The organism is Ligaoa zhengdingensis (assembly GCF_014384885.1).
GTDB classification, from domain to species: Bacteria; Bacillota; Clostridia; order Oscillospirales; family Ruminococcaceae; genus Ligaoa; species Ligaoa zhengdingensis.
The window spans coordinates 1-47,526 of the sequence record NZ_JACRST010000018.1; the positions used below are offsets into that span (position 1 = coordinate 1).

At 58.9% G+C, this 47,526-nt stretch carries 47 protein-coding genes and 1 other annotated feature; of the genes, 33 read left to right on the plus strand and 14 right to left on the minus strand.

Going from position 1 to position 47,526, the window contains the following annotated elements:
- From H8711_RS10465 to H8711_RS10475, 3 genes are all read left to right on the plus strand, one after another.
- The coding region (locus H8711_RS10465; RefSeq protein ID WP_249283393.1) for a recombinase family protein at positions 1 to 1,071 on the plus strand (1,071 nt) is incomplete at its 5' end.
- A complete protein-coding gene (locus tag H8711_RS10470; protein ID WP_249283394.1) occupies positions 1,072 to 2,679 on the plus strand; it encodes a recombinase family protein in 1,608 nt (535 codons plus the stop codon).
- On the plus strand, positions 2,676 to 3,071 hold the full coding sequence (locus H8711_RS10475) for a recombinase family protein (protein WP_249283395.1): 396 nt from the start codon (positions 2,676 to 2,678) through the stop codon (positions 3,069 to 3,071). Before H8711_RS10470 ends, H8711_RS10475 begins: the two co-directional genes overlap by 4 nt.
- Before the next feature lie 806 nt (positions 3,072 to 3,877).
- Here the strand turns inward: H8711_RS10475 and H8711_RS10480 are convergent.
- A complete protein-coding gene (locus H8711_RS10480) occupies positions 3,878 to 4,396 on the minus strand; it encodes a hypothetical protein (RefSeq protein ID WP_249283396.1) in 519 nt (172 codons plus the stop codon).
- 411 nt (positions 4,397 to 4,807) lie between these two features.
- On the opposite strand from H8711_RS10480, the gene H8711_RS10485 reads away from it, so the two are divergent.
- From H8711_RS10485 to H8711_RS10495, 3 genes are all read left to right on the plus strand, one after another.
- A complete protein-coding gene (locus tag H8711_RS10485) occupies positions 4,808 to 4,999 on the plus strand; it encodes a hypothetical protein (RefSeq protein WP_425516141.1) in 192 nt (63 codons plus the stop codon).
- Between the two features lie 94 nt (positions 5,000 to 5,093).
- A complete protein-coding gene (locus tag H8711_RS10490; RefSeq protein WP_249283398.1) occupies positions 5,094 to 6,605 on the plus strand; it encodes a recombinase family protein in 1,512 nt (503 codons plus the stop codon).
- Positions 6,606 to 6,804: 199 nt separating this feature from the next.
- Positions 6,805 to 8,004: a DUF4368 domain-containing protein gene (locus tag H8711_RS10495; protein WP_283245932.1), complete on the plus strand. Its 1,200-nt coding sequence runs from the start codon at positions 6,805 to 6,807 to the stop codon at positions 8,002 to 8,004.
- A 491-nt stretch (positions 8,005 to 8,495) separates the two neighbouring features.
- Here H8711_RS10495 and H8711_RS10500 read toward each other — a convergent pair whose 3' ends face one another.
- Positions 8,496 to 9,182 carry a lysoplasmalogenase family protein gene (locus tag H8711_RS10500; protein WP_249283400.1) on the minus strand — a complete coding sequence of 229 codons (687 nt, stop codon included), beginning with the start codon at positions 9,180 to 9,182 and terminating at the stop codon, positions 8,496 to 8,498.
- On the minus strand, positions 9,179 to 9,802 hold the full coding sequence (locus tag H8711_RS10505) for a trimeric intracellular cation channel family protein (protein ID WP_249283401.1): 624 nt from the start codon (positions 9,800 to 9,802) through the stop codon (positions 9,179 to 9,181). Before H8711_RS10505 ends, H8711_RS10500 begins: the two co-directional genes overlap by 4 nt.
- A 415-nt stretch (positions 9,803 to 10,217) precedes the next feature.
- Here H8711_RS10505 and H8711_RS10510 point away from each other — a divergent pair, with 415 nt between their 5' ends.
- The 3 genes from H8711_RS10510 (at position 10,218) to H8711_RS10520 (ending at position 12,733) form a co-directional block, all read left to right on the plus strand.
- Positions 10,218 to 10,502 carry a co-chaperone GroES gene (locus tag H8711_RS10510; protein WP_249283402.1) on the plus strand — a complete coding sequence of 95 codons (285 nt, stop codon included), beginning with the start codon at positions 10,218 to 10,220 and terminating at the stop codon, positions 10,500 to 10,502.
- Between the two features lie 96 nt (positions 10,503 to 10,598).
- A complete protein-coding gene (groL, locus tag H8711_RS10515; RefSeq protein ID WP_249283403.1) occupies positions 10,599 to 12,224 on the plus strand; it encodes a chaperonin GroEL in 1,626 nt (541 codons plus the stop codon).
- 77 nt (positions 12,225 to 12,301) lie between these two features.
- Positions 12,302 to 12,733 (plus strand): YaiI/YqxD family protein, encoded by a 432-nt coding sequence (locus tag H8711_RS10520; RefSeq protein ID WP_249283404.1) that lies wholly within the window; start codon positions 12,302 to 12,304, stop codon positions 12,731 to 12,733.
- Here H8711_RS10520 and H8711_RS10525 read toward each other — a convergent pair.
- Both H8711_RS10525 and H8711_RS10530 read right to left on the minus strand, forming a co-directional pair.
- Positions 12,723 to 13,490 carry an SDR family NAD(P)-dependent oxidoreductase gene (locus tag H8711_RS10525; protein WP_249283405.1) on the minus strand — a complete coding sequence of 256 codons (768 nt, stop codon included), beginning with the start codon at positions 13,488 to 13,490 and terminating at the stop codon, positions 12,723 to 12,725. The genes H8711_RS10520 and H8711_RS10525 overlap by 11 nt on opposite strands.
- Positions 13,491 to 13,657: 167 nt before the next feature.
- Positions 13,658 to 14,179, minus strand: a complete 522-nt coding sequence (locus H8711_RS10530; RefSeq protein ID WP_249283406.1) for a GNAT family N-acetyltransferase — start codon at positions 14,177 to 14,179, stop codon at positions 13,658 to 13,660.
- A 214-nt stretch (positions 14,180 to 14,393) separates the two neighbouring features.
- Between H8711_RS10530 and H8711_RS10535 the strand changes: the two genes are divergently transcribed.
- The 5 genes from H8711_RS10535 to H8711_RS10555 all read left to right on the plus strand — a co-directional run bounded on the left by H8711_RS10535 (position 14,394) and on the right by H8711_RS10555 (position 19,009).
- Entirely contained in the window at positions 14,394 to 14,696 is a 303-nt protein-coding gene (locus tag H8711_RS10535) for a hypothetical protein (protein ID WP_249283407.1), read from the plus strand.
- 143 nt (positions 14,697 to 14,839) lie between these two features.
- Positions 14,840 to 16,018, plus strand: coding sequence for a DegT/DnrJ/EryC1/StrS family aminotransferase (locus H8711_RS10540; RefSeq protein ID WP_249283436.1), 1,179 nt, complete (start codon positions 14,840 to 14,842; stop codon positions 16,016 to 16,018).
- Entirely contained in the window at positions 16,015 to 16,608 is a 594-nt protein-coding gene (locus H8711_RS10545; protein ID WP_249283408.1) for an acyltransferase, read from the plus strand. The genes H8711_RS10540 and H8711_RS10545 overlap by 4 nt, the downstream gene beginning before the upstream one ends.
- Positions 16,609 to 16,622: 14 nt before the next feature.
- The gene (locus tag H8711_RS10550; RefSeq protein WP_249283409.1) at positions 16,623 to 17,942 is read left to right on the plus strand and encodes a nucleotide sugar dehydrogenase; all 1,320 of its coding nucleotides are present in this window, start codon (positions 16,623 to 16,625) and stop codon (positions 17,940 to 17,942) included.
- A gap of 35 nt (positions 17,943 to 17,977) precedes the next feature.
- Positions 17,978 to 19,009: a Gfo/Idh/MocA family protein gene (locus H8711_RS10555; protein ID WP_249283410.1), complete on the plus strand. Its 1,032-nt coding sequence runs from the start codon at positions 17,978 to 17,980 to the stop codon at positions 19,007 to 19,009.
- Positions 19,010 to 19,022: 13 nt separating this feature from the next.
- Here the strand turns inward: H8711_RS10555 and H8711_RS10560 are convergent, their stop codons facing one another.
- Positions 19,023 to 20,231 (minus strand): MFS transporter, encoded by a 1,209-nt coding sequence (locus H8711_RS10560; RefSeq protein WP_249283411.1) that lies wholly within the window; start codon positions 20,229 to 20,231, stop codon positions 19,023 to 19,025.
- Between the two features lie 107 nt (positions 20,232 to 20,338).
- Between H8711_RS10560 and H8711_RS10565 the strand changes: the two genes are divergently transcribed.
- From H8711_RS10565 to H8711_RS10585, 5 genes are all read left to right on the plus strand, one after another.
- Positions 20,339 to 21,238 (plus strand): AraC family transcriptional regulator, encoded by a 900-nt coding sequence (locus tag H8711_RS10565; RefSeq protein ID WP_249283412.1) that lies wholly within the window; start codon positions 20,339 to 20,341, stop codon positions 21,236 to 21,238.
- A gap of 376 nt (positions 21,239 to 21,614) precedes the next feature.
- Positions 21,615 to 24,563: an acyl-CoA dehydratase activase gene (locus H8711_RS10570; RefSeq protein WP_283245929.1), complete on the plus strand. Its 2,949-nt coding sequence runs from the start codon at positions 21,615 to 21,617 to the stop codon at positions 24,561 to 24,563.
- Entirely contained in the window at positions 24,563 to 25,813 is a 1,251-nt protein-coding gene (locus H8711_RS10575; RefSeq protein WP_283245930.1) for a 2-hydroxyacyl-CoA dehydratase, read from the plus strand. The genes H8711_RS10570 and H8711_RS10575 overlap by 1 nt, the downstream gene beginning before the upstream one ends.
- 18 nt (positions 25,814 to 25,831) lie before the next feature.
- Entirely contained in the window at positions 25,832 to 26,683 is an 852-nt protein-coding gene (locus H8711_RS10580) for a putative ABC transporter permease (protein ID WP_249283413.1), read from the plus strand.
- Positions 26,684 to 26,689: 6 nt separating this feature from the next.
- The gene (locus H8711_RS10585; RefSeq protein ID WP_249283414.1) at positions 26,690 to 26,962 is read left to right on the plus strand and encodes a DUF1294 domain-containing protein; all 273 of its coding nucleotides are present in this window, start codon (positions 26,690 to 26,692) and stop codon (positions 26,960 to 26,962) included.
- Between the two features lie 24 nt (positions 26,963 to 26,986).
- Here the strand turns inward: H8711_RS10585 and H8711_RS10590 are convergent, their stop codons facing one another.
- From H8711_RS10590 to H8711_RS10605, 4 genes are all read right to left on the minus strand, one after another.
- Positions 26,987 to 27,238: a helix-turn-helix domain-containing protein gene (locus tag H8711_RS10590; RefSeq protein ID WP_249283415.1), complete on the minus strand. Its 252-nt coding sequence runs from the start codon at positions 27,236 to 27,238 to the stop codon at positions 26,987 to 26,989.
- Between the two features lie 228 nt (positions 27,239 to 27,466).
- On the minus strand, positions 27,467 to 27,634 hold the full coding sequence (locus H8711_RS10595; protein ID WP_249283416.1) for a hypothetical protein: 168 nt from the start codon (positions 27,632 to 27,634) through the stop codon (positions 27,467 to 27,469).
- Positions 27,635 to 27,694: 60 nt separating this feature from the next.
- Positions 27,695 to 28,081 carry a DUF1284 domain-containing protein gene (locus H8711_RS10600; protein WP_249283417.1) on the minus strand — a complete coding sequence of 129 codons (387 nt, stop codon included), beginning with the start codon at positions 28,079 to 28,081 and terminating at the stop codon, positions 27,695 to 27,697.
- Positions 28,069 to 28,608, minus strand: coding sequence for a biotin transporter BioY (locus H8711_RS10605; RefSeq protein WP_249283418.1), 540 nt, complete (start codon positions 28,606 to 28,608; stop codon positions 28,069 to 28,071). The genes H8711_RS10600 and H8711_RS10605 overlap by 13 nt, the downstream gene beginning before the upstream one ends.
- A gap of 248 nt (positions 28,609 to 28,856) precedes the next feature.
- Here H8711_RS10605 and H8711_RS10610 point away from each other — a divergent pair, with 248 nt between their 5' ends.
- Both H8711_RS10610 and H8711_RS10615 read left to right on the plus strand, forming a co-directional pair.
- A complete protein-coding gene (locus H8711_RS10610) occupies positions 28,857 to 29,303 on the plus strand; it encodes a cell wall hydrolase (RefSeq protein ID WP_249283419.1) in 447 nt (148 codons plus the stop codon).
- 65 nt (positions 29,304 to 29,368) lie between these two features.
- Complete coding sequence (locus tag H8711_RS10615) at positions 29,369 to 30,058, plus strand: hypothetical protein (protein ID WP_249283420.1); 690 nt, start codon at positions 29,369 to 29,371, stop codon at positions 30,056 to 30,058.
- A gap of 72 nt (positions 30,059 to 30,130) precedes the next feature.
- Here H8711_RS10615 and H8711_RS10620 read toward each other — a convergent pair whose 3' ends face one another.
- Together H8711_RS10620 and H8711_RS10625 are read right to left on the minus strand one after the other, a co-directional pair.
- Positions 30,131 to 31,810, minus strand: coding sequence for an AMP-binding protein (locus tag H8711_RS10620; protein ID WP_249283421.1), 1,680 nt, complete (start codon positions 31,808 to 31,810; stop codon positions 30,131 to 30,133).
- Positions 31,811 to 31,851: 41 nt separating this feature from the next.
- Positions 31,852 to 32,403 (minus strand): helix-turn-helix domain-containing protein, encoded by a 552-nt coding sequence (locus H8711_RS10625; protein WP_249283422.1) that lies wholly within the window; start codon positions 32,401 to 32,403, stop codon positions 31,852 to 31,854.
- Positions 32,404 to 32,475: 72 nt separating this feature from the next.
- Positions 32,476 to 32,729, minus strand: a binding site (T-box leader).
- Between the two features lie 119 nt (positions 32,730 to 32,848).
- Between H8711_RS10625 and H8711_RS10630 the strand changes: the two genes are divergently transcribed.
- From H8711_RS10630 to H8711_RS14230, 8 genes are all read left to right on the plus strand, one after another.
- Positions 32,849 to 33,373, plus strand: a complete 525-nt coding sequence (locus tag H8711_RS10630) for an amidase domain-containing protein (protein WP_249283423.1) — start codon at positions 32,849 to 32,851, stop codon at positions 33,371 to 33,373.
- Between the two features lie 110 nt (positions 33,374 to 33,483).
- Positions 33,484 to 34,122, plus strand: coding sequence for an ABC transporter ATP-binding protein (locus tag H8711_RS10635; protein WP_249283424.1), 639 nt, complete (start codon positions 33,484 to 33,486; stop codon positions 34,120 to 34,122).
- On the plus strand, positions 34,112 to 34,894 hold the full coding sequence (locus H8711_RS10640; protein WP_249283425.1) for an ABC transporter permease: 783 nt from the start codon (positions 34,112 to 34,114) through the stop codon (positions 34,892 to 34,894). Before H8711_RS10635 ends, H8711_RS10640 begins: the two co-directional genes overlap by 11 nt.
- 2 nt (positions 34,895 to 34,896) lie before the next feature.
- Positions 34,897 to 36,342 (plus strand): esterase/lipase family protein, encoded by a 1,446-nt coding sequence (locus tag H8711_RS10645; protein WP_249283426.1) that lies wholly within the window; start codon positions 34,897 to 34,899, stop codon positions 36,340 to 36,342.
- A 27-nt stretch (positions 36,343 to 36,369) separates the two neighbouring features.
- Positions 36,370 to 36,849: a YbaK/EbsC family protein gene (locus H8711_RS10650; RefSeq protein ID WP_249283427.1), complete on the plus strand. Its 480-nt coding sequence runs from the start codon at positions 36,370 to 36,372 to the stop codon at positions 36,847 to 36,849.
- 15 nt (positions 36,850 to 36,864) lie between these two features.
- Positions 36,865 to 38,367, plus strand: coding sequence for a 4-alpha-glucanotransferase (gene malQ, locus H8711_RS10655; RefSeq protein WP_249283428.1), 1,503 nt, complete (start codon positions 36,865 to 36,867; stop codon positions 38,365 to 38,367).
- A 145-nt stretch (positions 38,368 to 38,512) separates the two neighbouring features.
- A complete protein-coding gene (locus H8711_RS10660; RefSeq protein WP_249283429.1) occupies positions 38,513 to 39,451 on the plus strand; it encodes a polysaccharide deacetylase family protein in 939 nt (312 codons plus the stop codon).
- 16 nt (positions 39,452 to 39,467) lie between these two features.
- Positions 39,468 to 40,181: a polymer-forming cytoskeletal protein gene (locus H8711_RS14230; RefSeq protein WP_249283430.1), complete on the plus strand. Its 714-nt coding sequence runs from the start codon at positions 39,468 to 39,470 to the stop codon at positions 40,179 to 40,181.
- 84 nt (positions 40,182 to 40,265) lie between these two features.
- Here H8711_RS14230 and H8711_RS10670 read toward each other — a convergent pair whose 3' ends face one another.
- On the minus strand, positions 40,266 to 40,637 hold the full coding sequence (locus tag H8711_RS10670) for an MmcQ/YjbR family DNA-binding protein (RefSeq protein ID WP_249283431.1): 372 nt from the start codon (positions 40,635 to 40,637) through the stop codon (positions 40,266 to 40,268).
- A 207-nt stretch (positions 40,638 to 40,844) separates the two neighbouring features.
- Here H8711_RS10670 and H8711_RS10675 point away from each other — a divergent pair, with 207 nt between their 5' ends.
- The 4 genes from H8711_RS10675 to H8711_RS10690 all read left to right on the plus strand — a co-directional run bounded on the left by H8711_RS10675 (position 40,845) and on the right by H8711_RS10690 (position 46,696).
- Complete coding sequence (locus tag H8711_RS10675) at positions 40,845 to 43,463, plus strand: calcium-translocating P-type ATPase, PMCA-type (RefSeq protein WP_283245931.1); 2,619 nt, start codon at positions 40,845 to 40,847, stop codon at positions 43,461 to 43,463.
- A 132-nt stretch (positions 43,464 to 43,595) separates the two neighbouring features.
- A complete protein-coding gene (locus H8711_RS10680; RefSeq protein ID WP_249283432.1) occupies positions 43,596 to 43,892 on the plus strand; it encodes a Dabb family protein in 297 nt (98 codons plus the stop codon).
- 37 nt (positions 43,893 to 43,929) lie between these two features.
- On the plus strand, positions 43,930 to 45,555 hold the full coding sequence (cimA, locus tag H8711_RS10685) for a citramalate synthase (RefSeq protein ID WP_249283433.1): 1,626 nt from the start codon (positions 43,930 to 43,932) through the stop codon (positions 45,553 to 45,555).
- Positions 45,556 to 45,907: 352 nt separating this feature from the next.
- Positions 45,908 to 46,696, plus strand: a complete 789-nt coding sequence (locus H8711_RS10690; protein ID WP_249283434.1) for a polysaccharide deacetylase family protein — start codon at positions 45,908 to 45,910, stop codon at positions 46,694 to 46,696.
- 77 nt (positions 46,697 to 46,773) lie between these two features.
- Here H8711_RS10690 and H8711_RS10695 read toward each other — a convergent pair.
- A partial coding sequence (locus H8711_RS10695; RefSeq protein WP_249283435.1) for a hypothetical protein occupies positions 46,774 to 47,526 on the minus strand: 753 nt, incomplete at its 5' end.

Below are 47,526 nucleotides of genomic sequence, written 5' to 3' on the forward strand. Positions count from 1 at the left end.
TTCCAATGGAAGATTGAAGGGCTGTCCCTTCCTGCGATTGCAGACCGGCTTGATGCAATGAACGCGCCCAATCCGGAGTTTCAGAAGTATCAGGTCGGCGTCCGCACAGGCAATGCTACGGCAAAGAAGATTTGGAACAAGTCTTCACTGACTACCATTCTGGATAATCCCCATTACGTCGGAGATACCGTACTCGGACGAACGCTGAACGCCATCTACAAGGGCGTCAGGAATCAGCATATCGACCGCGAGGAATGGATTGTCTTTCCCAATACGCACAAGGCTATTATTTCCCGTGAGGATTTCCAGAAGGTGCGAGAAATGCGGAACGCCGCTGCAAGGACAAGGATTGAGAAGATGGAGCGCACGGAAGAAATCCGCGCTACGCTGATCAATCTTTTTGAAGACAAAATCGTCTGTGCAGACTGCGGCAGAAAACTCTACTTCCACCGCAAGCGCGTTGATAAACGCAAGGACGGCGCGTGGTATGCCTTCTATGAATGCAGCTCATCCGTCAAACGCGGCAACCTCTGTACACCGCATTATACGCGGCAGGATAAGCTCGAAGCCGATGTGCTTGCGGCGATCCAGCTTCAAGTCAAGGCAGCTCTCAATTACGACAAGCTGCTTGCCAAACTGAGAAACAGCGAAGGCGAACGCAGCATCCGCGATCAGCAGAATGCACTCATTACAAGCCTGAATCTGAAACTCAGCGGCATCTCCAAGAAGCGTACTCGGCTCTATGAGGACTTCACGGAAGGCATTCTCGATGAAGAGGAATACACCTTTGCCAAGAAAGCCTACGATGAGCAGTATGCCGACCTTTCCCGGCGGTTGGATGAAGCGGTTCAGCGGAAGGTAAAGTTTGCCGAGGCAATGTCCGAGGACAATAAGTGGCTCACACTGATGAAATCTGTCAGCGGTGCAACGATGCTCTCTCAGGAGTTGGTTGACGAGTCCGTAGAGCTTGTGAAAGTCCATGAGGGCGGCTCAATCGAGCTGGTCATGAAATACGGCGATATTTACGCTCTGACCGTTCAGAGCATTAAAGAAGTACAGGAGGTGATGTAAATGAGCAAGGAATACAACATCGGCATCTACATCCGCCTCTCAATGGCTGATGAAGATACCGGCTATGGAAACAAAGCGGAAAGTGACAGCATCGGCAACCAGCGTATGCTCATCAATCGCTTTCTCGACAATCATCCGGAGCTGTCTCGCTGTCAGCGGTCTGAGTTTGCGGATGACGGTTATACCGGCACGAACTTTCACCGTCCTCAGTTCACGCAGATGATGGAGAAGGTCAAGCGCGGCGAGATTAACCTGATCTGCGTCAAAGACTTTTCCCGCTTTTCTCGTGACTACATTGAAACGGGAAACTATCTGGAATGCACTTTTCCGTTCATGGGCGTCCGCTTTATTTCCATCAACGACGGCTATGACAGCGACGATTACAAAGGCACAACGGGCGGTCTGGAAGTGGTTATGCGCAGCATCATCTACGCCGCATACAGCAAAGACCTTTCCGTAAAGACCACATCGGCAAAAATCCAGATGATGAAGCAGGGCAAGTATGTCGGTGGCTACGCTCCATACGGCTACGTCCTGCATCCCACCATTCGGAACAAACTTGCCGTAGACCCGGAGGCGGCTGATGTGATCCGTCGTATTTTCCACGAGGCTCTGGAAGGCAGCAACACCTCTCAGATCGCCCGCAGCCTGAATGATGACGGTATCCCGACGCCGGGGCAATACTTCAAGAGCAAGCATCCCGACAAGAAGAAGTTCAGTAACATGAGCGAGAAAATCAGTTGGGAAACCGTGATGGTCTATAACATCCTCAAAAACCTTGTTTACACCGGAACGCTGGTCAGTCGCAAAATGAAGTCCTGCGGTGTCGGCTCAAAAAAGCGCGTTGTCAATGAGCCGATCATCGTAGAAGGAACCCATGAAGCCATTGTCAGCAAGGAAGACTTTGAGCTTGCTCAGAAGGTCATTCGAGGTGGAGGACGGAATCCCACGCGCAAGCAGCATGACTATCCGCTCAAGGGACTTGTCCGCTGCTGTAACTGTAAACGTGCTATGACACGCCGCAAGAACAAGGCTGGCATTCGGTACTTCCAGTGCATCCACTCGATCAACAACGGAAACACAGACTGTCCGATTGGCAGGAGCTTTCCGGAAATGGATATTGAGAAGGTTGTATTCCATGCCCTTACTCAGTTTCTCGCTTTGGCACAGAAGGAAGCAATACAGAACCGCGAAGTCGGTGATCTACGGAAATCTGCCATCAAGGAATGTGCTGATAAAATCCGCACTCTGCAAAAGCAGAACGAGCAGCACAAGGCGTCGAAGCTGAGGCTTTACGAGAAGTATGCCGCCGGGAGCATCACGAAGGAAGCGTACATTCAACAAAAGGCGACAACGGATGCGAAGATGGCTGAAAACGATGAAGCAATCCAGCGCAGTCACGAGCGGATGAAGGAGCTTGACTCCGAGACCTCCTGTTCAGATGAAAAGCTGGATGCTGTCTGCGATCAGTACGCCGACTGCAAAGCTCTGACCTATGAGCTGACCCACGCATTCATTTCTGCGGTCTACATTTACGATCTCGACAACATAGAAATCGTCTGGAAGTTCAAGGACTTCCTCACTACATCAGAAGGAGAAGCCAAATGAAAGTATTTCTTTATATCCGCGTTGCCTGTGCGGATCAGCTTGCGGCAACAGACCAGCGGGAAGAGCTGGAACGCTATGCGAAGGACAAAGGCTATGAGGTGGCTGCTGCTGTGGCGGCAGACGGCATCTCCGGCGTCCATACGGAAGGTATCATGAACTTCCTGCTGAACGAAGCCAAGCGTCAGGACATCGGTACGATCCTCACCCGTGACACCTCACGGATTAGCCGGGACACTTCCTCTTTCATAAGGTTTGAGCGAAAGTTCCGGGAGAACGGCATCCGGTTCGAGTATCTGTCCAAGCCTGACAACGAGCTTCCGGTCACTCCAATGATGGAGGCGTTTGAGACGGCGTATAAGAAACGTCGCACAAAGAACGGCAAAAGAGCATAGAGAAAACGCAAGCCGTTCACGGGTGGTTGTCCACCTATGAACGGCTTGTAAATTCTCAAAATTTTTTTAGTCCCTACTTGACACAAGAAGATATGTCCCGCATGGGGAGGGATTATCTGAAAGTAGGCTATTACACAGAAACATTATGGACAAGGACACAAAGGGGCAGGCCGTGAAACGGGCTGCTGACAACAAATAAAGGCCGAACATCGGGCGCATGGAAAGCGCAGATGTTCGGCCTTTTTTGTTGTCCGGGGGTTTCCAAAGGGGGGGCTTGGCCTCCCCTTTGGCACACGACCTTGCTTGCAAGGTGTAGTGTGTTATACCTGCTGGCGCGTCTGACGGGGGAAGCGGGGGGCGGTGCGGTATGCGCCCCGCTTCCCTCGGCAGGAAAACGGGCGGAGGTTTTGTGACCGGGAGGGAACAAAACGCCTGCCCGTTTTCAGAAAGCGGCGGCAGGTATACAAGCCCCCGTCCCTCGTCCTCCGTCCCCCGCTGGTGGGACAAAGTGTCCCGAAGCAGAGCGGCGAGCGCCCGTCAAGGCTGAAACAAGCGGGCTTACGCCCGGCCTTGACCGCCGCCCGCCGCTCCGCTTGTGGGTGGGCAAGGCGGCCAATCCCCTAACGGCGCTTGGCCGCCTGTTTCAGCGTGGGGCCGTTCTCTCCCAAAATCAAAAGGGGCGGGCAAGCACCCTTGGGGCTTGCCCGCCTTGATTACCATACAGCAAGACCGGGTGGGGCGGTCAATGGCGGCGCACTTGTGCGCCGCCATTGACGGCCACGCCTGGGGTTGCTACCCCGCCGCTGTCAGTCCTCCCACTCGCCCTTGTGCTGTTCCCACCACGCCGGGAACGCCGGGTCTTTCGGGGAGAGGGTGGGCTTGACCAGCAGACGGGCGATATGCGCCGTGTTGGATTTTTTGGTAAAGGGCTGAATGCCGTGGATTACTTCGCCCAGATGGAACAACTCCATCAGGGTGACGGTATCGACAGTCCATTTGGCCCCGTCGTAGCGGTAAATCGCCGTGGCGGAAGTAAGCCTCAAATCATCCTCATGGACAGTTTTAAACTGGCCCAGGAGATAGAGGATATTTTTCTTATTCTTCTCAAGCCTGCCCTTATGGAAAAAGATAGGCTTGCTGTCCTCGTCATAGCCCAAATCCCGCTGGAACAGGACGCTGGAAGTTACATCGTCAAGGTCATCCTCTTTCGTTGCCAAACACCTGTTGAAGATGGCCTGGACATTGTTCTCGTTCAGTTCCAACGGAGTAAACGACTTCAAAATTTCTTCCTTTGCCGCTTTCGCTTTATTCAGATTAAAGCCCACAATATAAGCCCCCCTCAAGCGCCAGAACGGCGCAGAAATTCAGATGGTCCTATTATACAGGCGGGCGGGCCAAAGCGCAAGGGCGGGGGCGGGATTTTTTGCCCCTGTCCGTCAAAAAATTTCCCGCTGTGCGTCCGCTCCTGCTGGAACAATTTGTATACACTTATGCCGTAAAAAATTAGTGAGATAGAACGGCCAGAGGCCCCGCAAGCTGCTTTCAGCTTGCGGGGCCTCTGCGCTCCCCAAAATCAAACACGGAGAGGAGGTCTGCCATGTTACCATTTAGAGGGTAAAAAGCCCTGATTTTTCAAGGCTTCCCGGCCCCGGAACAGAGGGGGGCTGTGTCCTATCATTCCCACCCCACGAAACGGGGAAACGCTGTCAACATACATGGAAAGGAAAGGTGATTTTATAAGCAATATCCGCTACAAGAAAGAAACAGAGGTCGTAATTTTTCAGGGAAAGGAAATCACGCTGGAAAACCTCTCCCCGGTGTTTACCCCGGAGCAGGAAGCGGCGAAACGCCGGGAGTTGGAACAGCAGCTTTACGAGGTGTTCCGCAAGTACGCCGATAAACGGAAAAGTGAAGAAGCCGGGGCGTAAGGTTTTCCAAAGCCACCGTTGATTTGCGGGGCTGCTGGCGGTATAATAATACCGTCAGCAGCTCCGTTTCTTTTTTAAGAAAAGGAGCGACAACATGGATAATAGAATAGACGCAATCTATGCAAGACAATCGGTAGACAAAAAGGATAGTATTTCCATTGAAAGCCAGATTGAGTTTTGCAAATACGAGTTGAAAGGCGGTAACTGTAAAGAGTACAAAGACAAGGGCTATTCCGGGAAAAACACGGAACGCCCGGAGTTCCAGCAGCTTATGCGGGATATTGAAAGCGGCCTTGTGCGGAAAGTGGTGGTCTATAAGCTTGACCGTATCAGTCGGTCTATCCTCGACTTTGCGAAGATGATGGACTTCTTCCAAAAGTACGAGGTGGAGTTTGTGTCCTCCACAGAGAAGTTCGACACCTCCACCCCGATGGGGCGGGCTATGCTGAATATCTGTATCGTGTTCGCCCAGCTTGAACGGGAAACGATACAGAAGCGGGTGCAGGACGCATGGCACTCCCGCTGTCAGCGGGGCTTCAAGATGGGCGGCAAAACGCCCTACGGGTTCCGGACAGAGCCGTATGTGATGGACGGGGTGCGCACAAAGAAGTTGGTGATAGAGCCAACGGAAGCGGCCTTTGTGCGGCAGATGTACGAGATGTACGCCAATCCGCAGGTGTCCCTCCACGACATCACAAAGAAGCTGACGGCGGACGGGATGCGCACTTACCACGGCAGGCCGCTGTCAAGGGCCACCTTGAGCGTTATCCTCCGCAATCCCATTTATGTGATGGCAGACCTCGACATCTATGAGTTTTACAAAAGTCAGGGGACGGATATTTACAACGACGCCGCCGACTTTGCGGGAACGAACGGCTGCTATTACTATCAGGGCAAGGGGAACACGGCGGACAAGCATAAGCACCTGCAAGGGCAGACGCTGGTGCTTGCGCCCAGCGAGGGCTTTATCCCCTCGGAACTGTGGCTGAAATGCCGCAAGAAGCTGCTCGCCAGTCACACCTACCAACCGGCGAGGAAGGCCCGGAACACATGGATGGCGGGAAAAATCAAGTGCGGGAAGTGCGGGTATGCGCTGATGTCGGCGCACGCCAACGGTATCCTCTATATGCGCTGCACCGTCCATGCGGACAGCGGGGCCTGTCCCGGCTGCGGGTGCGTGAAGCTGCACGAACTGGAAGCGGTGGTCTATGGGGCGATGGTAAAGAAGCTGAAGGACTTCAAGACGCTGACGGGCCGGAAAAAGGCGGCGAAAATCTCCCCGAAGCTGACGGCGAAGCGGCTGGAACTGGCGCAGGTGGAGAGCGAGATTGAAAAGCTGCTGGACACGCTGACGGGCGCAACCCCGGTTTTGCTCTCCTACGCCAACAGCAGGATTGAAGAACTGGACGCAAGGCGGCAGGACATCTCCCATGAGATTGCGAAGCTCTCGGCGGACGCTGTCCCGGCTGAACGGATCGAGAGCATTTCCGGGTATCTGGCCGACTGGGAGAATGTCAGCTTTGAGGACAAGCGGCAGGTGGTGGACGCATTGATAACCGTTATCCGGGCGACGAATGAAAAGGTAGAAATCGAGTGGAAAATCTGACGGGCTGACCCCCGCCGTACCTTATCCCTTTTGTGCTCTTGTCTATAATGGTGAAAGTTTCTTTGCCGAGCGAGATATTCGCTATATCGCAATCAACGACGGTGTGGACAGCGACAAGGGCGACAACGATTTTACCCCGTTTCGCAATCTTTTCAATGATTTTTACGCACGCGATACAAGCAAGAAAATCCGAGCCGTCATGCGGGCAAAGGGCAACGCCGGGGAACATCTTTGCAGCAACCCACCCTATGGGTATGTGAAAGACCCCAACGACAAGAAAAAATGGATTGTAGACGAGGAAGCCGCCGAAGTTGTGAAAAGGGTTTTTGATTTGTGCGTTGCAGGGAAAGGGCCGATGCAGATTGCAAAAGTCTTGACTGCCGACAGGGTTCTAACAGCGAAAGCTCACTATGCAAGGCGCGACGGAAAGGCCATGCCGGACAACCCCTTTCGGTGGGATTACAAATCTGTCGCGGCGATTTTGGAGCGTTCAGAATATACGGGGTGTACGGTCAACTTCAAAACCTATTCCAAGTCCCACAAGCTGAAAAAGCGTCTGCAAAATGCACCGGAAAACCAACGGATTTTCCCCGATACCCAACCTGCCATTATTGACCGCAATGTATTTGAGCGAGTGCAGGAATTACGGGCAAACAAACGCCGCCCCGCCAAGCAAGCGGAACGGCAAGGGCTGTTTTCTGGACTGTTGTACTGCGCGGATTGTGGGAGTAAGCTGCATTTCTCAACAGGCAAGGGCATGACCCCAGACCAAGACTGTTACAGGTGTTCCAAATACAAGAGCAATACGGGCGATTGCACCATGCACTATATCCGCGAAGAAACCTTGAAGCTGTTTGTACTGCGCCGGATATTCGACGTAACCGCGCTATTCTTTGAGGACATCACAAGTTTTCGGGAAACGGTACATCAGCAGCGTTTCGAGGAAGCGGAAAAAGAGGCAAGGAAACGCAAGCGGGAAATCGCCCAAGCGGAAAAGCGGATAGCAGAACTTGACCGGATTTTCAAGCGTATCTACGAGGACGATATATCGGGCGCGATTTCCCATGAACGGTTTTTGAAGCTGTCGGCGGAGTATGAAGCGGAACAGGAAGAATTGACACAGAAAGTCAAGATGGGCCGGGAAATGGTAAGCACCTACGAACAGGACAAAGCGGATTTTGACAGTTTCGCCGCCGTCATTCGGAAGTATGTAGGGATTACCGAACTAACGCCTACGATTGTCAACGAGTTTGTGAAGAAGATTATCATCCATGCGCCGGATAAGTCCACCGGACACCGGCGGCAGAAAATCCAGATTATCTGGAACTTCGTCGGAGAATTGAAGCAGGACGAGGACGCACAGACCGTAGAACGGCACAGAAAAAGCAGGACAGCATAGCAAAACTGCCATGCTGTCCTACAAACATCAATTTACTTCCCTATGGGTAGGCGGCTAAAACGGCTTCCCGTCCATTTCAATTTTGAGAGAAAAATCCGTCTGCTCTTCTGGGAATGTGGCTACAAGTTCGGGACATTTTGTCCTGAAGTCCGGCGTGGGGCAAAAGACGGGGGCTCTCATGTATGCCCTGTCTGCTGATGAAATCAGCCCTGCGCTTGTGCCTCCACGCCACGCAACCGCAATCCTGTTTTCCTGCTGATCCTGCCGTTGCCCTCCCCGGCGGTATGGCATTTTCACGACAACGCTGACAGAGCGTACAACACATTACACTTTGCAAGCAAATTCGTGTGCCAAGGGGCAAGCCCCTTTGGAAACCCTGGACAACAAGACAGACGGTATGCTGTCCTCTGTGGCTTGAACAAGTGAAAGCCAGCGTCTTTTAGGCGCTGGCTTTTCTTTCGGCCTTATAGGCCGCTCCTCATGGCCACGCCTCAACCGGCGAACAGTACGCTCAACGCAATCAATGTCTGGCCGGTGTAATACACCGCTGCACCCACGCCCTCCATCGCTCGGTTGCGCGCCCTGGGCAGAAACAGATAAAACGCATAGAGTAGGTTGGAGAGAAAGAACAGCCCGCCGCCCAGCGCCACGAGCTGGTTGCGCATCAGGTGCGCGCCTGCGCCGTAGAGCAGCGAGAGCGACTTGACAAACATGAAAATTGCAGTCAACGCGTATGCGGTGACATAGCTGTGCATGTTGAGAAAATCAATCCGCAGCAGACGGGCCCCCAGCGCCAGAAGGGCCAAAACGGCGGCGGAGACAAAGAAATCGAGGGGGAACACCCCCGCGATGCTGCAAAACAGGATGAGAAAGGCGACGTTGGCGGAGAAAAAAGAGATGAGCGCGTAGATAAAATAGTTGATGCCCAGCTCGTCGGTCTTGGAAATTTCAAGGAATACGTCCCCGAAAGTGCACAGCGCGAGGGCGATGAGCAGGTAGATAAAGTAGTGCCGGTCTGCGTCGGCCACCCAGCAGGCAGCCACAGCGATGGCCACGAACAACAGGCTGGTGATGGCCTTGGAGAGAACGCGGATGCGTTGCCGGTTGCGGTAGAGCGAAAAGAAGTAAAAGCACAGGCTCAGCGCCAGCGCGGATACCAACAGGTAAGCGATCATCATCCGTCCTCCTCTCCCGCAGCGCCCCTGCGAATTCGGGGCAGGTTGAAGCGAAAATAGACGCTGGCCAGGCGGAATGCGACGATGAACGCGATGCAGACGTAGCAGGAGATCAGCTCGCCGGCAAAGCGGTAGATCGCCCAGTAGAGCAGCGCCCCGGCCAGCGAGGCGGTCGCGTAGATCTCCCGCCGCATGATGACGGGCACCCGGCTGCACAGCAGGTCGCGGATCACCCCGCCGCCCACCGCAGTGATCACCGACATGAATACGAACGACAGAAGGTTGTAGTGGGAGGCGGCGGCCTTGATGCAGGTGTCCACGGTGAACACCGCCAGGCCGATCGCATCCATGATGGTGATGATAAAGGTCCATTTGTAGTAATTTTTCAAAAACAACACCAGCGTGGCCGCCACCAGGATGATAAAAAAGGAACGGTAGCTGGTAAAAAAGACGGGGATGCCGCGCCCCATCACCACATCGCGCGTGATGCCGCCGCCCATCGCGGTGACGATGGCGAGGGTGTAGATGCCGAACAGGTCCATATTCTTTTGCGTCGCTACATAAGCGCCTGACATCGCGAAGGCAAACACTCCGATGCCCTCCAAAACCGTTAAAACGCCCATTGCTCTCCTCATTTCTGTGCACTGCTTTCGGTCCGCCCCAGAGGGACAGCCCTCTGCTCCTATTTCATCACAAAAGCGCCGAAAAAGCAACGAATATTTGCCGAAAGGCGGGCCAAAATAGGAATTATTTTGCTGTTTGGCGCATAACATGACTGCGGAGCCCATTTTTGAGGCGTGGGTTAAAATTTTGCGGCGAAGGGTTCTTTTTTTGCAGACAAGGGTCGAATTTTTGCAAAGACAGCCCTGTTTTTTGCAGAAATGGCTTTAATTTTTACAAAAATGTGAATTTTCCAAGATTTTTTCAATTTGCTCTTGATTTTTTCTGGAAAATGATTAGAATAGTATTTAGCACTCAAAGATAAAGAGTGCCAAATCAAACACGTCAAAAATATTTAAGATATTGGAGGAATACACCATGACAATCAAACCTCTTGCAGACAGAGTGGTAATCAAGATGGTTGAAGCGGAAGAGACCACCAAGAGCGGCATCATCCTGGCTGGTTCGGCCAAAGAGAAGCCGCAGGTGGCCGAGGTTGTAGCGGTAGGCCCGGGCGGCACGGTGGATGGCAAAGAAGTCAAAATGTACCTGAAGGTCGGGGACAAGGTCCTGATGAGCAAGTACTCCGGCACTGAGGTGAAGGTTGACGGCCAGGAGTACACCATTCTGCGTCAGGACGACGTTCTCGCAATCGTCGAGTAAACATCCCCATTGCCTGCGCGGGGCTCAGGATGCGGCTCCGGTGGGATTTGAGCTTGCAGCATCCCAACTTTTTGAGATAAATGGAGGAATTCGACTATGGCAAAACAGATCATCTACGGCGAGGAAGCCCGCAAAGCGCTCCAGGCCGGTATCGACAAACTTTCCAACACCGTTAAAATCACCCTGGGTCCCAAGGGCCGCAACGTGGTGCTCGATAAAAAGTTCGGCGCGCCGCTCATCACCAACGACGGCGTGACCATCGCCAAGGAGATCGAGCTGGAGGACGAGTTTGAAAACATGGGCGCGCAGCTGGTCAAAGAGGTTGCCACCAAGACCAACGACGCGGCGGGCGACGGCACCACCACCGCCACCCTGCTGGCGCAGGCGCTGGTGCGCGAGGGCATGAAGAACGTGGCTGCGGGCGCCAACCCGATGGTGCTCAAGAAGGGTATGCAGAAGGCTGTGGACACGGCTGTGGACGCGATCGTTGCGAACTCCAAGATGGTTGCGGGCTCGGACGATATCGCCCGTGTGGCCACCGTCTCCTGCGGGGACGAGACGATCGGCAAGCTGATCGCCGAGGCGATGGACAAGGTTTCTTCGGACGGCGTCATCACCATCGAGGAATCCAAGACCGCCGAGACCTACAGCGAAGTGGTCGAGGGTATGCAGTTTGACCGCGGCTACATCTCCCCCTACATGGTCACCGATACCGACAAGATGGAGGCTGTCATCGACGACGCCTACATCCTCATCACCGATAAGAAGATCTCCGCGATCCAGGAGATTCTGCCCCTGCTCGAGCAGATCGTGCAGTCCGGCAAGAAGCTCGTCATCATCGCCGAGGACGTGGAGGGCGAAGCGCTCACCACCCTGCTGGTCAACCGCCTGCGCGGCACCTTCACCTGTGTCGCGGTCAAGGCGCCCGGCTTCGGCGACCGCCGCAAGGAGATGCTGCGCGATATCGCCACCCTCACCGGCGGCCAGGTCATCAGCGAGGAGCTGGGCCTCGAGCTGAAGGAGACCACCATGGATATGCTGGGCCGCGCGCGCCAGGTCAAGGTCCAGAAGGAGAACACCATCATCGTCGGCGGCGCCGGCGACCAGACCGAGATCAAAAACCGCGTCGCGCAGATCCGCGCCCAGATCGAGACCACGACCTCCGATTTCGATAGAGAGAAATTGCAGGAGCGTCTGGCGAAGCTGGCGGGCGGCGTAGCGGTCATCAAGGTCGGCGCAGCCACCGAGGTTGAGATGAAGGAGAAGAAGCTGCGCATCGAGGACGCGCTGGCGGCCACCAAGGCGGCCGTGGAGGAGGGCATCGTCGCCGGCGGCGGCGTGGCCCCGATCAATGCGATCCCCGCTGTGGAGAAGCTGGTCGCCTCCTGCGACGGCGATGAAAAGACCGGTGCCAAGATCGTCGCCAAGGCCCTGGAGGAGCCGATCCGCCAGATCGCGCTCAACGCGGGCATGGACGGCTCGGTCATTATCGACAAGATCAAGCGCTCCCGCAAGGTGGGCTACGGCTACGACGCCTACAACGAGGTCTACTGCGATATGATTCCCGCAGGCATCGTGGACCCGACCAAGGTCACCCGTTCCGCGCTGCAGAACGCCGCTTCGGTCGCCGCGATGGTGCTGACCACCGAGAGCCTGGTCACCGATATCAAAGAGGAAACCCCTGCCGCGCCCGCTATGCCGGCTGGCGGCGGTATGTATTAATCCGCACAATCAATCAAAGCGCCGGATGGAGCGTTCCATCCGGCGCTTTTTCAGTATCCGAGGGAGGAGGGGAGCGAATGACCATCTTTGTGGATGCGGACGCCTGCCCGGTGGTGGACCGCACCATCCGGCTGGGCAGGGCGCACGGCGTGCCGGTGGTGCTGCTGTGCGACACCACCCACCGCATCGAGCGGGAGGGTGCGCAGACCGTCGTCGTGTCCCAGGGAGCGGACAGCGTCGATCTCGCGCTCGCCAACCGGATCGGCCCGGGCGACGTCGCCGTGACGCAGGATTACGGCCTCGCAGCGCTGTGCCTCGCGCGCGGCGCGGCGGCGCTCAGCCAAAACGGACTGGTCTACACCGGGGAAAATATCGACGCGCTGCTGTTGGCGCGGCACACCGCCCGAAAAATCCGGGGAGCGGGCGGTCGTCTGAAGGGCCCAGCTAAGCGCACGCGCGCGCAGGATGAGGCGTTTGAGTGCGCGCTTGCGGCGCTGCTCAGTCCTTGATGCGCTTCCAGCCCCACATCACCGCCTGCGCGGGCAGCAGCTTGGCAGCGGCGCGGTGCAGCTGGTTCCACAGCCCGCACACCGAGACCGCCCTGCCGCGCGCTGAGTCGCGCAGCGCCTGTTCGGCCACCGCGCGCGGCGTCTGCAAAAACGGGAAGCGGCTGACCGCTCCGCTGTCCGCGCCGCGCCGGGCCACTTCGAGAAATTCGGTCCGCATCCAGCCCGCGCATACCGCCGTGCAGGTGACGCCGCGGCTGCGCAGCTCCTCGTGCAGCGCGCGGGAATAGCTGGCGACGAACGCCTTGGTGGCCGCGTACACCGCCATGTCTGGCAGCGGCTGGAAGGACGAGGTGGAGGCCATCTGTAAAATGCGCGCGCCGCGTCCCAAATAGGGCAGCGCTGCGGTGGTCACCGCGGTGAGTGCGCGGCAGTTGAGGTCGATCATCCCCAGCGCGGCCTGCTCGGGCACCGCATCGTAGCGACCGAATTTGCCGTAGCCCGCCGCGTTCACCAACAGGCAGACCAGGGGATGCAGCCGTTTCAGCTCGGCTTTCAGCACCTCAGGCCCCTCCGGCCGGGTCAGGTCGAGGAAAAACAGGCGAGCGGGTACCGGAAGTTCGCGGCGCAGCGCCTCCAGCCGGTCGCGCCGGCGCGCCACCAGCCAAAGCTCATCCAGAGGTTCGGGGCCGGCCGCAATCAGCCGGGCGAATTCCCACCCGATGCCCGACGAAGCGCCGGTTACAATCGCAATTTTCATCAAAAATCCCGCCTTTCGTTTGATCGGTCTCTATCGTATCATATTGGGCGAAGTTTTGCCAGAATAAACAGCGTCTCATCTCCCTGACAGACAAGAAAAAGCAGCCACCTTAAAGCTGGCGGCTGCCCGATCAATGGGAAGCTGTAACTCAACGTAAAAATGATTGGTCACAGCGCGTATTCATACAATTTATAATTTGTCCATCCGGTATCTTCATAAAACATTTTTAAAGTGTGCATATATTGAAATCCTAAACCTGTATATAGTTTTTCGGCGGGAAGATTCCCTTCCAGTACATCCAGCCTGATCGCCTTTTGATGATTTCTTTTAGCAACTTCAAATGCTTTATCAACCATTTGCTTTGCATATCCCTTTCCCTTCTTCTGAGGATGAACGCCAAGCGCATGAATGATAGTTACTTCGGAATGCTCTGTTTTTGTCGGCCATTCAAATTCCTGATATCCATCGTTACATTCATGATTTAACACCATCGCCGCAGCAATTTTATTTTCTTCTGTTCCGATGAACAAATCCCCGTTGGCGATAGAATCTTTCAAAAAGTCAGGCGATGGATAGATGTCCTTTTTCCAGCCGATATCGAATTCTGAATTTTGCATTCCTTCGATCAAAGAATGATAAAAGGCCCTGACCATAGGATAATCCTCTTTTATGGCGGTGTGTATTTCCATATCGTTTCCTCCGAAATTTCCAGTTTGACGGTTTCATTCTACCATACAACTAAACTGTCCTCAACAGGGGCTGTCGGTGCGATGACCGGAGTGGAAACCCGGCGGCGCTTATGGCGAAAGGGAGGAAAGAGCGGGGAGGTTTGCAAAGGCGTAGCTTTGTGGTATACTAAGAAATAATTGTCAGCCAGAATTTAAAAAGATAGGGGAACAGACCATGGGAAATATGGATTTTCTTTTTGCAGTGGGATTTTTAGCGCTGGGCGTCGCCTTTAAGCTGGGCTACTGCAAGAATTGGCTGCTGGGCAACGACCCGGAGACCCGCAAGAAATACAAGGAGAAGGAGACGCTCAACTACTTCTCCCTGCTGATGTTTGTGCTCTCCGCCGTCAACTGGATCTCGGTGGTGGGCGCTGCGATCGAACGGCCGGAGCTGATCTATCTCAGTGTGATCCTCAACGCCATTGTGATCGTCATCGGTCTGGGCTACTTCTTAAAGAGCAAGCGCTTCCGCAACTGAGCGGCGGCCGCATCAAAAAATAAAAGGAATGTCCCTTGCGCATCCGGCGCAGGGGGCATTTTTTTGCGCTTTTCGGCAATGATAAGGACAGTTGCCGCGCTGTGCGATCGGACGCGGAAAATTCAAGCGAAAGGGGCCTTATGATGAAGCTGCCCTTGATCGATCTCGTCCGCCGCCATGCCGCTGACGGGCCGGACGCCGAACGCGCCCTGCGCGCTGTGATGGAAAGCGGGCGATACATCCTGGGGGAAAATGTCGCGGCGCTGGAGCGGGAGATGGCGGACTACCTGGGGGTGAGCCACGCGGTGGCCGTTGCCAACGGCACCGATGCGCTCACCATCGCTCTGCGCGCGCTGGGGATTGGCGGGGGCGACGAGGTGATCACCACCCCATACACCTTCTTTGCCACCACCGAAGCGATCCTGGCGGTGGGCGCGAAGCCGGTGTTTGTGGACGTGCGGCCGGACACCTACAACCTCGACGAAAACCGCGTGGAGGAGCGCGTCACCAGCCGCACCCGGGCGATCCTGCCGGTGCACCTATTCGGCCTGCCTGCCGAGATGGATCTGCTGCACCGCGTCGCGGGGCGCTACGGCCTCGCGGTGGTGGAGGACGCCTGTCAGGCGATCGGCGCGGACTACGAAGGAAACAGGGCGGGCGCGATGGGAGATCTGGGCTGCTTCTCCTTTTTCCCCACCAAGAACCTCTCCTGCGCCGGGGACGGCGGCATGATCGTTACAAATTCCGAACGGCTGGCGCGCATCTGCCGGGCGCTCGCCACCCACGGCAGCGGCGAGAACGGCCGTCTGGCGGCGGCCGGGCTGGGCAGCGCCCCGCCCGATGGAGCTTTGCCCACCGATAAATATCACCATTACCTGGCGGGTTACAACTCCCGGCTGGACGAGCTGCACGCCGCGCTGCTGCGGGTGCGCCTGCGGCGGCTGGACGCGGACACCGCGCGCCGCCGGGCCATCGCGGCTTACTACACCGAGGCGCTGCGCGGCACGCCGCTCGTCTTGCCAGCATCGCCCGCGCATCTGTCGCCCGCCTGGCACCTCTATGTGCTGCAAAGCGGCCGGCGGGAGCGGATATTGGCCCGCCTGACGGAGGAGGGGATCGCCACCGGCGTCTACTACCCAGTGCCCGTACCATTGCAGCCCGCCTGCGCCGCGCTGGGTGCAAAGCCGGGGGACTTCCCGGTCGCGGAGGCTCTGTCGGAGCGGTGCTTTGCCATCCCGCTGTTCCCTGAGCTCACCGACAGCGAGGTGGAATGGGTAGCTGATTGCGTCCGCCGCGCCGCGTTGGAGGAGGAACCCGGATGAACCAGACGCAGCCTTATTTTGCGCACGAGTCCGCCTGGATCGACCGGCCCTGCACCATCGGCGCGGGGACGAGGATCTGGCACTTCTGCCACGTGATGGCGGGCGCGGTGATCGGGAATGATTGCAGCCTCGGTCAGAACGTGGTGATTGCGGGCGGCGCGCGGCTGGGTGACCGGGTGCGGGTGCAGAACAACGTGTCGGTGTACGACGGGGTGGTCTGCGAGGACGACGTCTTTCTGGGGCCGTCCTGCGTGTTCACCAACGTGATCAACCCGCGCAGCTTTGTGCCGCGCAAGCGGGAATACCGAGAGACGCGCCTGATGCGGGGCGCATCGATCGGAGCCAACGCCACGGTGGTGTGCGGCCACACGGTGGGCCGGTATGCGCTGGTGGGCGCGGGCGCGGTGGTTACGCGCGATCTGCCCGACTATGCGCTGGCGGTCGGGGTGCCTGCGCGGCTGACCGGGTGGGTCTGCCGCTGCGGGGAACGGCTCCGATTTGCGGATGGAGAGGCTCAGTGCCCCGTCTGCGCCGCCCGTTACCGCCTGCAAAGCGGCCGGGTGGAAATGCTTCCGGCGAACAGCCGGTGAAGGAGGAAAACCGAATGGAACTCAAACAGGAGCTGCTGGGCCGCATCGCCCACCGCCAGATCGTGGTAGGCGTGGTGGGCCTGGGCTATGTGGGCCTGCCGCTTGCGGTGGAAAAGGCCAAGGCCGGGTTCCGCACCATCGGGTTCGATGTGCAGCGGGACAAGGTGGAGCTGGTGAACCAGGGGGAAAACTACATCGGGGACGTGGTGGACAGCGATCTGCGCGAACTGGTGCAGCAGGGGATGCTGCACGCCACCGACGACTTTTCGCAGGTAGCGCAGGCGGATTTCATCGCCATCTGTGTGCCCACGCCGCTCGACGATCATCAACAGCCCGACATCAGCTATGTGGAAAACAGCGCGAAGGAGGTCGCGCGGCACCTGCGGCGCGGCGCGATTGTGGTGTTGGAGTCCACCACCTACCCCGGCACCACCGAGGAGCTGCTGCTGCCCATCCTGGAGGAGGGGTCGGGCCTCACCTGCGGCCGCGACTTTTATCTCGGATTTTCCCCCGAACGGGTGGACCCGGGTAACCGTCAATACAAGACCAAGAACACCCCCAAGGTGGTGGGCGGCGTGGGCTGGGACGCCACAGAAGTGATCGCGGCGATGTACCGCATGGTGCTGGAGGGGGACGTGTTGGAGGTATCCAGCCCGCGCGTGGCCGAGATGGAAAAGATTCTGGAGAATACCTACCGCAACATCAACATCGGCCTGGCCAATGAGATGGCGGTCATCTGCGATAGGATGAAAATCGACGTGTGGGAGGTGATCGAGGCGGCCTCCACCAAGCCCTACGGCTTTCAGGCGTTCTACCCCGGGCCCGGGTTGGGCGGGCACTGCATCCCGCTCGACCCGTACTACCTCACCTGGAAGGCGCGGGAGTACGACTACCACACCAAGCTCATCGAGACAGCGGGCGAGATCAACCGCGCGATGCCCCAGTATGTGGCCGAGCGTTGCTCCCGCATCCTCAACCGGCGCGGCCAGACGCTGAGCGGCGCGCGGGTGCTCGTGTTGGGCGTCGCCTACAAGCAGGACATCGGCGACTACCGCGAGAGCCCGGCGATCAAAGTGATCGAACAGCTCAGCGAGATGCGCGCCCAGGTGGCCTACTACGACCCGCACGTGCCCAAATACACCGCCAAGGGGCAGGTACGCTACGGCCTGGAACGTCTGGACGCCGAAACCCTGGGGGAATTCGACCTCGTGGTGATCTGCTGCGCCCACAGCGCTGTGGATTACGAGATGGTGGCCGCGAACGCCGCCTTTGTGTTCGACACCCGGAACGCGGCCGCCAAGGTGGCGGACCGAAGCAACATCGAACGCCTGTGAACCCGCCCCAACTTGTAGCAAAGGAGGCCCTGTCCATGAATTATGCCCTGATCGGCTGCGGGCGCATCTCGCCCAACCACATCGCGGCCGCGCAGAACAACGGCCTGACCATCGTCGCCCTGTGCGACACCGACCCAGCCGCCATGCAAAAGCTGATCGACCGCTTCGGCCTTGCGGGGGTGCGTTGCTACCGGAGCCACGAGGCGATGCTGCGCGAGTTCACCCCGGAGCTGGCCGCAGTAGCGACCCCGAGCGGGTCGCACGCCGCCATCGCGCTGGACTGCCTGCGGGCGGGCTGCAACGTCATCATCGAAAAGCCGGTGGCCATGACGTTGGAGGAGGCCGACGAACTGATCGAGGCTGCGCGCTGCCGCCACCTGGTGGCCTGCGCCTGCCACCAGAACCGGTTCAACAAGTCGATTCAAAAGCTGCGCGGCGCGCTGGAATCCGGCCGCTTCGGGCGGCTGTATTACGGCGTGGCCACCGTGCGCTGGAACCGCGGACAGGATTACTACCAGCAGGCGCCCTGGCGCGGCACCAAAGCGCAGGACGGCGGCGCGCTGATGAATCAGTGCATCCACAACATCGACCTGCTGCGCTGGATGATGGGGGACGGGGTGGGTGCGGTCTGCGCTGTGACGGCCAACCTCGCGCACCCCTACATCGAGATGGAGGACCTGGGGCTGGCGGTGATGCGGTTTAAAAATGGCGGCTACGGGCTCATCGAGGGCACCACCGACGTCTATCCGAAGAATCTGGAGGAAACGCTCGCCATCTTTGGGGAGCGCGGCACGGTCAAGGCGGGCGGTGGCAGCGTCAACCTGCTGGAGGAGTGGCGGTTCGGCGACGGGCTGGACGATGCGGAGGAGGTCAAGTCCCGCTTCTGCGAGGCGCCCAAAGGGGTGTACGGCTTTGGACACACCCCGCTCTACCGCGACGTGATCGACGCCATCAGGCAGGGGCGCGAGCCTTACATCCCTCTGGAGGCGGGCCGCCGCGCGCTGGAGCTGGTGCTGGCGATCTACCGCGCAGCCGAAACCGGCGGATGGGTGAAGCTGCCGCTGTAAAGGGCGCGGGCCTTCAGCGTTGCCCGGATGGCGGCAGATCATCTGCGTTTTCCGTTTTCCTGCATTTTTTCAAAAGTTGCGCATAGGCCAGAACCATGAAAAGAAGCAGCACAAACAGGTAGATGGGCAGCAGGGCGACGCCGAACTGTTCGGCAATGAGCCCAAATAACGGCGGCATGATACAGGTGCCGGCATAGGCACTCGCCATTTGGATGCCGATGATCGCCTGTGATTTATTTGCGCCGAAATGCTCGGGCGTAGAGTGAATGATACAGGGGTAAATCGGCGCGCATCCGAGCCCGATTAACATTAGGCCGGCGAATGAGCTTGCCATACCAAACGGCAATAACAACAGCAGTAAGCCTAAAAATATGATTCCCTGCCCCAGACGCACCATTTTTTGGTCGTTCAGGGCCATCGTTAAAAATCCGCTGAGCGCCCGCCCGGCTGTGATACCGATAAAAAAGAGGCTGGCAAATCCCGCGGCCGTTTCAGCCGATAAGCGGCCGTGAAACACAAAATAGCTGCTGGCCCACAACCCGGCTGTTTGTTCGATGGCGCAATAGCAGAAAAAGGCCACCATTACTTCTTTGACGCCGGGTATTTTGATGATCTGACGCAGAGAAAGAGCTTCACCGCCCGGTGTCTCTGTTTTTTGGCCCAGACTGGCTGCGGCGGTTTTGCTCCACAGAGGCAAGCTCAATATCAAAATAATGGTCAAAACCACCTGTAAAGAGCCGATATAGCGATAACCCATATTCCAGGTTTGGCCGTTTGTCAGGGCATGGCCCATGACATAGGGGCCTAAAGAGGCCCCCACGCCCCACATGCAGTGCAGCCAGCTCATATGGCGGCTTTTGTAGTGCAGGGCTACATAGTTGTTCAGGGAAGCGTCTACACTGCCCGCCCCGAGCCCATAGGGAATTGCCCATAAACACAACTGCCCAAATGAGCGGCTCACAGAAAACCCAAAAAGCGAAACGGCAGTCAGCATCACACTAAATGCAGTCACTTTTCCTGTCCCGAATTTTCTTGTGAGCCGGTCGCTTTGCAGGCTGGAGATAATGGTTCCCCCCGCAATAATCATAGAAACGATACCGGCAAACGAAACAGGAACGGACATCTCACTGTACATGGCGGGCCATGCGGAACCCAACAGCGAATCCGGCAGACCCAAGCTGACAAACGATAAATAAATAACCAGTAATAGAAGCTGAAACATTTTTACCCCTCCTTGTTTTTGCAAATATAAGAATAGCGCCTTTTTTTGCTTGAAACAATGATATTTTGGACATATAATGGAAGAAAACCGACTGGAGGAGGACAAAAATGGGTTTGCAAAAGTGCGGGCTTAGCGTAAACAGCGAAGGGCGGGAAATCCAGACGCACGGGACTTTTGAATTTCCATGCGCCGGATATTCCGCTGTGTATACGAATGCGCCCAAGGATGTGATCCCATGGCACTGGCATGAAGAATTAGAAGTTGCATATGTAAAAAGTGGATCAATCCAGGTACAGGTGCCGGGGAAACAATATTTGCTCAATACGGGGGATTGCATTGTCATAAATTCCAATATACCTCATCATGCAGTCGCAAAGGACCAGTGCGATTTGCGCTCGCTGGTTTTCCACCCCCTGTTGATTACAGGCAACAACATCTCTGTTTTCGCCCAAAAATATATGGCGCCCCTGGTTTCGTGCAGTTCTCTCGATAGTTTTCAGCCCAAAACCGCTTGCGATCAGGCGATAGCCGAGAACTTCCAGATCGCTTTTGAGGCGCTGGTCCACGATGTGCCAGGCCTTGAATTTGTGGTGAGGGAGCATTTATCCCTCATATGCTTTTATTTATGGCAACAAATCCGGCATACTGCCCCAACGGAGGCGCTGGCAGCGCATCACGATACTATCCGCATTAGAGAAATGCTGGAGTATATCCACGCCAACTATGCGGATGATATCACCCTGGCGGATATAGCCAGGACCGCAAATATTGGCGAGCGTGAATGTTTGAGATGTTTTCAAAGGACGATTCAACTTTCTCCCATGCAGTATTTGTTAAAATACAGAGTTATGCAGGGCGCCGTATTGCTTGAAACCGAGCGGACAAAAACGATATCTGAGATATCAGGTTTATGTGGTTTTGATAGTCCGAGCAACTTTGCAAAAATGTTTAAGCGCTTTTATGGCTGTTCTCCGCGGGAGTACAGGCGAAAAAATAACGCAATGTAACAGCTCAAATAGGTGAAGGGGCGCAGCCGAATTTGGCCGCGCCCCAATTTTTTCCCTGAGCAAACTGTACCAGAATTTTAGCTGGAAATGCGATTATTTGGCGAGTGTACGAATGGAGGCGCGCGGCGCGAAATGCTATAATATCCTAGTAATGAGATGGTTTTTGTCTGCTTTTGCATTTGCAACAGACACACTGGGGCGGATTGTGTCTTTGGTGTAAAGATTATATAAAGAAAACGCTATTTTTCTTGCCCTTTGCGCGAAAAAAGCGGTAAAATAAACTATTCTGGGGTGTTTTGCACCATTGTGGGGAATACCCCGGCGGCACATAAAATATCGGTGCCTGCCATAAGGATAACAAAGAAGGTGTACATATATGAGTCTCAGCGTAGGTATCGACATCGGTTCCACCACCGTCAAGGTTGTGGTGATGGACGACGGGGTTATCACCATGAAGCATTACGAGCGCCACTTTTCGCAGGTGCGCCAGAAGACGGCCGAAATGCTGCGTCTGGCGCGCGGGGCGATCGGGGAGCGCGCGTTTACTGTGGCTATCTCCGGTTCAGCCGGGTTCGGCGTGGCCAAGGCCGCGGGCCTGCCGTTCATCCAGGAGGTGTTCGCCACCGGCGAGGCGGTGCGGCATTCGGGCGAGGCAATCGACATCGTCATCGAGCTGGGTGGCGAGGACGCCAAAATCCTCTTTCTTACCGGCGGGCTGGAGGAGCGCATGAACGGCACCTGCGCGGGCGGCACCGGCGCGTTCATCGACCAGATGGCCACCCTGCTGGATGTGACCACGGACGAGCTCGACCAGCTCAGCCTGAGGGCGCAGCGGCTCTATCCCATCGCGTCGCGCTGCGGTGTGTTCGCCAAGTCGGATATCCAGCCGCTGCTCAACCAGGGCGCGGCCAAGGAGGACATCGCGGCCTCCATCTTCCAGGCGGTGGTCGATCAGACGATCACCGGGCTGGCGCAGGGCAGGCGCATCGAGGGCAAGATCGCCTTTTTGGGCGGGCCGCTGCACTTCTTTAAGGGGCTACAGAAGCGGTTTGTCGAGACGCTGCACCTCTCGCCGGAAAACGCACTGTTCCCCGACCTGGGGCAGTATTCGGTGGCGATCGGTTCGGCTGTCTTTTCCGAACAGAGCGCGGAGCAGCTCACCTTTGACGAGCTGCTCACCCGTGTGGAGGACACCGCCAACGAGGTGCATAGCGCGCGCTACCTCGAGCCGCTGTTCGCCGACGAGGACGACTACGAGGCGTTTGTCGAGCGTCACCGGCGGGCCACCGTGCCCGAGCGGGCGATCGAGAGCTATGAGGGGAACGCATACCTCGGCATCGACTGTGGCAGCACCACAACCAAGGTTGTGCTGATTTCGCAGCAGGCCGAGCTGCTCTACCAATATTACGGCTCCAACCGGGGCAATCCGGTGGATATCATCAAAGAACAGCTCCAACAGGTGTGGCGGCTGTGCGGCGGCAGGGTGAACATCCGCGCCAGCGTCTGCACCGGCTACGGCGAGGAGCTCATCAAAAACGCCTTCGGCATCGACGCGGGCATCGTGGAGACGATGGCCCACTTCAAGGCCGCGCGCTTTTTCTGCCCCAACGTGGATTTTATCCTCGACATCGGCGGGCAGGACATCAAGTGCTTCCAGGTGAAAAACGACTCGATCGACAGCATCATGCTCAACGAGGCGTGCTCCTCCGGCTGCGGCTCGTTCATCGAGACGTTCGCCCGCAGCATGGGCTACGAGATCGCGGAGTTTTCGCAGAAGGGAATTTTTTCGCAGTACCCGGTCGATCTGGGCAGCCGCTGCACCGTGTTTATGAACTCGTCGGTTAAGCAGGCCCAGAAGGAGGGCGCCGGCGTGGAGGATATCTCGGCCGGCCTCTCGATGAGCGTGGTCAAAAACGCGATCTATAAGGTCATCCGCGCGCACAGCGCCGACGAGCTGGGTGAGCACATCGTGGTGCAGGGCGGCACCTTCTACAACGATGCGGTGCTGCGCAGCTTTGAAAAGGAGATCGGGCGGGACGTGATCCGCCCCACCATCGCCGGACTTATGGGCGCCTACGGCGCGGCGCTCTACGGGCGCGAGCTGGAGCTGGCCGAAACCGCCACCATGCGCCCCGACCAGCTGGCGGCGTTTACCCACACCTCCAAGGCGGCCCAGTGCGGGCTGTGCACCAACCACTGCAACCTCACCGTCAACACCTTTTCAGGCAATCGGCGGTTCATCTCGGGCAACAAGTGCGAGCGGCCGCTCGGGGTGGGCAAGGCGAAAGAGCTGCCCAACCTGTACGCCTACAAGATGGACCGCATCCGCAACTTGAAATCCACCCCCGGCCGACGGGGCAGAATCGGCATCCCGCTAGGGCTGGCGATGTTCGAGAATCTGCCGTTCTGGCACGCCTTCTTCGAGGAGCTGGGCATCGAGACAGTGCTCTCGGATGTCTCCTCCACCGAGCTTTACGGCAAGGGGCGGTACACCATCCCGTCGGACACTGCCTGCTACCCCGCCAAGCTGATGCATGGGCACATCGAAAGCTTGTTTGAAAAAGGGGTGGACACCATCTTCTACCCCTGCCTGACCTACAATTTCGACGAGCACAAGGGCGACAACCATTACAACTGCCCGGTGGTGGCCTACTATGCGGAGCTGATGCGCGCCAACATCACCAAGCTGCAAACGGTGCGCTTCCTCTACCCATACTTTGGCCTGCACCGGCCGAAGGACTTTGAGAAAAAAGCCTACCAGTATTTTAAGGGCTACTACACCGACCTGACCCAGCGGGAGGTTTCAGCCGCGGCCAAAAAGGCCTATGCCGCGTACTATGCTTGGCAGGACGACCTGAAAGCGGAGGGCGCCAGGGCGATCGCCTATGCCCGCGCAAACGGCTTACAGATGGTGGTGCTGGCCGGTCGGCCGTACCACATCGACCCGGAGATCAACCACGGCATCGACCGGCTGCTCTCCTCCTTTGGCATCGTGGTGCTTACCGAAGACGCGGTGGCCGACCTGGTGGAGCCGCAGAAGGTGAACGTGCTCAACCAGTGGACCTACCACGCGCGGCTTTACAACGCCGCCAAGTACTGCACCATGCACGACGACACCGAGCTGGTGCAGCTCGTCTCGTTCGGCTGCGGCATCGACGCGATCACCACCGACGAGGTGCGCGCCATCCTCGAGCGGGGCGGCAAGCTGTATACCCAGCTCAAAATTGACGAGATCAACAACCTGGGCGCGGTCAAAATCCGCATCCGCAGCCTGCTGGGCGCGGTGGAGGAACGCCGCCGCCGGGCGAAAAGGAGGGATGCGTGATGCAGCAAAATGAGTTTGATTCCTACCCGGTGTTCACCGAGGAGATGAAAAAGACCCACACCATCCTGCTGCCGATGATGCTGCCGATCCACTTCACACTGATGAAGCGCATCCTCAATTCCTTCGGCTACAAGACTGAGCTGCTGGAAAACGACAGCAGGGATGTCATCAACGAGGGGCTCAAGAACGTCCACAACGACACCTGCTACCCGGCACTGCTGGTCATCGGGCAGATGATTAACGCGCTCAAGAGCGGTAAATATGACCCCGACAAGGTTGCCCTGATGATTACCCAGACGGGTGGCGGCTGCCGTGCCTCCAACTACATCTACCTGTTGCGCAAGGCGCTCAAAAAGAGCGGGTTTGGGCAGGTGCCGGTCATCTCGCTCAACTTCTCCGGGCTGGACAGCAGCCCGGGCTTCAAGCTCACCCTGCCGATGATCCTGCGGCTGGTGTACGCGGTGGTGATGGGCGACTTCCTGATGCTCATCAAGAACCAATGCAAGCCCTACGAGCGAAACCCCGGCGAGACCGACGCTCTGGTGCAGCGCTGGCTGGACATCATCCTGACGAGCTGGTCGGATGGGGCGCTGGTGAGCTACAAAAAGATGAAAGCGCTCTATCCGCGCATCCTCGAGGACTTCGCCGCTATCCCCAAGACCGGGGAGAAGAAGGTGCGGGTGGGCATTGTGGGGGAAATCTACGTCAAGTATTCCCCTATGGGCAACAACCACCTGGAGGACTTCCTGCTCTCGGAGGGCGCGGAGCCGGTGGTGCCCGGGCTCATCGACTTTTGCCTCTACTGCATCTACAACGGCATCGAGGATCGCAAGCTGTACGGCGGCAAGATGTTGACCAGCCGGATCAACGGGATCGCCTACGACTACTTCGTTGCCAAGCAGCGGGATATGATCGAGGCGATCAAGCGCCACGGGGTGTTCGACCCGCCCATGCCGTTCCCCGAGACCAACCGGCTCGCCAGCCAGTACATCAGCCATGGGGTGAAGATGGGCGAGGGCTGGCTGCTCACCGTCGAGATGGCCGAGCTCATCCACGAAGGGGTGCGCAACATCGTGTGCACCCAGCCGTTCGGCTGCCTGCCCAACCACATCGTGGGCAAGGGCATGATCAACGAGATCAAACAGAAGCATCCCGACGCCAACATTGTGGCGATCGACTACGACCCCGGCGCGAGCGAGGTCAACCAGCAGAACCGCATCAAGCTGATGCTCGCGAACGCCTCCTTTTGACGAAATGGAGTGTGACCGATGGAACTGATCTGCCAAGGGATTCTTTATTTCACCATCTACAGCTTTTTGGGCTGGATGTGCGAATGCGTCTACTGTTCGGTCCCCGCGAAGAAGTTCATCAACCGCGGCTTCCTTGCCGGGCCGGTCTGCCCGGTGTACGGGTTCGGCGCGCTGCTGGTCATCCTGGCGCTCCAGCCGGTGGCGGATCGGGCGGTGTTGGTGTTTTTGGCCGGTATGGTGCTCACCAGCGCGCTGGAATACCTCACCAGCGTCATCCTGGAAAAGCTGTTCCATATGAAGTGGTGGGATTATTCCCATTACCGCTTCAACATCCACGGGCGGGTGTGTCTGCTCAACTCGGTGCTGTTCGGTCTGCTGTGTGTCGTGGTGGTGATGGGGATTCATCCCCATGTGGCAGCCAGAGTGGGGCGCATCCCGCCGCTGGGGCAGGCCATGCTGGCTGGTGTGATCCTCGGTATGTTCGCCTGCGACTGCTGGATTTCGGTGCGCACCACCTTGGAGGTGTCGGGCAAGCTGGAGCAGCTTCGCTTGGCGGCGGCCGAGCTCAAGGAGCGCACCGACAGCTACCGCGACCAGTTCCAGCAGGGCTTGGAGCAGAAGCTGGAGCAGCTGCGGGAGGATCGCGACTGGGAAGCCAGGCGCGCCGCCGCAGCCGAGCGCATCGAACAGATGAAGGCGAGGATTGCGGAGCTCTCCTCGGAAAGCAGGCTGCTGCACCGCCGCCTGATCGACGCGTTCCCCAACCTGCGCTCCACGCGGGATGAGACGGTGATGGAGAAGGTGCGCGAGGCTATCCGCGAAATGCGTGAAGTCCGCCGCCAAAATAAACACAACAAGGGTAAGGATTAAAAGACGATGGACTTTTTTTGGAATTATCTCGCGGCGGTCAACGTAGTGGGGTTTGTGCTGTATGGCTACGATAAGTTTCTGGCCAAGGCGCACCAGCGGCGCATCCCGGAGCGGATTTTGCTGCTTGCAGCAGCCGCCGGCGGCTCGCCGGGCTGCTGGCTCGCCATGGTGCTGTTCCGACACAAGACCCGCAAGCCCAAATTTAAGTTCGGCGTCCCGGCCATCCTGCTGCTGCAGTTGGCGCTGGCAGGCGCGTATTGGTACTATTTTGTGAGATAAGGGAACGAGGCGCGAGCATTTTGCTCACGCCTCATTTTCTTGTTCCGAGCACTCCGGGGGCTGATACTCCAAAAGATCCGCGACCGAGCAGTTCAATGTGAAGCAAAGGCGTGCCAAAACTTCGAGGTCAATCCGCTGGATGGGTTTGTTGCAGTAGCGGGTCAATTGTGCGCGTTGGATGTTTGCCCGCATGGCAATTTTGTTTTTGCTGAGTTTGCTCCCCTGGATCAACCGCCCCAGGTTCCAATGGACACTGCCGAAAATTTCCGATTCCATTTAGGTCAACCTTTCTGTAAAAATAGTTCTTGAGGGTTGTTATAACACAAGATCACGGTGAAATGTTTGATTTGGATGCAAAATAAATCCGTTTTGTATCCATGTTATATCATGAATTTGTGGCAAAGCCACGTCACATAAACGTAAATAAAATTTTGGGGTTCCGGTATCGTCTGAGCAAACAAAATGAGGGCGCGAGCATCTGCTCGCGCCCTCATTTTTTGCATATTACCACGACGGCGGATTGACTGGCCCCGCCTTCTCCTTGCCGCTCTTCGCCTTGCCCTGAATTTCGGGCACCGGCGGTGCCTCGTTCTTTTTGAAGTGGGTCTTGTGGTTGCTCTTAGTCCCGTGCGGCTCCTTGGGGTCGGGCCGCCTCATGCCTGCCTTTGCCACGGATCATCCATCCTTTCTGTGTTGGCGTCGTATACACAGTGTTTGCAGGATGTCCCCTGTTTATCCGCGCTGCCTCAGACACAGTTCGAGCCATTGGCAGTTCCGGCAGACCTTGGTCAGCGCGCCCCGCCGCAGGATGTTTCGCTCCACAAGGCTGCGGTACTCCTGCCAGGGGAGCGCCGCGCCCGCTTCCAGCCCGCACCGCTCGAGGCAGGCGCGGTCGTAATCCAGCACCTTCTGCCCCGAGGCGCATTCCCCGCATCGGTTGTGCGGGCAGCGCGCGCACAGGCAGTCGGTTTGCGGAAGCAGCCGCACCACTTGCCCTGGATTTCGGCCGAGCTCCTTTAAAATGGCGGCCATATTTACCACAAACCCGCCGCTGTATCCCTCCCCGACAAAGTGCAGCAGACACAGGCCGTGGTGCGGCCGCAAAATCAGCGGATCCATTGCGCCAGCAGCGGGTGAAGCCGCTTGACCAGCACTGCGGCCAGCGCGATTTTGACCGCGTCGCCCGGCAGGAAGGGCAGAACACATTTGCCCAGCGCGGCTACAAGCCCATTTTTCATCAGAATCATAAACCATACGGTGCCGAATAGATAACACGCCGCCAGGCCGATCGCCATCGCCGCGGCCAGCTTCCAGAAGGTGTATCCCCATTTGGCGCTCAGCCAGCCGGTCAGCCAGGCGGCGGCGAGGTAACCGATGATGTAGCCCCCCGTGGGCCCGAACAGGACGCCTGGGCCGCCGGTAAAGCCCTGAAATACCGGCACGCCCACCGCGCCGAGCAGCGCGAATACGAGCTGGCTGACAGTGCCGGCGCCTGCGCCGAGCAGGCCGCCCGCCAGATAAACCGAGAACAGGGCGAGATTGATCGGAATGAGCGGCAGGGGAATGGCGATCTGCGAACAGACCGCGGTGAGCGCCGCAAACAGGGCGCAGAGGGTGATTTTGCGTGTGGCGACTGTTGTCTTCATGGTTTCCTCCGTTGTAAACTTAAAAATATAAATAGGTTTACGATGATGATAGCACGGCCGGTCCGGCTTGTCAAGCCCAGCCGAGTAGCACCGAAAAGAAACCGCCCATATAATAAAAAGAAACCGTGGGAAATGCGCTCGGAACCGTCCGGAGCATTTCCATCCCGTCCGGTCAACCCAGCCCTGCGCATCGGGCGGGCGGTGCAAAACCATCCTTGCCGGAGCAGGGCGGCGGAAAGGAGCTTGCCATGCCATTCAGCGACCGGGAGATGATGGCGAGGCTGATTCAGTGCGAGGCCGGCGGCGAGGGAGAGGCCGGAATGCGGGCGGTGGCCACCGTGATTATGAACCGCGCCACTGTGCCGTACGGGGAATTTTTTCGCGTCAGCCAGGGCGGCAACGTGCGCAACATCATGGAGCAGCGCGGCCAGTTCAACTGTATGACCGATACCCTGAGCAGCGGTTATAACCCGCAGAATATTTGGAATATGAGCCCTGAGGCGATCCACTATGAGATTGCAGATTGGGCGCTGGGCGGCGGAAGGCTGAGCGCAGTGGCGAACGCGCTGTTCTTTTACAACCCATACAGCCCAGAATGCGCCCCATATTTTCCCCCGAACCGCATCGGAGTCATTCATAACCGGATCAATCAGCACTGTTTCTACATCCCCACCGAACTCTACAAAGACACCTGACCGAACGCACATAATCCGGATGGCGCCGCTGCGCGCCGATCCATGCAGAGAAAAGGAGTGTACTTATGAACGATTTAACCAGCAATCCCTGGGTTTCCCCCATGCAGCAGAGCTGCCCCAACTGCCAGCCGCCTGTCTCCACGCGGGCGTTTGCATCCGATACCGTGAGCGGCAACAACCCTTTTTTGTGGTGGCAGCAGGGGATCGATACTAATGCCGACACGGCTGCCCGCACCGCAGGCGCCGCAGGTGTGCCCAACCAGCAGATGATCTCGGCCGGAATGAACCCCAATCAGCTGGGGCGAAGCACCGCTTTGACCTCTCCCGCCTTGACCAGCCAGCAGCCGCTGCCCGGCGGCCTTCCGCCCACAGAGAGCACATCCAATATCGCCGATCTGGGGCTTTCCGCGCCGAGCGCCGCCTCCGCGCAGGCCGGCGGCCAGGAAAATCCCATCACCCTCGCCCAATTGACAGCCGGCGGCCAGCCCGAACTGCCGGGCCTCACCGCCATCAGCTTGGGCAACCAACCCACCGCCATCAACCTGGAGAGCTTGCAGTATCTCAACGGTTTCCTGCTCACCCAACTCGGCCGCAGTTGCACCGTCACCTTCCTGATCGGAACCAGCACCATGGATGTCCGCTCGGGTACCCTGGTCGGAGTGGGCGCCAACTACATCCTGCTCAACGAGTTCGAGACCAACGACATCGTCGCCTGCGATTTTTACAGCATCAAATTCATCAAATTTTATTACTGATCTGCCGCGCAGCAAAAAGAGGGCGCGCATGGATGTGGGATTCCATGCGCGCCCTTTTGTCGGGGTGCTGTGTTACGGCTGAGCCCCATCCGCGTCGGCGCGGCGGATCTGGGCCCGCTTGATTTTACCGCCCAATGTCTTGGGCAGTTCGTCTACAAACTCGATGATGCGGGGATACTTGTAGGGCGCGGTGGTGTGCTTCACATGGTTTTGCAGTTCCTTAATCAGCTCGGGGCTGGGGGTGTAGCCCTTGGCGAGCACCACTGTGGCCTTGACCACCTGGCCGCGGATGGGGTCGGGCGCGCCGGTGATTGCGCATTCCACCACAGCGGGGTGCTCGATGAGGGCACTTTCCACCTCAAAGGGGCCGATACGGTAGCCCGAGCACTTGATCACGTCGTCGTTGCGGCCAACAAACCAGTAGTAGCCCTCGCTGTCCCGCCAGGCCACGTCGTGCAGGTTGTAGCACTTGCCGCCCAGCGCCTCGCGGGTCTGCTCCTCGTTGTGGTAGTAGCCGTGGAACAGGCCGACGGGGATTTCTTTATCGACGCCGAAGATACAGATTTCGCCCTCCTCGCCGTCCTCGCACTCCTGGCCGTCCGTGTTGATCAGGCGGATGTCATAGATCGGGGAGGGTTTGCCCATCGAACCGGGTTTGGGCTCGAACCACGGGAAATTGGCGAGCAGCACGGTGGATTCGCTCTGGCCGAAGCCCTCGGTCATCTTGACGCCGGTGAGATCCAGCCATTTGCGCCAGATCTCGGGGTTGAGCGGTTCACCCGCGTTGCAGCAGGTCTCAATCGACGAGAGGTCGAATTTTGAGACATCCTCCTGCAACATAAAGCGAAACATGGTGGGTGGCGCGCAGAAGGTGGTCACCCGGTAGTGCTCCAGCTTTTCCAGCAGCTTCAGCGGCACGAACTTATCCATGTCGTAAGCGAAGATCACCGCGCCGCAGCACCACTGGCCGTAAATTTTGCCCCAGCCGAACTTGGCCCAGCCCGAGTCGGAGACGCTCATATGCAGCTTGTTTTCCTGCACCCGCTGCCAGTATTTGGCGGTGACAATGTGCCCGAGCGGATGGGTGAAGGTGTGCTGCACCATCTTGGGGTGGCTGGTGGTGCCGGAGGTGAAGTAGATGAGCATGATGTCGCTGTTGTCGGTGGCGTCCTCACCGGTGGGGCGGGGGAACGCCTCCGGATATTTGGCGATCTCCTCATCGAAGTTGAGCCAGCCCTCGCGGTGGCCGTCGCCCGCCAGCACCAGGGTGCGCAGCGAGGGGGCCTCCTTTTGCGCGCCCTCCACCTGCTCCACCACATAATCGTCGTCCACACACACCATCATGGCGATCTGCGCGGCGTTGGCGCGGTAGGCGAGGTCGTTTTTGGAGAGCTGCAGCGAGCCGGGGATGAGGGTCGCGCCCAGCTTGTGCAGGCCCACCGCGGCGACCCAGTACTCCCAGCGGCGGCGCAGGATCAGCATGACCACCGAGCCCTTGCGCACCCCATTGGCCTTAAAAAAGTTGGCCGCGCGGTTGGAGAGGCGGCTGATCTCGTCAAAGGTGAAGATGCGCTCGCCGCCATGGTCGTCGCACCAAACCAGCGCCTTTTTGGCCTTGTCCTCGGTCGCCCAGGCATCCACAATGTCGAACCCGAAATTGAAGTGCTCGGGGATGTTCACGGTGTAGTTTTGTTTAAAATCCTCGTAGGAGCTGAACTCCTGGCGGGGCAGAAAACGGTCTAACACAGACATTTGATATCACTCCTGCAATAAATGTTGGTTCGCCCCGCGGATTATTCTGCGATGACGGTGAGAAACACGGCCGGCTGGTCGCCCACACAGGACTGGCCGTGCGGATGGGTGGGGTTGAAGTAGATGGTATCGCCGGTGTGGAGGATGATCTCCTTCTGGTCGAAGGTGACCTTGATGGTGCCCTCCAGCACCATGTTGAACTCCTGTCCGCTGTGGGTGATGAGGTCCGCCACTGCGTCCGACGGGTCCAGGGTGACCAGCAGCGGCTGCATCACCTTGTGGCCGTAGCGGTAGGCGAGATCCTTGAAGCGGTAACCGGGGCAGCGGTTGGTGTCGCGCCCCTCGCCCTTGCGCACCACATGGTAGGTGTCCAGCTTGCCCGATTCGCCCGTGAGCAGCTCGTTAAAATCCACCCCGAATTTGTTGGCGATCTGGAAGATGATGTTGATGGGGATGTTGAGCCCCTCGGTTTCGTAGCTCCTGTAGAGCATGGCGTCGATGCCGAGCTCCTCGGCGAGCTGTTCTGCGGTGTAGCCGCATACCTCGCGCAGTTCCCGAATCCGGTCGGTGAGCTCCCTGATTTGCTGTTCCATAAGACACGCATCCTTTCTCGGTATTGTGTTGATTTTTTAGAAATAAAATAAAAAGCCCGCCCCAAGCATTTCGCTTAGGGCGGACTGAAACGTCCGTGGTACCACCTAACTTCGGAGGAAGTTCCTCCGCACTCTGCGGGTACGGGAGCCACGCTCCGATACCGCTTTCCCTGTAACGGGGGAAATCGCCGTTGAAGCCTACTGGGAATTTCCGTTCGGTTCAAAGCTCCGAGGCTACTTCTCTGTTTCCTTCCCGGGAACTTACACCAGCCGTTCCCTCTCTGCGCGTCGGGTGAACAGATACTCCTCCTCATCGTCGCTTCTGCTGTGTTCGATTTGTTGTTAATCTTAGCAGATGTGCGCGGCATTGTCAAGCGGGGGCACAAAATTTTTCCAGCCGGCATATCCTGAGAGTGAGCCACTCTATCGGAAAGGAACGCGTGCCATGAGATATGAACTGCGCGAATTTAATTATGACCGGGATAAAGCGGTGGCCTACGCCCATCAGTGGGCCTATTTCCGCAACCCCAATTACTATAACTTCCAGGACATCGGCGGGGACTGCACCAACTTCGCCTCCCAGTGTATCTTTGCCGGTGCGGGAATTATGAATTATACCCCCACCTTCGGTTGGTATTACATCAGCGTCAGCGACCGCGCCCCCGCCTGGACAGGGGTACAATACCTATACAACTTTCTCACCACCAACGAGGGGGTCGGTCCCTACGGGCGGGAGGTCCCCATCGAACAGGCGCAGCCCGGCGACGTGGTGCAGCTCGCGCTCACCCGCGCGGAGTATCAGCACACGCCGGTTATCGTATCGGTCGGCGGGGAGATCCCCACGCTGGACAACATCCATATCGCAGCGCACACCAACGACTGCGACTGCCGCCCGCTCTCCAGCTACAACTTTCGCAGCATCCGCTTCATCCACATCGAAGGAGTGCGTTATATGCAGGGGGTCGAATAGCCCTCTGGCGTTCACCGGCGGGCAGGCTGTGCCCGCCGGCGATTTTCGTTGTCGAGCGCCGTCTATGGTGTTATAATGCAATAGGAAAATGTGGAAAGGAAACGAATGGTATGTTTCACATCACAGGGCTCAAATATAAGAAAATCTTGGACATCCCCCGGCTGACCATCGACCGGCCGGTCACCTGCATTGTGGGCGCGTCGGGCAGCGGCAAGACCACCCTGCTGCGCCTGCTCAACCGCCTCAGCGCGCCCGACGAGGGAAAGATTGAATACAACGGCGAGGATATCGCCGCGATGGACCCGGTGAAGCTGCGCCGCCGGGTGGTGATGCTGGGGCAGACGCCGGTGATCTATCCGGGCGACATCCGGGACAACCTGCAGATCGGCCTGGAGCTCTCCCAGCGGCTGCCCGCGCCGGAGAGCGCGCTGCGCGAAAGCCTGCGGAGCGTCGGGCTGGATAAGAACCTGGACGAGGGCTGCGGCGCCCTCTCGGGCGGGGAGAAGCAGCGCCTGTGCCTGGCGCGGGTGCTGCTGATGGACGCGGAGACCTACCTGTTGGACGAGCCCTCCTCGGCGCTCGACCGGGAGACCGAACGGTTTTTGGTGGACCACCTGGCCGAATTCGTGCGCGAGCGGGACCGCCAGCTCATCATGGTCACCCACTCGGAAGCGGTGGCCGGGCGATACCCCGGTTCCACCATCCGCATCGAGGCCGGAAGGACGGAGGGTTACCGCGATGAACAATGACGCGATCATGAATCTTTCCATTTTACAGCTCGCCATCGCCTATGTGTTTGTGCTGGTGCTGCTGGTCATCTTTCAGGCGCGCGGCATCCGGCGGGAGAAGCAGATCCTCATCGCCACCACCCGCATGACGGTGCAGCTCACCGCTATGGGGTATGTGCTGATGTACGTCTTCCAGCATCCGAGCTGGTGGCTGACCCTGCTGGTGCTCACGGTGATGGTCGGCTTCGCCGTCCACAACGCCCTGCGCCGGGTCAAAACGCCCATGTCCGGACCGCTGCGCCGGCTGGTGGGCGTCTCGATGGTGTTCGGCTACACCGTGGTGGCGGGGGTGTTCCTGCTGCTGGTGCTGCGGGTGCGCCCGTGGTTCAACCCGCAGTATGTCATTCCAATTTCGGGGATGATCGTGGGCAACTCGATGACCGGTATCTCGCTGGGGGCCAACCGGCTGTGCAGCGCGATGGAGGACAACCGCGCGGTGGTGGAAAATTCGCTGATGCTGGGGGCCACCCCGGCGCGCGCGGCGCGCGACATCGTCAACGACGCGTTCGACAGCGCGATCCTGCCCACCATGAACAACATGCTCACCATGGGCATCGTCTCGCTGCCGGGCATGATGACCGGGCAGATTTTGTCCGGCACCTTTCCGCTCACCGCGATCAAATATCAAATCGGCATCATGCTGGCGATCCTGGGAAGCACGGCGCTGGCCGTGGTGCTGTTTGTCACCCAGGGTTACAGGACCTTTTTCACCAAGGATGGGAGGTTGCGCTGAAGATGTCCTGGATCATTCTGGTTTGGCTGGCGATTGTGGGGACCGGCGCGTTGATCGTGCTGGATTTCTGCGGCAAGCTGCCGCTCACCCGCTTTTGGTTCCAGTGGATCTATCTGGCTGTGGCGCCGCACGCGGTGATGTGCTGTTATCTGGCGTATCCGGCCCTGCAGCGGCACGGTTCAGGCCGGACCGCTGCGGTGCTGCTGCTGGCGTCCTTCTGCCTGCTTGTGGTCTATGTGGGGTTCCGCCTCCACTTCGCGCCGTGGATCAGGCGCAAGAGCGACACCTTCCGCCTGCGTGCGATGCTGCGCGGCCGGGCGCTCATCCTGCTCGGAATTTACGCGCTGCTGGTGCAGATTCCCTTGTGCATCGCCGAGTGCATTCTGCTGCCGCGCCGGGGGACGCCCCCGTACATACTAGCGGCCGACGTGGCCCTCGCCGCGCTGGCGGTGGTTCTCCTGTTGGCCAACGGCGTGCTGCGCATCCTCTTCACCTCGCGCCGCCTCAGCGTCTGGCGGCGGGTGCTCATCCTGCTCACCATCTGGGTTCCGCTGATCAATCTGACGGTGCTGCTCTACTGCTGCCGGGTGGTGCTGGACGAATACGATCACGAGTGCTACAAGGTGGTCAACCGCAGCGCGCGGGTGGATTCCGACCTCTGTAGGACCCGTTACCCGCTGGTGCTTGTGCACGGCGTGGGTTTCCGCGACCTCAAATACTTTAACTACTGGGGGCGCATCCCCAAGGAGCTCATCCGCAACGGCGCGACCGTCTATTATGGCCACCAGGAGGCGTGGGGCACCATCGAGGCCAATGCCGCGGAGATGAAGGAGAATATTTTGGAGATTCTGCGCGAGACCGGCTGCGAGAAGGTCAACATCATCGCCCATTCCAAGGGGGGACTGGATTCCCGCTACCTGATCAGCGCGCTGGGGATGGGAGATCGGGTGGCCTCCCTCACCACTATGTCCACCCCGCACCGCGGTTCCCTCGTGATCGATAAGCTGTTGCGCCTGCCCGACGGCTTTTTCCGCTGGTTGGCCAAGGGGGTCAACGCCTATTTCCGCAGGTTGGGCGACCACGACCCCGACTTTTACCACGCGGTGCGCCAGTTTTCCACCCCGTTTGCAGCCGGGTTCAACCGGTCGGTTCCCGACCGGCCGGAGGTGTTCTATCAGAGTTACACCTCGGTGATGGGTGGCCTGTTCAGCGATTCGCTGCTCTGTTTCCCCTACAGCGTCGTCAAGGCGGTGGAGGGGGAGAACGACGGCCTGGTGAGCATCGAGTCGGCCAAATGGGGGGAATTTCGGGGTGTGTTCCACAACCGGTGCCGCCGCGGCATCTCGCACGGGGACATCATCGACCTCAAGCGGGAGGATTACCGCGGGTTCGACGTGGTGGAAACCTATGTACAAATCGTCTCCGATCTCAAAAAGCGGGGCTTTTAAAATTTTATCAGAGGGATGAGGTATGACATGAAGACAAAAGTAGAAGAATATTTTGAGAGGGAACACCTGCCCTACAAGGTGCTGTATATGGATCAGAGCACCGCGACCGTGCCGCTTGCAGCCGCCGCGCTGGGGGTCGAGCCCGACCGCATCGCCAAGTCTCTCACCTTTCGGCTGAAGGGGCGCGACATCATGATTTTGGCCTGCGGCACCGCGCGCATCGACAACCGCAAGTTTAAGGATGCGTTCGGCTGTAAAGCCAAGATGATGACCCCGGAGGAGGCGCTTGCGCTCACCGGCTACGCGGTGGGCGGCGTCTGCCCGTTCGACCTGCCGGGGAACATCGCGGTTTATCTCGACGAATCGCTGCGGCGGTTCGAGACGGTCTTTCCCGCGGCGGGCGCGAGCAACGCCTGTGTGGAGATGGCGCCCGGGGAGATCGCCGGGCTCACCGGCGCGCAATGGATCGATGTGGCCAAGGCGGAGGAACCCGAAAAACAGGAGTAAATGGAGTGTTGATGCGTGAGAAGCAGCGGAATCCTGATGCATATCACCAGCCTGCCGTCCCCTTACGGGATCGGTTCGCTGGGGCGGGCCGCCTATGAATTCGTCGATTTTTTGGAGCAGGCCGGACAGGGGTGGTGGCAGGTGCTGCCGATCACCCCGGCTGGCGCGGGCAACTCGCCCTATTCGTCCTATTCGGTGTTTGCGGGCAATCCGCTGCTGATCGATCTGGAAGCGTTGGTCGAGCAGGGCCTGCTCACCCGCGAGGAGTGCGGCGCTGTGGATTTCGGCGGCGATCCTCGCCGGGTGGATTACGACAAGGTGATCCCAGGCAAGCTGGCGCTGCTCAAGCGGGCGTGGTCGCGCTTGTCGCCGGGCGAGGAGTTTGCGGCCTTTGAACGCGAGCACGCCGACTGGCTGCCCGATTATGCGCTCTATATGGCGCTGCGCGACCGGTTCGGCGTCCCCTGGTACGACTGGGAGGAACCGCTGCGGATGCGCGAGACGAAAGCGGTGGCCGCCTGGGCGGGCAAGCTGCGGGATGAAACCGGCTTCTGGAGCTTTGTGCAGTATGAGTTTGACCGCCAGTGGAAGGCCCTCAAGCAGTATGCCAACCGGCATGGAGTGGGTATCGTCGGGGATATCCCCATCTATGTGTCGATGGACAGCGCCGACGTGTGGGCATCACCCGAGCTGTTCGAGCTGGACGAGCGCCGCCGCCCGGTCGCTGTGGCGGGGGTGCCGCCGGACTACTTTTCGCCCACCGGGCAGCTCTGGGGCAACCCGCTGTACAACTGGGCGCGCATGAAGCGCGACGGGTACGCCTGGTGGATTCGCCGGGTGCGGCGCACCGCCAGCCAGTGCGATATCACCCGCATCGACCACTTCCGGGGGTTTGACGAATACTATGCGGTGCCCTACGGCGACGAAACCGCGGAGAACGGCGTGTGGCAGAAGGGGCCTGGCGTCGGGCTGTTCGATGCGATCAACAGCGCGTGCGGTTCCCCGCGTGTTATCGCGGAGGATCTGGGCCTGCTCACCCCCACGGTGGAGCAGCTCCTGCGCGACACCGGCTACCCGGGCATGAAGGTGCTGGAATTCGCGTTCGATTCCAACTGGCGCAACCCCTACCTGCCGTTCAACTACACCACCGACAACCTGGTGGTGTACACCGGCACCCACGACAACGACACCGCCTGCGGGTGGTATGCCGCCTGCGGTAGCGCAACGCGGCGGTTCGCGCGCAAGTATCTGCGCCTGCGGCGGGGGGAACCGGTGCACTGGAAGCTGATCGAGTGCGCCTGGTCCACCCGCGCGTCGCTGGCTGTGGCGCAGATGCAGGACTTCCTGGGCCTTGGAAGCGAGGCGCGCATGAACACCCCTTCGGTGGCCGAGGGGTGCTGGAGCTGGCGCGCCCTACCCGGGGAGTGCTCCCCGCAGCTCGCCGCGCGCATCCGGGCGCTCACGGCGCGGCATGGCAGGGGCCGGGAGAGTTTCGCCCGCACAGCTGCGGCCCAATGAGCGAGCTGCGCCCGATATACCAAAAATTGGTATTCATTTTTGACAATGTTCACAATTTGTTCAAGAAGCAAAATTTGACAGGTTCCTTCCTTATCCCTTATAATAAGAGGTAATTAGATTGCAAAGGCTGCGGAGGGAAGCTGTATTGTATAACCCAGAAAATGTGCGAAAAATTAAAATTTGCATCCGAGCCGTTTTAATCTCTCTGGTGATTGTGCCATCCATCCTGATGGTGTCGGTATTTGCAAAAAGCGCCCAGCTTCAAGAACAGATGGAAAACCTCTCGCAGAAGCTGCGGGAGACCGAGACCCAGCTCGAGCTGGAGCAGTCGCTTGCACAGGAGGACCCGGATTTTGCCGTGACCAAGGCGCAGGTGAAAAACGGCGGGCGCGGCGAGCCGCTCTCCGACCTGTACCCCGATATGATTGTGGAGTGGCGGGAGGATCCGGTGCGGGTACAGGAGGAGCCGACCGTCTACCTCACCTTTGACGACGGGCCGTCGGCGCTCACCCCCGAGCTGCTGGACCTGCTGGACGAATACAATGTGAAGGCGACCTTTTTTGTGGTGAGCAACAACAACGAAAAATATATGGATTACTGCAAGGAGATTGTGGAGCGCGGGCACGCGCTTGGGATGCACTCTTACACGCACGATTATCAGAAGGTATACGCCTCCAAAGAGTCGTTTTTGGCGGATTTCCACCGCCAATTTACCCAGCTCAAGGAGCTGACCGGCGAGACGCCGGTGCTGTATCGCTTCCCAGGCGGGTCGGACAACGACAGGCTGGAGAAGAGCGGTTTTTCCGAGGATATCCGCATGGAGATGGCAAGCCGTGGTTTTATCTATCACGACTGGAACGTCTCCTCGGAGGACGCATCCTATCTGGCCAAATCCAAAGATCAGATCGTGCGCAACGTCATTACAGGGGTGGGCAACAAAAACCATGCGGTGGTGCTGATGCACAACAGTGTCAACAAGGCCAGCACCATCGAGGCGTTGCCAGAGATTATTGAGACGCTGCGCGCGAGAGGATATCAGTTTGACAAGCTGACGAGCGAGATCAAACCGATTCATTTTTCATAACAAAGGGGGAACCAGGGTGGGATTTAAAGAAGATTTCAAACGCGCCATGCAGGAAACCGTGTATGGCAACCAGCTCGATGCGGAAGAGTCTGCGCTGGAGGCCGAAGAGGCCAGTGAGGTTGCAGAGAAGGTGAAGCTGTCTGCCAAGAAGAAAAAAGATGAAATGACCGAATCGCATTCCGTTCCGGAGCCGGTTCCGGCCAAGGCTACGCCTGCGGAGACGGTGCGGCCGGTCAAGGAGGATATCCCGGCGCAGGCTGTCCATGAGACGTCCAATGTGACGGTCATCTCGGCGGGAACGATCATCCGCGGCGGCATCGAGTCCGAGGGGGCTATCGAATTCAACGGCGAGCTGGTGGGTGACGTCAATTGTAAGCAGGAGATGGTCATCACCGGCAAGGTGGAGGGCAATGTCACCGCCGAGCGGGTGCTGTTGCAGGACGCGCTCATCAAGGGCAACATCAGTTGCCACACCTCCGCCAACATCTCCGCGGATACGCAGATCATGGGCGATCTGGTCGTGCGGGACGCACGCATCGACGGCCGCATCATGGGCAATGTGAATGCCGAGGGCGCGATCATCGCGGGCGAGACGGCTGTCATCGTGGGCGATATTACCGCTTACACCGTCGAGATCCAGAAGGGGTCGTATTTCGAGGGAAAGGTAATCATGACCGGCCCCTCGGAGGAGAAGAACCGACTGTTCGACAAGTTTCCCAAGATGGTCTGATACATAACCAACTGAAAAATGTGCGGCGATGGCTTCGCACCCGGCGTCCGGCCGGACGGCGAAACCACCGCCGCGTTTGTTTATTTACGGCGCGTCCGGCCGGATGCGCCTGGGTGCCTTGGGCTTTGTCAGCTCAAAGGAGTGATCGATCATCTCCAACAGCCGCTCCTCCGGCAGGTCGCCGCCCACGATGACCGAATTCCAGTGGGCCTTATTCATGTGGTAGCCGGGCAGCACCGATTGATAGGCGCTCCGCAGCAGCTCGGCCAGCATCGGTTCGCATTTGAGGTTGATCCACAGGCCGCCCTGCCTCTCAAAGATGAGCGCAAAGGTTTTGCGGTTGCCGCTGTGGCGCATCACAGTCCAGGAGGTGCCGTCATTCAGCTTGTCAAACGGGTAGTCCTCGTAAGCGCCCGGTTTGCTCATGCAGTATTCGATGAGTTCACGGCGGGTCATAAAAAACGCCCCTTTCTGTGTCGGATATCCCCAGTATAAGCCGGAAAGCCGCACGGGTAAAGCAATTTGTTCATATTCTTCCAATTTTATTTACACATATTGCCGTACAATCTGTTAGGATAAAAGGGGTTTTATGAACCACCTATTTTGGGGAATACTGTAAGACGAGACGAATCACAACTGTTGAGAGAGTGAGAGGGTGCAATTTTGCTTTGGTATCATCAGACCGCCGACGAGGTGTTGCGGCAGCTCGAGGCGAACGAACAGGCCGGACTCGCGCCGGAGGAAGCGGCGCGGCGGTTGCAACGGGACGGCGCGAACCGCCTGAATGCGAAGAAGAAAAAGACGGCATTGCAACGCTTTGCAGAACAGTTTAAAGACTTTATGGTCATCATTCTGATGATTGCGGCGGTGATCTCCTTCGTCGTGGCGCTCGGCGGCCACGACAAGACCGAGTTCCTCGAGCCGGTGATCATTCTGGGCATCGTGCTGCTCAACGCCACGCTGGGCGTGGTGCAGGAGAGCAAGGCCGAAAAGGCGCTGGAGGCCCTGCAGAGCCTGGCTGCGCCTACGGCCAAGGCGCTGCGCGGGGGTTCGGTGCAGGTGGTACCCGCCGCCGACCTGGTGGCAGGGGATGTGATCCTGCTGGAGGCCGGCGATTTTGTGCCGGCGGATGCGCGCTTGCTGGAGTCGGCCAGCCTCAAGTGTGAGGAATCAGCCCTCACCGGCGAATCGGTGCCTGCAGAGAAGGACGCGGCTGCCCAGGTGGAGGAAAACGCGCCGTTGGGCGACCGGCGCAACATGGTGTATTCAGGCACCTCAGTGGTGTACGGGCGCGGCCGTGCGGTGATTGTCGCCACCGGCATGAACACCGAGATGGGCGTGATCGCCAAGCTGCTGGACAACGAGGCGGACGAACAGACCCCGCTGCAACAGAAGCTCGCCAAGCTGGGCAAGACGCTGGGCATCGTGGCGCTGGGTGTGTGCGCGGTGATCTTTGCCATCGGGTTCCTCTCGGGTATGCCGCTAATGGAGATCTTTATGACAGCGGTGTCGCTGGCGGTCGCGGCGATCCCCGAGGGCCTGCCCGCAATCGTGGCCATTGTGCTGGCGATGGGGGTGCAGCGGATGGTCAAGAAGAACGCGATCATCCGGCGTCTGCCCGCCGTGGAGACACTGGGCAGCGCGTCGGTCATCTGTTCGGATAAGACCGGTACCCTCACCCAGAACCGCATGACCCTCGTCAAGGCCTGGGCGGGCGGCGAAGTGGAGGAGATCGCCGGTGGGGAGAGCGAGCGCATCCAAAACCTGCTGCGGCTCGCCACCCTGTGCTGCGATGCGAGCATCGAGGTGCAGGACGGCAAGGAGACGCTGATCGGCGACCCCACCGAGGTGGCGATCGTGGCGGCGGCGCGTAAAAATGGAATCGAAAAGGCGGCGCTGGCGGCCGACTGCCCGCGTTTGGCCGAGCTGCCGTTCGACTCCGACCGCAAGCTGATGACCACCGTCAACCGGATCGACGGCAAGCTGTTGGCCATCGTCAAGGGTGCGTTCGACGTGCTCTCCCAGCGGGTGGTCAATTTTGATGAGCGGGCGGCCGCGGAGGTCAACGCGGCTATGGGCGAGGACGCGCTGCGGGTGCTGGCCGTGGCCGTCAAGCCGCTCGACGAGGCGCCCGAGAACCCCACCAGCGACCAGCTCGAGCAGGGGCTCACCTTTGTGGGCCTGCTCGGCATGATCGACCCGCCGCGCGAGGAGGCCAAGCAGGCGGTCGCCACCTGCATCAAGGCGGGCATCCGCCCGGTGATGATCACCGGCGACCACGTGGCCACCGCGAGCGCCATCGCCCGCCAGCTCGGCATCCTCACCGACGGTACCGAGGCGATCTCGGGCGCACAGCTCGCCGCCATGAGCGAGCAGGAGCTCAACCTCAACATCCGGCGCTATTCGGTCTACGCCCGCGTCTCGCCCGAGGATAAAATCCGCATCGTCAAGGCGTGGCAGAACAGCGGCGCGATGGTGTCGATGACCGGCGACGGGGTGAACGATGCGCCCGCCCTCAAGGCGGCCGACATCGGCTGCGCGATGGGCGTGACCGGCACCGAGGTGGCCAAGGGCGCGGCGGATATGATCCTCACCGACGACAACTTTGCCACCATCGTCAGCGCTGTCAAAGAGGGGCGCGGTATCTACGACAACATCAAAAAAGCGGTGCAGTTCCTGCTGGGGTCCAACATCGGCGAATTGTTCACCGTATTCTTCTCGATGTTATTCTGGCGGCAGTCCCCGCTGCTCGCCATTCAGCTGCTGTGGATCAACCTGGTCACCGACGGCCTACCCGCGCTCGCGCTGGGCATGGAGCCGGTTGAAAAGGACGTGATGTCCCGCAAGCCCAAACCCAAGAACGAGAGCATCTTCGCAGGCGGGCTCGGGGTGCGCATCGTGCTGCAGGGCCTGATGTTTGCGGCGCTCACCCTGAGCGGCTTCTACATCGGCTACACGGTGGGCGGTTCGATCGAGGCGGCCGAGACGATGGCCTTCCTGGTGCTGGCGGTCTCGCAGCTGTTCCATGCGTTCAATGTGCGCTCCACCCACTCCCTGTTCGTGGTGGGGCTCACCAGCAACTGGTATATGCTCGGGGCGTTCGCGGTGTCGATGCTGCTCATCCTGCTGATCGCCTTCATCCCTCCGGTTGCGGCGGTGTTCGGTCTGGTGCGCCTGACACAGCGGCTCTATCTGATCGCTTTGGGGCTGGCCTTTGTGCCGGTGGTAATCATCGAGCTGGAGAAGCTCGGCCGCGCGATCTACCGCAAAATAAAAAAATAAGGTGATATCCCCGCCGGAGAGGGCGCCTTTGCGCGCCTTCCCCGGCGTTTTTGCACTCCGCCCATTGACGGACGGGCCGCAACTGGGTACAATGAAAAGCGGTAATCTTGATTGGGAAAGGATGCGTTTACAATGGTACGTCACATCGTGTTTTGGAATTTGAAGGAGGAGGCCGACGGGCGCGGCAAATGGGACAACGCCAAACTCATGAAGGAGAAGCTGGAGTCGCTGGTGGGGCAGGTCGAGGGTCTGCGCCGCGCCGAGGTCGGGTTCAACTTTACCGAGGGCGGCTACGACGTCAGCCTGGTCGCCGAGCACGACAGCCGGGAGGCGCTGGCGGTCTACCAGAAGCACCCCGCCCACCTCGCGGTGAAGGAATTTGTGCACAAGGTGATCTGTGCGCGCGCCGTGTGCGACTGCGAGCTGTAAGCGGGGGCGGATCAGAACAACCGGGGAGGCGTGACGGATGGAGCGGCGGATTGAAATTTTCGATTCCACCCTGCGCGACGGGGCGCAGGCCGAGGGAATCCACTTTTCGGTGGATGACAAGTTGAATATTGTCCGGAAGCTCGATAAGCTGGGGATTCCGTACATCGAGGCGGGCAACCCCGGTTCCAATCCCAAGGATTTCGAGTTTTTCGAGCGGGTGCGGATGCTGGAGCTGCGTTCGGCACAGCTGGTGGCATTTGGCTCCACCCGGCGCAAGGATATCGCGGTGGAGGACGACAAGAACTGCCGCGCGCTGATTGCGGCCGACACCGAGGTGATCGCCCTGTTCGGCAAGAGCTGGGCGCTGCACGTCGAAAATGTGCTGCAAACCACCCGGGCGGAAAACCTGCGGATGATCTACGACACCGTCGATTATTTTGTCTCGCACGGAAAGACGGTATTTTTCGACGCCGAGCACTTTTTCGATGGCTTCCGCGCCGACCCCGGCTACGCCTTGGAGACCCTGCGCGCCGCTGCACAAGCGGGCGCGCAGCGGCTGGTGCTGTGCGACACCAACGGTGGCAGCTTCCCTGCGGATATCGCCGACGGCGTGCGCGCAGTGCGGCGGGAGCTGGATGTCCCCGTGGCGATCCACTGCCACAACGACCTGGGCTGTGCGGTGGCCAATTCGATCGAGGCGGTGCGGTGCGGCGCGGTGCAGGTGCAGGGCACCTACATCGGATTTGGGGAGCGATGCGGCAACGCCAGCCTGTCCACCCTGATCCCGGCGCTGCAACTGAAGATGGGCTGCCGGTGCATCACGGACGAGGCGATGGGGCGCGTCACCCACACCGCCCGCTATATTGCGGAGGTCGCCAACTACATCCTGCCCGCCTCCACACCGGTGGTGGGCAAGAGCGCGTTTGCGCACAAGGCGGGGATGCATGTGGACGCGGTGCAGAAGCTGCACGCGAGCTTTGAAAACTTCCCGCCCGAGCGGGTGGGCAACAACCGCAGCCTGCTCATCTCCGAGGTAGCCGGACGGACGGCCGTGGCCAACCGCCTGGCGCAGCTCGACCCCACGGTCACCCGCGATTCGCCGGTGACCCAGGAGGTGATGGACGCGCTCAAGGAGCTGGAGCACAGGGGCTATCAGTTCGAGTCGGCGCAGGCCAGCCTGGAAATTTTCCTGCTCAAAAAGTTGGGGCTGTTCCAGCCGTTTTTTGAGCTCGAGAATTTCCGCATCATCGGGGAGCAGTCGGAATCCCACAGGCAGATTTCTTCCGCGATGATTAAGGTTCGCGTGGGGGACCGCAGCGAGATCACCGCCGCCGAGGGGGACGGCCCGGTGCACGCGCTCGACCGCGCGCTGCGCAAGGCGCTGGAGGTGTTCTACCCCGCGCTCGCGCAGACCCGCCTGATCGACTTCAAGGTGCGGGTGGTGGAGCAGCGCGCGGCCACCGCGTCGATCGTGCGAGTGCTCATCGAGACCACCGACGGCGCGTCGGTGTGGACCACCGTGGGCGCGTCGGCGGACATCATCGAGGCGAGCTGGCACGCGCTGGCCGATTCGGTGGAATACAAGCTGTTGTGCGACGACCGGAACGGCGTCCTGGAGGTCTGCGGAGGGATCGCCGCAGGCGGGGCACAGCGGCAAAAATGAATTCGGTCGGGGATGCCCGCACGGCCAAAGCAGCCGGTGCGGGTGTTTTTCTGCGCGTTTTAAATTGTTACCAGACTGTTCAAATTCTTTTCAACCGCGCATCACAATTTCCGGTTATACTAAAAACATCGATACGGGAGCGGACGCCGCGATGAGCGGCTCGCACAATCAATTCCAAAGAATCAAATTCGGGAAGCTTCCGTTTATAGATCTTACTGTTAGTCTGCCGGGTGGTCGGAACACCGGCCCGGCAGACGAGACAGACCAAATATTCCAGCCTATGCCCTGCGGCATGGGCTTTTTTTGCGCCCGGACGCATATCTTTAACAGAGATCATGCGGGAGGGATGACGGTGAACAACTACTTTGTCGTGGGTAAGCGCGGCCTGATCGGGATCGCGGTGATGCTGTGCGTCTGTGTGGCCCTATCGGTGGCGGTGGCGAACCGGATTGGCCAGGCAATTTTTGTGGATGGGGGAAAGCGTCTGCTGCCGATCTACTCGGTGGAGACTGAGGAAAAGGTGGTGGCATTGGGCTTCAACTGCGCGTGGGATGCGGCCGATGTGCCGGAGATTCTGCGCATCCTGGAGGAAAACGACGTGAAGGCCACCTTCTTTTTGGTGGGGCAGTGGGCGGAAAAGTACCCCGACAGCGTGAAGGCGCTATACGACGCGGGCCACGAGCTCGGCAACCACTCCTTTTCCCACCCGGACATGGCGGCGAAATCCCGGGATGAAGTTGCAAAGCAGATCCGGCGCTGCGACGATACGATTGAACGCATCACCGGGGTACGTCCCAAGCTGTTTCGCGCGCCGTCCGGTTCGTATAACAACACGGTGGTGGAGGTCGCGGAGTCGCTCGGGCACAGCGTCATCCAGTGGGACTGCGACAGCCGCGACTGGAAGGGCCCGAGCGCCAAGGAGATGACGCGCAACGTGCTCAAGGGGGTGCAGCCGGGCAGCATCACCCTGTTCCATGTGGGCAAGGCGAACACCGTGGAGGCTCTGCCCGAGATCATCCGCCAGCTCAAAGCGGAGGGATATTCCTTCCGCCCGGTGGGGGAGATGATCTATTACGAGGACTATGAGATCGATGTACAGGGCCGGCAGCATAAAAAGCAGAGTTCCTCCTCCGATGGATAAAATGGAAAGGGCCGGTGGCGATTGCCACCGGCCCTTTCCGCGCTTGGGGTTATAGAATGGGAAAAAGAGAGGACAAATTATTTGCTTGCGTTGCGTTTGACAAGTGCGAACACGCTGCCGCCGATGACCGCTGCGGCTGCAATCGCCATCACGACGATCGCCCACACCGGCAGGTCGCTTTCGGTTGCCTCGGGTGCGATCTGCGCCGCAGGCGCTTCCGCCTCAGCCGGGGCCGCGGGCTCGATCACCGCGGGAACTTCGGGCGCCACGGGCGCTGCCGGAACAACCGCCTCAGGCGCCGCGGGTGTTGCCGCTGCCACCTCGCCGCCCGTCTCCGGGTTGCTGTTCGCTGCGGGCGCATTGCCGCTCGCAGCAGGCACGTTTCCGGCCATCGCTTTGATCTCGTCGGAGGTGTAGTACACTGCCGCCGCATTGTACCCCTTCAGCTCACCTGCGCCGTTCACTGCGTAATCCTTGCCGCCGATCTCGAAGATTCCGGTCACGCCCTTGTTCTTCAGGGTGTCGATCACTGTCGCGGGAACATTCGCTCCCTCATCCAGCTTCGCATTCACTTTGCCGCCCTTTTCGGTCGCATTGATCTTCTCGATCACTTCCGACCAGTAGTCGCTGTCGCTCACCTGGCTCGTGCTTCCCTTGTTGGGCTTGCTCGGCTTATCTTCCGGTTTCGGCTCAGGCTCCGGATCCACCTTATGCTCCAGGCTGAGCGCCATCGCTTCCACATTCTCCGCTGCCGCTTTCGCTTCCTCCCACGTCAGCTCCTTCGCCTTCAGCAGCTCTTCCGCTTCCGCCAGCGCCGCACGGTACGCTTC

Coding starts and splice junctions, on each gene's coding strand:
- H8711_RS10470 (WP_249283394.1), top strand. CDS start 1,072: ATGAGCAAGGAATACAACATCGGCATCTACATCCGCCTCTCAATGGCT.
- H8711_RS10475 (WP_249283395.1), top strand. CDS start 2,676: ATGAAAGTATTTCTTTATATCCGCGTTGCCTGTGCGGATCAGCTTGCG.
- H8711_RS10490 (WP_249283398.1), top strand. CDS start 5,094: ATGGATAATAGAATAGACGCAATCTATGCAAGACAATCGGTAGACAAA.
- H8711_RS10495 (WP_283245932.1), top strand. CDS start 6,805: ATGCGGGCAAAGGGCAACGCCGGGGAACATCTTTGCAGCAACCCACCC.
- H8711_RS10500 (WP_249283400.1), bottom strand. CDS start 9,182: ATGATGATCGCTTACCTGTTGGTATCCGCGCTGGCGCTGAGCCTGTGC.
- H8711_RS10505 (WP_249283401.1), bottom strand. CDS start 9,802: ATGGGCGTTTTAACGGTTTTGGAGGGCATCGGAGTGTTTGCCTTCGCG.
- H8711_RS10510 (WP_249283402.1), top strand. CDS start 10,218: ATGACAATCAAACCTCTTGCAGACAGAGTGGTAATCAAGATGGTTGAA.
- groL (WP_249283403.1), top strand. CDS start 10,599: ATGGCAAAACAGATCATCTACGGCGAGGAAGCCCGCAAAGCGCTCCAG.
- H8711_RS10520 (WP_249283404.1), top strand. CDS start 12,302: ATGACCATCTTTGTGGATGCGGACGCCTGCCCGGTGGTGGACCGCACC.
- H8711_RS10525 (WP_249283405.1), bottom strand. CDS start 13,490: ATGAAAATTGCGATTGTAACCGGCGCTTCGTCGGGCATCGGGTGGGAA.
- H8711_RS10530 (WP_249283406.1), bottom strand. CDS start 14,179: ATGGAAATACACACCGCCATAAAAGAGGATTATCCTATGGTCAGGGCC.
- H8711_RS10535 (WP_249283407.1), top strand. CDS start 14,394: ATGGGAAATATGGATTTTCTTTTTGCAGTGGGATTTTTAGCGCTGGGC.
- H8711_RS10540 (WP_249283436.1), top strand. CDS start 14,840: ATGAAGCTGCCCTTGATCGATCTCGTCCGCCGCCATGCCGCTGACGGG.
- H8711_RS10545 (WP_249283408.1), top strand. CDS start 16,015: ATGAACCAGACGCAGCCTTATTTTGCGCACGAGTCCGCCTGGATCGAC.
- H8711_RS10550 (WP_249283409.1), top strand. CDS start 16,623: ATGGAACTCAAACAGGAGCTGCTGGGCCGCATCGCCCACCGCCAGATC.
- H8711_RS10555 (WP_249283410.1), top strand. CDS start 17,978: ATGAATTATGCCCTGATCGGCTGCGGGCGCATCTCGCCCAACCACATC.
- H8711_RS10560 (WP_249283411.1), bottom strand. CDS start 20,231: ATGTTTCAGCTTCTATTACTGGTTATTTATTTATCGTTTGTCAGCTTG.
- H8711_RS10565 (WP_249283412.1), top strand. CDS start 20,339: ATGGGTTTGCAAAAGTGCGGGCTTAGCGTAAACAGCGAAGGGCGGGAA.
- H8711_RS10570 (WP_283245929.1), top strand. CDS start 21,615: ATGAGTCTCAGCGTAGGTATCGACATCGGTTCCACCACCGTCAAGGTT.
- H8711_RS10575 (WP_283245930.1), top strand. CDS start 24,563: ATGCAGCAAAATGAGTTTGATTCCTACCCGGTGTTCACCGAGGAGATG.
- H8711_RS10580 (WP_249283413.1), top strand. CDS start 25,832: ATGGAACTGATCTGCCAAGGGATTCTTTATTTCACCATCTACAGCTTT.
- H8711_RS10585 (WP_249283414.1), top strand. CDS start 26,690: ATGGACTTTTTTTGGAATTATCTCGCGGCGGTCAACGTAGTGGGGTTT.
- H8711_RS10590 (WP_249283415.1), bottom strand. CDS start 27,238: ATGGAATCGGAAATTTTCGGCAGTGTCCATTGGAACCTGGGGCGGTTG.
- H8711_RS10600 (WP_249283417.1), bottom strand. CDS start 28,081: ATGGATCCGCTGATTTTGCGGCCGCACCACGGCCTGTGTCTGCTGCAC.
- H8711_RS10605 (WP_249283418.1), bottom strand. CDS start 28,608: ATGAAGACAACAGTCGCCACACGCAAAATCACCCTCTGCGCCCTGTTT.
- H8711_RS10610 (WP_249283419.1), top strand. CDS start 28,857: ATGCCATTCAGCGACCGGGAGATGATGGCGAGGCTGATTCAGTGCGAG.
- H8711_RS10615 (WP_249283420.1), top strand. CDS start 29,369: ATGAACGATTTAACCAGCAATCCCTGGGTTTCCCCCATGCAGCAGAGC.
- H8711_RS10620 (WP_249283421.1), bottom strand. CDS start 31,810: ATGTCTGTGTTAGACCGTTTTCTGCCCCGCCAGGAGTTCAGCTCCTAC.
- H8711_RS10625 (WP_249283422.1), bottom strand. CDS start 32,403: ATGGAACAGCAAATCAGGGAGCTCACCGACCGGATTCGGGAACTGCGC.
- H8711_RS10630 (WP_249283423.1), top strand. CDS start 32,849: ATGAGATATGAACTGCGCGAATTTAATTATGACCGGGATAAAGCGGTG.
- H8711_RS10635 (WP_249283424.1), top strand. CDS start 33,484: ATGTTTCACATCACAGGGCTCAAATATAAGAAAATCTTGGACATCCCC.
- H8711_RS10640 (WP_249283425.1), top strand. CDS start 34,112: ATGAACAATGACGCGATCATGAATCTTTCCATTTTACAGCTCGCCATC.
- H8711_RS10645 (WP_249283426.1), top strand. CDS start 34,897: ATGTCCTGGATCATTCTGGTTTGGCTGGCGATTGTGGGGACCGGCGCG.
- H8711_RS10650 (WP_249283427.1), top strand. CDS start 36,370: ATGAAGACAAAAGTAGAAGAATATTTTGAGAGGGAACACCTGCCCTAC.
- H8711_RS10670 (WP_249283431.1), bottom strand. CDS start 40,637: ATGACCCGCCGTGAACTCATCGAATACTGCATGAGCAAACCGGGCGCT.
- H8711_RS10680 (WP_249283432.1), top strand. CDS start 43,596: ATGGTACGTCACATCGTGTTTTGGAATTTGAAGGAGGAGGCCGACGGG.
- cimA (WP_249283433.1), top strand. CDS start 43,930: ATGGAGCGGCGGATTGAAATTTTCGATTCCACCCTGCGCGACGGGGCG.